The 57671-nt window shown below is 66.7% G+C and carries 45 protein-coding genes and 2 pseudogenes (2 of these 47 cut by a window edge); 8 read left to right on the top strand and 39 right to left on the bottom strand.

Going from position 1 to position 57671, the window contains the following annotated elements:
- The 8 genes from BTO20_RS36945 to BTO20_RS36980 form a co-directional block, all read right to left on the bottom strand.
- A protein-coding gene (locus BTO20_RS36945) for a hypothetical protein (protein ID WP_232491358.1) crosses the window boundary here: on the bottom strand, positions 1 to 470 show its 5' portion. It extends 316 nt beyond the left edge of the window; 470 of the gene's 786 nt are visible here — the first part of the coding sequence; its start codon is at positions 468 to 470; the stop codon falls past the left edge of the window.
- Entirely contained in the window at positions 467 to 1252 is a 786-nt protein-coding gene (locus tag BTO20_RS36950) for an ASCH domain-containing protein (RefSeq protein ID WP_087083346.1), read from the bottom strand. The genes BTO20_RS36945 and BTO20_RS36950 overlap by 4 nt, the downstream gene beginning before the upstream one ends.
- Positions 1249 to 1959: a hypothetical protein gene (locus BTO20_RS36955; protein WP_232491359.1), complete on the bottom strand. Its 711-nt coding sequence runs from the start codon at positions 1957 to 1959 to the stop codon at positions 1249 to 1251. The genes BTO20_RS36950 and BTO20_RS36955 overlap by 4 nt, the downstream gene beginning before the upstream one ends.
- A gap of 186 nt (positions 1960 to 2145) precedes the next feature.
- Entirely contained in the window at positions 2146 to 4179 is a 2034-nt protein-coding gene (locus BTO20_RS36960; protein ID WP_232491360.1) for a hypothetical protein, read from the bottom strand.
- On the bottom strand, positions 4173 to 7007 hold the full coding sequence (locus BTO20_RS36965; protein ID WP_087083348.1) for an ATP-binding protein: 2835 nt from the start codon (positions 7005 to 7007) through the stop codon (positions 4173 to 4175). The genes BTO20_RS36960 and BTO20_RS36965 overlap by 7 nt, the downstream gene beginning before the upstream one ends.
- A gap of 43 nt (positions 7008 to 7050) precedes the next feature.
- Entirely contained in the window at positions 7051 to 7323 is a 273-nt protein-coding gene (locus BTO20_RS36970; RefSeq protein ID WP_087083350.1) for a hypothetical protein, read from the bottom strand.
- A 29-nt stretch (positions 7324 to 7352) separates the two neighbouring features.
- Positions 7353 to 8297 carry a conjugal transfer protein gene (locus tag BTO20_RS36975; protein WP_232491361.1) on the bottom strand — a complete coding sequence of 315 codons (945 nt, stop codon included), beginning with the start codon at positions 8295 to 8297 and terminating at the stop codon, positions 7353 to 7355.
- A gap of 25 nt (positions 8298 to 8322) precedes the next feature.
- Positions 8323 to 9369, bottom strand: coding sequence for a hypothetical protein (locus BTO20_RS36980; protein WP_087083354.1), 1047 nt, complete (start codon positions 9367 to 9369; stop codon positions 8323 to 8325).
- 439 nt (positions 9370 to 9808) lie between these two features.
- Here BTO20_RS36980 and BTO20_RS36985 point away from each other — a divergent pair, with 439 nt between their 5' ends.
- Positions 9809 to 10726 carry a hypothetical protein gene (locus BTO20_RS36985; RefSeq protein WP_232491362.1) on the top strand — a complete coding sequence of 306 codons (918 nt, stop codon included), beginning with the start codon at positions 9809 to 9811 and terminating at the stop codon, positions 10724 to 10726.
- Positions 10727 to 10845: 119 nt separating this feature from the next.
- Here BTO20_RS36985 and BTO20_RS36990 read toward each other — a convergent pair whose 3' ends face one another.
- From BTO20_RS36990 to BTO20_RS37140, 29 genes and pseudogenes are all read right to left on the bottom strand, one after another.
- Positions 10846 to 12288, bottom strand: a complete 1443-nt coding sequence (locus tag BTO20_RS36990; protein WP_087083470.1) for a type IV secretory system conjugative DNA transfer family protein — start codon at positions 12286 to 12288, stop codon at positions 10846 to 10848.
- A gap of 7 nt (positions 12289 to 12295) precedes the next feature.
- On the bottom strand, positions 12296 to 12709 hold the full coding sequence (locus BTO20_RS36995) for a type IV secretion system protein VirD4 (RefSeq protein ID WP_087083356.1): 414 nt from the start codon (positions 12707 to 12709) through the stop codon (positions 12296 to 12298).
- A gap of 61 nt (positions 12710 to 12770) precedes the next feature.
- Positions 12771 to 14657, bottom strand: coding sequence for a type VII secretion AAA-ATPase EccA (gene eccA / locus BTO20_RS37000; protein WP_087083357.1), 1887 nt, complete (start codon positions 14655 to 14657; stop codon positions 12771 to 12773).
- Positions 14654 to 16300 carry a type VII secretion protein EccE gene (gene eccE, locus BTO20_RS37005; protein ID WP_087083359.1) on the bottom strand — a complete coding sequence of 549 codons (1647 nt, stop codon included), beginning with the start codon at positions 16298 to 16300 and terminating at the stop codon, positions 14654 to 14656. The genes eccA and eccE overlap by 4 nt, the downstream gene beginning before the upstream one ends.
- A gap of 10 nt (positions 16301 to 16310) precedes the next feature.
- Entirely contained in the window at positions 16311 to 17732 is a 1422-nt protein-coding gene (gene mycP / locus BTO20_RS37010; RefSeq protein ID WP_087083361.1) for a type VII secretion-associated serine protease mycosin, read from the bottom strand.
- Positions 17732 to 19261, bottom strand: a complete 1530-nt coding sequence (eccD, locus tag BTO20_RS37015; protein WP_087083472.1) for a type VII secretion integral membrane protein EccD — start codon at positions 19259 to 19261, stop codon at positions 17732 to 17734. The genes mycP and eccD overlap by 1 nt, the downstream gene beginning before the upstream one ends.
- Entirely contained in the window at positions 19258 to 20070 is an 813-nt protein-coding gene (locus BTO20_RS37020) for a MinD/ParA family ATP-binding protein (protein ID WP_232491363.1), read from the bottom strand. The genes eccD and BTO20_RS37020 overlap by 4 nt, the downstream gene beginning before the upstream one ends.
- A 106-nt stretch (positions 20071 to 20176) precedes the next feature.
- On the bottom strand, positions 20177 to 20476 hold the full coding sequence (locus tag BTO20_RS37025; protein WP_087072533.1) for a hypothetical protein: 300 nt from the start codon (positions 20474 to 20476) through the stop codon (positions 20177 to 20179).
- A pseudogene (gene istB, locus BTO20_RS37030) lies at positions 20466 to 21252 on the bottom strand (IS21-like element helper ATPase IstB). Before istB ends, BTO20_RS37025 begins: the two are co-directional and overlap by 11 nt.
- Positions 21253 to 21277: 25 nt before the next feature.
- A pseudogene (locus tag BTO20_RS41460) lies at positions 21278 to 22638 on the bottom strand (Mu transposase domain-containing protein).
- A gap of 131 nt (positions 22639 to 22769) precedes the next feature.
- The gene (locus BTO20_RS40890) at positions 22770 to 23378 is read right to left on the bottom strand and encodes a hypothetical protein (RefSeq protein WP_157680450.1); all 609 of its coding nucleotides are present in this window, start codon (positions 23376 to 23378) and stop codon (positions 22770 to 22772) included.
- Between the two features lie 169 nt (positions 23379 to 23547).
- Positions 23548 to 24426 (bottom strand): ESX secretion-associated protein EspG, encoded by an 879-nt coding sequence (locus BTO20_RS37045; RefSeq protein WP_087083365.1) that lies wholly within the window; start codon positions 24424 to 24426, stop codon positions 23548 to 23550.
- Between the two features lie 131 nt (positions 24427 to 24557).
- Positions 24558 to 24845 (bottom strand): hypothetical protein, encoded by a 288-nt coding sequence (locus tag BTO20_RS37050; RefSeq protein WP_087083367.1) that lies wholly within the window; start codon positions 24843 to 24845, stop codon positions 24558 to 24560.
- Positions 24846 to 24908: 63 nt separating this feature from the next.
- Positions 24909 to 25214 (bottom strand): hypothetical protein, encoded by a 306-nt coding sequence (locus BTO20_RS37055; protein WP_087083369.1) that lies wholly within the window; start codon positions 25212 to 25214, stop codon positions 24909 to 24911.
- Positions 25215 to 25306: 92 nt separating this feature from the next.
- A complete protein-coding gene (locus BTO20_RS37060) occupies positions 25307 to 26542 on the bottom strand; it encodes a PPE domain-containing protein (RefSeq protein WP_087083371.1) in 1236 nt (411 codons plus the stop codon).
- 15 nt (positions 26543 to 26557) lie between these two features.
- A complete protein-coding gene (locus BTO20_RS37065) occupies positions 26558 to 26869 on the bottom strand; it encodes a hypothetical protein (RefSeq protein ID WP_087083373.1) in 312 nt (103 codons plus the stop codon).
- 154 nt (positions 26870 to 27023) lie between these two features.
- Complete coding sequence (gene eccCb / locus BTO20_RS37070) at positions 27024 to 30005, bottom strand: type VII secretion protein EccCb (RefSeq protein ID WP_232491336.1); 2982 nt, start codon at positions 30003 to 30005, stop codon at positions 27024 to 27026.
- A gap of 20 nt (positions 30006 to 30025) precedes the next feature.
- On the bottom strand, positions 30026 to 31177 hold the full coding sequence (locus BTO20_RS37075) for a cell division protein FtsK (protein ID WP_087083377.1): 1152 nt from the start codon (positions 31175 to 31177) through the stop codon (positions 30026 to 30028).
- On the bottom strand, positions 31174 to 32718 hold the full coding sequence (eccB, locus tag BTO20_RS37080) for a type VII secretion protein EccB (RefSeq protein ID WP_087083379.1): 1545 nt from the start codon (positions 32716 to 32718) through the stop codon (positions 31174 to 31176). The genes BTO20_RS37075 and eccB overlap by 4 nt, the downstream gene beginning before the upstream one ends.
- Positions 32719 to 32721: 3 nt before the next feature.
- Positions 32722 to 33789 (bottom strand): hypothetical protein, encoded by a 1068-nt coding sequence (locus tag BTO20_RS37085; RefSeq protein WP_157680451.1) that lies wholly within the window; start codon positions 33787 to 33789, stop codon positions 32722 to 32724.
- 17 nt (positions 33790 to 33806) lie between these two features.
- Positions 33807 to 34943 carry a transglycosylase SLT domain-containing protein gene (locus BTO20_RS39685; RefSeq protein WP_157680452.1) on the bottom strand — a complete coding sequence of 379 codons (1137 nt, stop codon included), beginning with the start codon at positions 34941 to 34943 and terminating at the stop codon, positions 33807 to 33809.
- Between the two features lie 111 nt (positions 34944 to 35054).
- Positions 35055 to 36491 carry a DUF4226 domain-containing protein gene (locus tag BTO20_RS37095; RefSeq protein ID WP_087083383.1) on the bottom strand — a complete coding sequence of 479 codons (1437 nt, stop codon included), beginning with the start codon at positions 36489 to 36491 and terminating at the stop codon, positions 35055 to 35057.
- A gap of 16 nt (positions 36492 to 36507) precedes the next feature.
- Complete coding sequence (locus BTO20_RS37100; RefSeq protein ID WP_087083385.1) at positions 36508 to 36795, bottom strand: hypothetical protein; 288 nt, start codon at positions 36793 to 36795, stop codon at positions 36508 to 36510.
- A gap of 115 nt (positions 36796 to 36910) precedes the next feature.
- Complete coding sequence (locus BTO20_RS40055; protein WP_198344621.1) at positions 36911 to 39250, bottom strand: hypothetical protein; 2340 nt, start codon at positions 39248 to 39250, stop codon at positions 36911 to 36913.
- A 102-nt stretch (positions 39251 to 39352) separates the two neighbouring features.
- On the bottom strand, positions 39353 to 39586 hold the full coding sequence (locus BTO20_RS40895; protein WP_232491337.1) for a hypothetical protein: 234 nt from the start codon (positions 39584 to 39586) through the stop codon (positions 39353 to 39355).
- A 554-nt stretch (positions 39587 to 40140) separates the two neighbouring features.
- Positions 40141 to 40521, bottom strand: coding sequence for a hypothetical protein (locus tag BTO20_RS37125; RefSeq protein ID WP_087083394.1), 381 nt, complete (start codon positions 40519 to 40521; stop codon positions 40141 to 40143).
- 2 nt (positions 40522 to 40523) lie between these two features.
- Positions 40524 to 40922 carry a hypothetical protein gene (locus BTO20_RS37130; protein WP_087083396.1) on the bottom strand — a complete coding sequence of 133 codons (399 nt, stop codon included), beginning with the start codon at positions 40920 to 40922 and terminating at the stop codon, positions 40524 to 40526.
- Positions 40903 to 42669: a PPE domain-containing protein gene (locus tag BTO20_RS37135; RefSeq protein ID WP_087083398.1), complete on the bottom strand. Its 1767-nt coding sequence runs from the start codon at positions 42667 to 42669 to the stop codon at positions 40903 to 40905. The genes BTO20_RS37130 and BTO20_RS37135 overlap by 20 nt, the downstream gene beginning before the upstream one ends.
- Positions 42670 to 42718: 49 nt before the next feature.
- Positions 42719 to 43036, bottom strand: a complete 318-nt coding sequence (locus BTO20_RS37140) for a type VII secretion target (RefSeq protein WP_087083400.1) — start codon at positions 43034 to 43036, stop codon at positions 42719 to 42721.
- Positions 43037 to 43195: 159 nt separating this feature from the next.
- Between BTO20_RS37140 and BTO20_RS37145 the strand changes: the two genes are divergently transcribed.
- Positions 43196 to 43681, top strand: coding sequence for a hypothetical protein (locus BTO20_RS37145; protein ID WP_087083402.1), 486 nt, complete (start codon positions 43196 to 43198; stop codon positions 43679 to 43681).
- Positions 43682 to 44020: 339 nt separating this feature from the next.
- Positions 44021 to 46021, top strand: coding sequence for a hypothetical protein (locus tag BTO20_RS37150; RefSeq protein WP_232491338.1), 2001 nt, complete (start codon positions 44021 to 44023; stop codon positions 46019 to 46021).
- 570 nt (positions 46022 to 46591) lie between these two features.
- Here BTO20_RS37150 and BTO20_RS37160 read toward each other — a convergent pair.
- The gene (locus BTO20_RS37160; RefSeq protein WP_087083408.1) at positions 46592 to 47365 is read right to left on the bottom strand and encodes a hypothetical protein; all 774 of its coding nucleotides are present in this window, start codon (positions 47363 to 47365) and stop codon (positions 46592 to 46594) included.
- Complete coding sequence (locus BTO20_RS37165; RefSeq protein WP_232491339.1) at positions 47362 to 48234, bottom strand: ParA family protein; 873 nt, start codon at positions 48232 to 48234, stop codon at positions 47362 to 47364. Before BTO20_RS37165 ends, BTO20_RS37160 begins: the two co-directional genes overlap by 4 nt.
- A gap of 963 nt (positions 48235 to 49197) precedes the next feature.
- On the opposite strand from BTO20_RS37165, the gene BTO20_RS39695 reads away from it, so the two are divergent.
- From BTO20_RS39695 to BTO20_RS37185, 5 genes are all read left to right on the top strand, one after another.
- Complete coding sequence (locus tag BTO20_RS39695) at positions 49198 to 49554, top strand: hypothetical protein (RefSeq protein ID WP_157680453.1); 357 nt, start codon at positions 49198 to 49200, stop codon at positions 49552 to 49554.
- A gap of 79 nt (positions 49555 to 49633) precedes the next feature.
- Positions 49634 to 50929, top strand: a complete 1296-nt coding sequence (locus BTO20_RS37170) for a hypothetical protein (RefSeq protein WP_087083412.1) — start codon at positions 49634 to 49636, stop codon at positions 50927 to 50929.
- Positions 50930 to 51135: 206 nt separating this feature from the next.
- Positions 51136 to 52026 carry a hypothetical protein gene (locus BTO20_RS37175; protein WP_232491340.1) on the top strand — a complete coding sequence of 297 codons (891 nt, stop codon included), beginning with the start codon at positions 51136 to 51138 and terminating at the stop codon, positions 52024 to 52026.
- 24 nt (positions 52027 to 52050) lie between these two features.
- Positions 52051 to 52692, top strand: a complete 642-nt coding sequence (locus BTO20_RS37180; protein ID WP_232491341.1) for a hypothetical protein — start codon at positions 52051 to 52053, stop codon at positions 52690 to 52692.
- Between the two features lie 47 nt (positions 52693 to 52739).
- Positions 52740 to 57671 carry the 5' portion of a helicase-related protein gene (locus tag BTO20_RS37185; RefSeq protein ID WP_087083414.1) on the top strand. It continues 804 nt past the right edge of the window, so 4932 of the gene's 5736 nt are visible here — the first part of the coding sequence; the start codon lies at positions 52740 to 52742; its stop codon lies off the right edge, out of view.

Consider the following 57671-nt stretch of genomic DNA (forward strand, 5'->3'; position numbering starts at 1 on the left):
AGCCGCTGGCACTGGTTGATCCGCGTATCGCTGAGTGAGTACACCAGCGGCAGCTTCCCCTGCCCCAGGAGGTGACGTAGTTGGTCGGCGACTGCGGATCGCTCCAGCAGCAGCCCCGCCCGCACCACCGCCTCGTCCGGCCAGTAGTCACCGCAGCGGCCGTGCGGATCGTTTTCGCGCCAACCGTCGGATTCGAACTCTTCACGGTGGCGGCGCAGCACTGTCACTACCGCACGTGGGTGCACACCGTAGAAGCTGGCGACCTCAGTCAGGTGGTGCGGGCGTGGGCGGTGTTGCGGGGCAACGTCATCGAGTACGTCTACGATCCGGCTCAGCCTGTTGCGCTTGTTTCGGTCGCGTTCCATCTGGTGGTACTTGGCCTGCAGTAGGCGGTCGGCCTCGGTGCGCAGCGGTCCGCCACGGTCGCAGCCGTCGTCGTGGTCGTCGTCCATCACACCTTCTCCTCTCATGCGCCGCGATACACCTTTGGATTGATCAGTGCCGACCAGGAAACCTGTTGCAGGCCAACGAACCCGCGTGCCCCACCACGCCACGGACGGCGGGCCAACCGGACAGGGGATTCGAACACCCAGTGATACAACTGCTGGGTCTTGCGGGTGTTACCCCACGGGGCGCAGCACCCGCGGGCACGGTGAACGTCAACGAGCACCGCAGCGCCCAACCAGCCCTGCTGAGCGGCATGAAAGTCCATGCACTGCAAACCTTGTCGCCTTCCCAGCTCGACCCCGGCCTGATCGAGGCGAGCCCCGGCGTAGATCAGGACCGGACCTCGGTAGGTGGTGGTGTCGGTGCGGTTCTCGACGTTCTTGCCGCCTGCCTCGGTGGGTACCATCAGCATCGACGCCCACGGTCGGCGCAGCGTCAACCCCATCGCATGACCCGGCGCAGCCACCGGGTCCTCGGGAGCCTGCGCATAATCGCAGAGCACACTGCCGATGCCGCCAGGATCAACCATCCCACAGGAGCATCCGGTACCGTGACTACCACAGCGGTCACGAAAGGCCAGCAGTTCCTCGCTGCGCCCGGCCAGACGCACCGCGAAGTGCACGGCGCTCGCCCAGCGCTGCCGGTCCGTGCGCTGATCGCCCTGCACCGTCTCGGCGAACATGTCGCCGGTGTCGAGTGCGTGGGCGATCTGGCGAAAGGTCGTTGCAGTGTGGTCTTCGGTCCAGGTGGTGTCGCCGCAGGCCAGACTGATCCGCCGGTTCGGGGCCAGGTTCATGGTGGTCATCGCGGTCCCCCGACCGGCTGGCGGGTCATGCGTGTCGTCGCTTGATGTGCCGACACCAGAGCAGCCAATTCGGCGACGTGCCCGCTCATCGAGGGCAGCAGATGCACCAGTGTGTCCGCGGTCGTACCCGTGCCCCGCCGCCGCCGGCGAAACGCCGTCGGGCTGGTGGCCCCGGGCGTGACGGCATCGAAACCGTCGGCATGGACGTCGGTGATCTGCCATCCGTAATCGTCGGTCAAGGTCATCGCCGCCCAGTACGCCCGCCGCACCTCGGCGCAGGGCTGCGCACCCACCGCCACCGGCAGATACCACGGCTGGTGCGCATCGTCGGGATTCGCTCTGCCAGCAGGCATGTGCAGCAGCAGATTGGCGGCGACCCGACGCACGACGGCGGCGCGATCGTCGGGCGACAACTCGACCAGCTCGACCAGCAGTCGGCCCACATGCAGTTGCAGGATCGGTTCCCTGCCCCCGTCGCACTGGGCTCGCACCGTGTGCCGCTGGCCCGCGCTATCGCGGACTGACCATCCGTCGGGGCCGAACTGTTCAACCACCCATCCGTGGTTGACCAGCCTCGACATTCCCCAGTACAGGCGATCTGCCAGGACACTCCCCTCAAGAGGCGCTGCGAACTCACCCCGGCGTCGGCGCCGAGTCAGCGTAGTGCCGCGGTTGCCCTCGATGATCTGCGCGGTGTGGGTCGTCACGTTGGTCTCCTCTGTCTAGATGTGGTGTCTCAGGACGTTGGTGACGGCAGATCCGGCATGTGTTCGTCCGTACGCCAGTTCCACAAGCCCTCCTAGCCTTGCGGCGGCTTCCCGCGACGCCCGGCAGACGGGGGCGGCTCATCAGAGCTGCCCCGGCTGTTGTCGGAGGCTCGATTGCGTGAGGTGTCACGCCCCGTTGGGGTCGGGCTGGCGCCCGACCGTCGCGGGCTCGACGGGACAGGGCCCCCGCCCGCCGCCGAGGATGAGGGTGGTGGTGGCGGTGTTGACCGCCGTCCGGACGCGCTGTCGTCGCCCTTGTTTCGTTGACTGGACACCGCTTTGGAAGCCACCACAGCCCCGGCGACAACCGGCGCGGCCGGCCCCGCCGCGGCCGAAGCCCCTGCTGTCCCCGCCGCCGTGGCCACGCCGCCGCCTGTTGCTGCGCCTGCCCCAGCGCCGGCGGCCGGGCTGTGGCCGCCACCCGTGCCCGGCGGCACCCGCGCCGCTGACCGTGCTGGTCGCGGCCGCCGGGGCAGCACTGCTGGGCGGGCTCGATGTTGGTGCGTGAGCGGTTCGTGCCGCGCCGCCGGAACCGGACCCCGACCCGGGCCCGCGTGATCCGCCGCCACCGGATGGTGCCGGCGGGTGCGGGCGCCGACCCGGACCCGCCTGCGGTCCACGGCTTCCCGCATCGCTGTTCTGTTGGGAGCTGGGCCAACGAGAGTCGTCGCGGCTCATCCGGCGCAGATCGCGCGAGGCCGCCCGCATCGCCGAGGCCTGCCCGATCGGCCCCATCCCGAGCTGCATGGAGCGTTTGACGATCGTCATCGGGCCGGGAAGCCCCTGGTCGCCGAAGCCGCTCATCATCGCCCGGAACCCGAACACCGCGGCTGCGGCCATCAGCAGCATCACGATCATCTTCATGATCGGGTGCTCGATATTCATGCCCGGCAACGTGTTTCCGGTGACATGGGACATGATCACCAGCACCACGCCGAACCCTGCGGTGGCAAACATCATCTCCACGCCGTGGACGAGAAGTTTGATCGCGGTGCGTTTGGCGTACTGGCGTTGCGGTCCTGGTGCGACCGCGACCGCCGCAGCAGGGATCAGCACCAGAATGTGCCAGAAGGTCAGGAACCCGATCCGGATGACCTCGGCGCCGATGTAGCACAACAGCATCAGCAGCACGAGCACGATGCAGTTCATGAAGAACATCAGCCCGATCGTTTCGCCGCTGAGCTGGCGGGCGTGGGCGGCCGCCGTCGGGTGGCCGCACTGATCCATCGCATCGACCGGGCCGCTGGCTGCACCCGCGATCGCGCCCGCCTGCCCCGTGGCCTGGGCGAGACCGCTTCCCCGATTCAGCGCCGCGTTCCAGGCCTCGGCGCATCCGGCGTAGTTGTCGATGACCTCACCGAAGTTGGCGATCTGGATGGGATGGCGCACCAACACCGTGGCCATCCACTGCGCCAACACCGTGGTCTGGGAGTCGACGTTGCCGCCGGCCAGCGACCCGTTGTTGGCGACGCCGAGCGAGAAGTCGAATCCCACCGACCGCGCAACCGCAAGCAGGCCGTCGTCGCCCACCAACTCATCAACCGGGTCACGCAGGAATACCCAGATCAGCAGCAGCACGAGATAGGCGCTGACCATCACTGCGGCTCCGGTGGCGAAACCGCGCCAATAGCAAAGGATTCCACCGACGGCCAGGCAGATGACGATGGCCAGCGGAAAGATGTTGTAGGCCTGCACGAAATGTGCCAGGGATACCGCAATCGGTGCGGCAAGAGCGCCGAGCCAGCCCAGCCACACCGACCCCAGCGCGAATTTGATGAACCAGATGCCCAACGCGGCCACCACGACCAGAAAGCCACAGCACAGCCCGAGCAGGGTCGCCAGTTGGCTGTAGGTCAGTGCGATCTGCACTCGGTCGGCCAGCCCCGGAACCCACGACGACGGGTCCAGCAAGCTCATGTCGCTGCCTTGTTCTCTGACCGCTTCGAGCATCGAGACAGTGCCGATGAAGTACGACCCGATGGGCTGGCCGGTGGTGTCGGTGATCCCGGTCCAGCCCACGGCGTTGGTGAAGCCTGCCGCGGTGGCGTGCGGCGCGGTGACCAGCGCGGTCAGTGCCCCAGCCCACAGCAGTTGCGCCATCAGCCACGCCCGCCGCAGACCCGGGCGGGTGTAGCGCCAGGCGCAGTACGCGGTCAGCATGGCTGCCGGTCTCCGGCATTGAGTCCTCGGGTGTCGAACGCCTCCACCCGCTCCCGCTGCACCGGGGGCAGCATGTCCACCAGCCCGGCCCTGCCGAACTCATCGATCATGTACGCATACCCGTGGCCCTCGACCGTGCGCAGATCAAGCACCTCCGGGTACTCATCGGGGTCGATGCCGATGGCTTTGAACTCGGCGCGGGCCTGGTCGCGTTCGATCGGTTTGAACGGGGTGATGATCCGTGTCGGTAGGTCTTTTGTGGGGATGCCCGCGAAGTGCTCCACATGCTGGGAGATCGCGATCAGCCCATAGCGTTCTTTGCGGCCCTGGGTGATCAGTCGGACCGCGTCCTCCTGCCCGACCGGGGATGAGAAGTAGGTGCGGGCTTCCTCTGCGACGAACCAGCCGAACCCTCCCGGCCTGCGGTTAGGGCCGGTGTAGGCCTCGCGGGTGATTGCGGCGATCATTCCGTAGATCGCGAAACCGGCTCTGGCGCGCGCACTCTGGCGACGGTACTGATGCAGGTCCTCGGTCTGGGCGGTGGTAGGCAGCTCCAGCTCGGAGGTCAGCCACACCACGGCGTCCTTTTCCCCGATCGGCGGCACGGGAAGGGACTCGTCGAACATCGCCCGCAGGTAGTCGATGTTGGCCCACATGTCGAGCTTGGCGGTCAGCTCCGCATACTCGCGCGCCTGTTCGCCGCGCAGGCTATTGAGGTAGCGCACCAGCGCGCCCATGCTTTCGGCCACCCGCTGGTCGGGGCGCAGCAGATACCTGAACTGGCGGGCGATCTCGGCGTCCGGTTCAACACCCATCATCGGCAGCAGGTGATCCAGCGTCCGCTCGACGGCGATCTCCCGGCGGAAGATGCGCAGACCGTCCATCGACACATCACCGCGGGTCGGGTTGATGTAGACCACCCGATCCCCCAGGTGCGCCAGGGCCGGCTCCCACTCCCGATTGGTGCCGGGGTCAACGATCGAACACTGGCTGTTGCGGGCGATCAGCTCGGTGACGACCCGCTTGGCGCCCTGTGACTTTCCGCCACCGGGCGGGCCGAAGAACAGCACCCCCGGCGCGCCGCGCCGCTGCGCAGCGCCTTCGGGATCCAGCAGGACCGGACTCGGCCGACGGGTAGCCATGTTGCGGGCGAACAGGATTCCGGTCTCGTTGCCCAGCTCGTTGGACACCAGCGGGGAAAACCGCGCCCATTCTGTGGTGGTGGTGGGCTGGTCGAATTGGCTGCGGGGGCTGCGTTCCTCACTGCCGGGCAGACCCGTCTGCCACAGCCCGATCTGGGCACTGCCGCCCCACCGGCTCAAGGTGGTGTCGAGTTCCTCGGCGAAGTGCGTCTGCATCTGCTGGGCGGCATGATCGAGTGCGGCCCGACTGTTGGCGCCCACGGCGACGACGGTGGAGGCGCAGACCTCGCGTTCGAGCTTGCTGGCCCGCAGTTTGGCGTTGTACTCCTCGCCGGCGGCATACCGCTCGGCCAGATCGGTGTTGCTCGCCCGCACCGACCCTCGCTGGAAGGCCTGGTCATCGAGATTGCGCTGCGCGCGGTCGACCCGGTTCAAAGCCCGTTCTGCCGAGCGGGTGGTGATGTGCTGAAACCAGTCGACCTCGACGTCGCTGTCGACATCGACGTCGTAGATCGACAGCAGATACTCCGCACGCGGATACACCAGACCCGCTCGGGGAAGCTGGGCGACAGCGAGCATGCTCTGATAGCTCACCGGTTGCTGCCGGCGCCGAATGACCACCACCGCGGCCAGGGACGGCACGATGCGTCGCCACCAAGACCGATGCTGACGACGGGCGAGCTGGTCGCCGCAGTCGAACTCCGCGGGCATCAACGGCTCAAAGTCGGTGCGAGTCAACCGATCAGGACCACCCGGTTCGTGCGGGAAGGGCTCAGAAACCGCCCCCAACGACCAGCGGCGTCGATACCACCAGTGAATCTGGCGTGGCGTGGCGGGCCGGGCGTTGAACTGCCGCGGGATTTTCGTCAGCAGCTTGTCGACCATCTCGCGGTAGCCGGCCAGCGACTGCGGATCATCGGGGTCACGCCCGGCGACAACCGTCGCCACCTTGGCCAGACCACCAACCCCGCTGCGGCCCTCCATCCCGGCATCGACCGGAATGCGCAGTCCAAAGACCTGTTCGTAGAACGGTTCGATCTGGACGAACTGCTCCCAGTCGCGGACCTCCTGAATCCAGGCAGGATGGTGACCGTACCCAGAGATCATGCGCCGCAACAGTTGTCGCGGATTGATGCGCACATTGGCGCACCACAGCAGCATGCCCGACGGCAGCTGCCGAACCAGAGGGCGATGACCTCGCGCGACGGCGTCCTTGCGGTCGTAGGACATCATCCCGCCCGGCTGGCCATCCACCAGGAACTCGGCATACACGCCACCGGGGGTGAAGATCAGGTTGTCAATCACCTCATCCGGTGGAGACAACCACGCATCGCGGCGACCATCGACATCGGCGGTGCGCCGGGTGTGCACCAGTCCCTCCAGCATCCACAGGATGCGGTACAGCGGGCTGGGCCGCGACACCGGCATTTGCCGGGCCAGGAAGGTCAACCCGACGGTCAGGGCGGAACCGAACAAGAAGATCGTGATCGCGTGCCCGGAGTCCAGCCAGCGGCGGGTGGCCCACACCGTCGCTGCGGCCCCGAGCAGGAACGTCGCTCCATCCCAGATGCGCCACGGCGCGAACCACAGCCGCGTGTTGTCGTCGATGTGCGACAGGTAGATGGGAAAGTCGCGGACATCGGCGTAGACCCGTGCTCGGCGTGGCCTGTCTGCGTCGTCGGACACCTGGGACTCCTCGGGGATTTGCTGCGGTCAGAGGCTGATCTCGTCAGCCGAACTGGCCGGAAGTGATTCCGCCGCCGTGCTTGTCGACGGTGCCCTTCAAGCTCACCGCCAGGCCGACGCCGCCAAGGATGATGGCCGCGATGGCGATTCCGCCGAGCACCTTGCCGGCCGCCGCGCCGAATCCACGGACCAGGGAGAACGCTCCCGCCACACCGCCGACGAAGATGGCGATGATTGCCAACGGAATCTGCAGGGCCTGCCACAGCGAGGGAATAGCGGTGATGAGGTCACCGGCTGCCAGTGCCGTCTCGGTCATGATGTGTTCCTTCCAGTCGTGTCGATGTCTCAGTTCGGGGTCTCAGCGCTGCGCCAGTCGGTGTCCACCGTGGCCGGAACTAGCGCGTCATCGGTGGACACCGCCGGCGCGAAGTCGATCGCCGCCACCAGCCAGCGGCCACCCACCCCGGTCAGCGTCAGCGGATAGCTCAATTCCGTTGGGGCGTACTGAGAGTTAACGGCCGTGACGGCAGCCAGCACGCGCACGGTCTCTCCGTCGGCCGGTGTCGTCGGGGGCGGTGAGACGGCGGTGATTCCCGACACGGTGATGCTCTGATAGGCCCCGGCAACACCGATCAGCTTCGACTCGGCGGTCACGTACCGCTCCACCTGCCCGTCGCCGGTCAGGTAGGCGGTAAGGAATCCCGACGCCACCGAGTAGGCCGGGTCGGATTCACTCAATGTGGTCGGATAGCTCAGCGGCACGTCCGCCCCGGCCCCGGGCCCACTGATCCGGGCGGGCAGCGACGCTGCTCGTGGGCCGTAGCGGGACCACAGCACCGGCACCCGATACAGCGCCCGCTGCGGGCTGGCCGACTCGTAAGGCCGCTGCGTGACGCCGACGACCACGGAGAACACTTCGGCGTCAGCGTCTTTGCCCGCCATTCCCGCGTAGGTGACTGCCACCACCGTGGGGGTGTTGATCACCACCGCCGGGGTGGAGGGAAGCTGCAGGTTGGCATTGTCGACCGTGATGAACTGGTTCAGGCTCGCCACATCGGACTGGCTTGCCGTCAGCCATACCGACACGTAGTCCTGTGCGAAGGCGCTGACCACCGCCGACTTGTTCACTACTTCGCGTGACGGGGTGACGAGATCCGGTGGAGACCCGAACAGGAACTGCCACACCAGGTTCAGGCCGGCCAGGGCCGCCAACCCCAGCACCAGCGGCTTACCCGCCGCGGTCACCGCGCTCTTGCCGCGCTGCACTCGCCGCTGCCACGTCCTGCTCATCTGCATTCGGGGTTATCCCTTCGCTTCACAGCGGCTCGTGGCCGATGATCTTCAAGCTCTTGATCGCGAACGCGGCATCGACCGGATCGGACGCGGCCTGCCCGCCCAGCGAGGAGCCCGGCAGCGGCGCCAGCGTCAGCGGCGCCGGGAGGTTGAAGCCACCAGGAGTCGGCGTGGGACTCGCCCCGGGCTCGGGCTGTGCCGGTGGCCGTGAGGTCTGGCGGATCAGAATCCTGATCTTGGAGGCCAACACCCGCTTGATGGGCTGCACCGCCTCACCGTGGACGTTCTTGGTCTCCTGCGTCACCATCGTTTTGTCGGTGTCGTTGAACAGATACTGCACAGTGGTCACCACCCGGTACTGCCCCCACTGCGACACCCCGCTGGCGTCCTTGCCGACCCAGCCAGGGGTGAGGGAGATCGCGGTGATCATGTAGGTCTTCGACAGATCGATCTCGATCACCTGACCGTCGGCCCCGCCCCGCACGCACACGAACGCGCTGTGCGGATCAGCCCCGGCCATCGTCTGCGCCGACGTCGAGCCCGCCGCGCACGATCCCGCCGCATCGGCGCTGTAGGGCAACGGACGATCAGCCGACTCCGCGGCCGCCGGCTTAGGCGCCGCCGAGCGCGTCGGCGGTACCGCACCCGGTTCGGTGACCGAGGCGGCCGTGGGCCGGGCCGGTTCATCGGAGCCATAAACGACCACCGCGCCGATGATCGCCACCAGAACCGCGACCAGACCGGCCGCGGCGAAGCCCATCGCGATCTTGCCGTCGAACCGGCGTGGACGCTGCGGCTCGTCGTGCTCCCCGCTGTCGAGCGGAACCTCTACCAGACCCTGCGGCGCGCCCGGATCGCCATCTTCCTCGGGGTCGGCGTAGTCACCGAAAGCCTCACCGCCGTCGTCGTATTCGTCGCCCTCGTCGCCGTCGTAATGATCGTCGTCGGCGACCTCGTAGTCGGTATGCGCGCCCTCGGGCATGTCGTACTCGGGCGCATCCGGGTACAGGCTGTCGGGATCCTCGGATGCCTGCAACTGCTCAGTCCACTGCTCATTGGTCAACGCCATGACCGGCCTCCGTGAGGGTCGACGCGATGATGCAGTGCCGCCGCACCACGGGAGCTGATCCGGCGACGCTGCCCGTGCCCCGACAGCCAGCCCCGGCCGCGAAGCGATGTGCCGCCACCAGGAGTCGTCGGCGGCCCCACCAGCGTCGCCGGCCACAGCGCCGACCCCCCGGCACAGGTGAACCCGGCCGGTGTCGAAGTGTTCACGAGTGACGCACCTGTGCGGGCACCTCGGCAACCCGACATCGAGACCGACGCGCGGCCGCCGCGGCGCCCACCCCTGCCCACCAGTTTGCGAATCGCGCTGCTTACAAACAAAACACTGGCGACAGCGAGCGCGGCACCCGCCAAAAGGGAGACATTCGCCAGTCCCAGAGCTACGCTGTCCAACATGCTTCTCATGCTGACAGACAAGACATAGAAAGACAACACGTAAACAAATGTTGTTCAAGCCGAGTGTGGACAGATACGACGAGTTGCGCCGCGAGTGGATCGCCGAGCACTCCGCAATCTTCACGATGCAGATACGCCGCGCCGAGCTGCTGAACCGGCGCATCCGCCGCCGTCACCGCGAGACCGCCGGCGCCCGCCCCAACCCCTACGACGACCACGCTACCCATCCGTTGCTGAGCCGCGGCGCCAAGACCGTCGAGGCCAAACTTGAGCTCGCCATCGTCATCCTCGCCGCACTCGCGGCGCCACTGGGCTGGCCTGCGGGGCGGTTCATCTACCAGCGCATCGAGGCGTTGATCCCCGACCGGCTGCGTTCCTACCCCATTCCAGCGTTGCTGTTTGCTGCGGCCGTGCTCGGCGCGGTGACGACGCTGCTGTACGACCCCGGCCAAGGGTTCACAAGCGCGCTCCTGGCGCCCTGGCTGATGGCGCAGCTCCCAGCCGCAGCCCTGACCGCCGCTGTCTACGGCATCCTCAACGGCTGGCTGGCCATCGACGGCTCCACCGAGTGGTGGCCACTGACCCCACCAGCGCCGTCGGTGGAGCTGCCCGCCACACTGCTACCTGACGACCTGACCGCACCCTCACTGTTCGACACCGCGCCCGTGGCCGACCCCATCGACCGCACCCCACCAGGCGCCGGATCAGTCCGCTCGCTGCCACGATCCTCCCGGCTGCTCACCCTCGCGCTGGTGGTCAATGTCCTGGGCATCATCTGGACCCTGGCATCCGTCGGCGTCGGTGTGAAAACCGTTGTCGTGAAGTCGCTAACGCCATCGACCACCATCGGTGCCACCTACGCCGTTGCTGCGAGCAGTAGCGACGAGCACCTCGCCGAACACAGTGGATCACGCCGCGCCGACTGCCAGACTGACCGGTTCTTGGCCGCAAGCCTCGGACTTTAGTCCGGGGTGAGCCCATCCCGTGTGTTGCCGGCGGTCAGAGTGGTCGGGCTTGTCCGTCGATGTACTGCTTGATGATCGACAGTGGTGCCGGTTCGTTGTCGTTGCCGTTGAGATGGTGATCATAGATCGGCGTCTTTGCGGGTGTCCGACCATAGTCGGCGCACCAGTCCCGCGGCGCGTGAATACTGTTTGGTGTCAGTGTCTTCCTGGCCGCCGGTGCGTGACAGGATCGCCTTGATGGCCGTGTCGTACCGGTGCAGGAACTCTGACCAGTCCGGAATTTCCACGCAGGTTCCTACACCTCCGCGCACCAGCAGGCGTGCGTGCTCGCGGTCGGGGGGCAGCAGCTCCTGCCAGCGCAGTGTCGCCCCTAGGTCGCTGTTGAGGCTTTTGTGGGCGTCGGCCTGCCCGAACCCTTGACTGCGCCGGTTGGTCAGACCTGACCAGTTCTCGGCGGCCGTGAGCAGCTCTTCCTCGCGGGCGCCGAACATGATCACTGCGGCGCCGAAGATGTCGCGCAACTCGTTGGCATAGGTCTGCCCGTACACGGTGTCCAGCGACGAGGACGCCTGCACCGCGGCCATGAAGTTGATTCCCAAACCGCGGCCCTCTCCGACGATCCTGCGTAGCGAGGGAATCGGTGCGGTGTTGGGTAGTTCGTCGACGATCATCAACAATCGGTGCATCGGCTCGCGGGCCGAGGTCTTCTCGCGCCACCGCCGTACCAGCGAATCCAGCAACGTGACCGCCGAACCGGCCACCGTGCCGTCGGCCGGGGCCAACACGTACAGCGTTGCTTGCGGATCATCGAGGAAATCTGCGGTGAACGGTTTCGCGCCCGGGCGCTGCACCAGCGAGGTTCGCAGCCACGGCGTGATCGCCTTGCGCATGGTGATGGCCACCGAATCACGTTGGCGGGGATCCATTTCCATGATCCGCATCATGCCCATCGACAGTGTGGGGTACTGATGGCAGATCGCGGCGGCCTGCGCCCAGCCCGGTTCACTGGTGTTCTTCGGGTCAATGTTGTCCACCCCGGTCAGCACCCAGTCCATGCCCTTGCCGTTGCCCTGCGGACTGGCCGCGAACAGAAACGCCGCCAGTGGACCGGCCGCCTGGGACTCCCACACCCCGCCGTCGGAGACCTGATCGGCTCCAGATCCCAGACCGACGGTGGCCATCTGCATGATCGTCTCGGCCACCGTCAACGCCTCGTATGGGCTGTCGATGGTCACCGTCGGGTCGTAGACGTTGGCGACGATGCCTTCGGGGTACACCGGGGAAGTCAAGGGGCGCAGATCAAGCAGCGCCCGCGGCCCCCACCGGCGCTGCATCACGTTCTGCATCAGATCGTCTTTGGATGACACCACCACGGCCGGGCCGCCCCACAGCACCGCCGCCGGCGCCAGGATGCGCCGCGACTTACCGGTGTCCGATGGTGCGGACACCAAAACCATTGGGGCACTGCGAGGCACGTACAACTGCTCACGCTTGCCGACGATCCGGCGGCCGAAGCCGCAGTAGGTGGTGGGGGTGGGGGTGAAGCTCGGAGCCTCACTCACCGCCGGACTAGCCACAGCGCCGCTGACGGTGCAGTCCGTCGGTGTCGACGATCGCCGCGCGAACCGCCGCCACGATCGAATCACGCTGGCGGGGGTCGCAGGTCAGCGTGCGCACGACCGACTGGCCCAGCATCGGTGCTGACACCGAACACCGCATCGCCGCATGTGCCCAGCCCGGACTCTGCACGTCCTCGGGGTCGACGTTGGCCAGTGCTGCCCGCACCCAGTCCATGCCTTGCCCGTTGCCGAGTGGAGATGCCGCGAACAGTAGCGCGGCCAGCGGTTGGACCGCCTGCACATCCCAGAAGTCGGCGGGCCGACTGCGGCCCATGCCGGGTCGGCCCACCCTGAGCAGGGTTTCAGCTTGGACGATCGCCGTGTGTGCGCTCTCCACATCAACGGTCGGGTCATCTGAAGGCATGTCCAAATCCTGGCAGATAGATACAGAGTCGGTCAATACGTGAACAATGAACGAACAGCGGTTAGGTGGGTGGTTGAGCCTGCCGCCGGTCCTGGGACTCGCGCAGCCAGTCGGCCGCCCGCGCGCGGTTGGTCCGCATCTCTGGAGGTAGCGCCTGCTGATGCCCGTAGTGCACGTCCTCTGCTGTGAGCAGAGTCAGCGTGTCCTCGTCGAGGTCGGTGCCCAGATCGGGGTCGGACAGGTCGGCACCACTCAATCCCAGCGAGCTCACGATCCGGCTGTTGCGGTTCACCTGCGCCTTCTCCACCATGGTGCGCACGAAACGCCCGTTGCCTAGGCCGTCGATGACACGGATGACATCGCCTTCGCTGCTGGTGATGTGGGAGTTGTAATACTGCGCGAAACTCTCCCGCAGCGACAGCAGCGCGCCCGGTGCGAAGGTGTCACCGTCCTTGGCGGCCAGACCTTCCATGATCGCTATCAACTGATCCGGGTTGTATGAGGCGTATTCGATGAGGGTGGCGAAACGCGATCGCAGTCCGTCGTTGGCGGCCAACACGCGCTGACTGGCCATCGGATAACCGGCGGCGATGACGACCATCTCGTCTCGGTGGTTCTCCATGAACGGGACCAGGGTGCTGATGATGGCCTGCCCGTAGGGGTCACCCGACCCGTACCCGGTGTGGATGAGGTCGCCGAACTCGTCGATGAACACCGTGGCGCCCAAACCTTCCTTGAGCTGATCGCGGGTGTTGTTCTCGGTGTCACCGACATGACGGCCGACCAGTTTGTCTCGGCGGGTTTCGTAGACGTCGGGCCGGCGCAGCAGCCCCAGACCGCAGAAGATACGGGCAACCGCCCGGGCTGAGGCCGTCTTGCCGACTCCAGGGGGACCCATCATCAGCAGATGCCGTGATACCGGCGACGTCGGCAACCCTTTGCGCTGCCGCAGGACTCGCGCGATCGAGTCGTTTCGCAGTTCGGTGATCCGCGCTTTGACCTCATCGAGGCCGACCATCGCCGCCAACTCCGCTTCGGCCTCAGCCAGCAGCGTCTGCGCTGAGCGGGCCGACTCCGCAGCGGCCCGCTGCTCGGCGCTGGTCTCGGTGGAAGGGTCCCAGCGATCCGTGCGCGTCTCGATCGTTTGTGGATCCGTGATCTGCAGTCCGAAGGTCGGATCCGACAGCGCGGTCTGGGCACGCTCGAAACCGGGCCACTGCACGCGGATGTTGGTGAGGACCGTCCGGGCCTCCTCAGGCTCGCCCTGGTGGCGCAGCACCAGCGCCCGACAAAACAGCGCGTCGCGGGTCAGCTCGTCGCTGGCCTGCTGGGCGCTGGGCTTCCACCCTGACGTGGTGTCGTCGGCGGGAGGGTTGATCACCAGTTCGACGGCTGCCAACGCTCGATCGCTGAGCCCCAAAGACGCTGCCGCCCAAGCCTCCTGCAGGCTCGCGGCCCTGCGCAGATGCGGTTCGCCATGCCACTGGCGGCAGTTGCTCACCGCGACCAGCACATCAGGCCAGCGTTTGGTGGCCGTGGCCAGAACCGACCGCACATAGCCCACCGAAGGAGTCGCCGGCAGCTCGGCCATGGCGTCGTCGGCGCCCTGCCAGTTCTGCTCGCGAATCAAGGCCGCAGCGTAGGCCAGCCGTGCAGTGGTGGTGTCGACAATCGGCATGCGCACATAATCGATGTCGAAGTGGGCTCCCAGATCGGCGGGCCGGTGCTGAATCCGCAGCAGACCCTCGCCGAGCCGGTCAGCGTGGCTGGCCAGCCGCTCTAGCACCTGCATGGAGCGCTCCCCTGTCGCATACCGGCCCAACCAGGCGTCGGCCAGTTCCGGGTTGTCCCCGGTGGCCAGGACGAACACCTGCGCCGCTTTATCCGGAGAACTGTGCAGCACCTTCATCGCGGCACGAAGCGCCTGCAGTGAACGGTCATCGATCACGGTTGCAGCGCTCCCGTCCGCAGATGGGTCAGGAACTGCGCTTCATTGCGGGGCCGCATCACCGACAACCGCACCCCACGCACCGCCGGGGTGCCGATCACCAGTTCATCCGGGGATTCCTGCACGATCGTCACATCGGCGTCGGAGTCCACCGATCCCACGGTCACTAGACTGCGCCCCCGCTCACCGACACCACCGGCTAGCCCCTCGCCGTCGGCCACGATGACCGTCGGTTGCCGCACCGGGTCACGATCACCGGCCAGGCTGATCCGATAATCGCTGTCGCACAACGGTCGCCACACATCGGGACGATCACTGTGAATCAGGATCACCGCCCCGGCGGCACTGGTCCGCAGCAGCAGCGGGATCACGACCGGCAGGTCAGCGCTGATTGAAACCCGTGTGGCCCGAAGCGGATCGGTCAGCGGCATCAGGAACGGGACCCCGGTGACGGTCATGCCGAACATCGGCCCCGACGGACCTACCGGAATCTTCAGGTCGGAGCCGTCGCCCAGCAGACGTGGCGACATCTCCAGGTGCAAAGCCCTGTCCCCCAACGGTAACGATGCCAGCAGGGAGTCGAAGGCCTGACCGGAGACCGGCTGCAGCGCCAGCAGTGGAGGGTGGGTCAACGGGGCGTCGGTGTGGAACCGCACCAGGCCGGCGACGCGGGAGCCGCCCGCGCAATCACCGAACAGCCTCACTGTGGTGACGGTGCGGTGTGCCCGCACCGTCCACAGGTCGTTGAGCATCTTGGTGCTCAGGTCGCGACCGGCGATGCGGTAGGTGGTCACGTAGTCGGCGTCGGCGTCCAGGTTCGACCAATTCTCCTGCACCCGATCCAGATCGGTGTCGTTGAGCAGAGCGGCGATGGCTGCGCCCATCTGGGGCGCGGTGCAGGTCACTGCCCGGCAGCCCGCCCGCAGCACCGCTTGGCGCACCCGTTCGGTGGCCGCCGCGGCGGCCGCGGCGGCATCACCGCGATACAGCATCGCCGCCAGACATGCCTGCGGACACAGCCGCAACACCAGCCAGGAGCGGCGGTCGCCGACAGCGGCGCGGTCGCCGACGATCTCGGCGTACTTCGGGGTGTAGCTGCCGTCGGCGGCCACCCGGCTGCCCACCTGCACCACGTCCACCGAGTGCAGCTCCAGACCAGCGAACTGGCTCAGCCGCGACTCAATCGCCTCCAACGGGATCGTGTTGATGGTCTCTGCTCCCGTCGGCACCAGCACCGTGGGCGAGAACGCGCGACCGTGCAGCGCGATCATCGTGACTGCGTACTGGCCGTCCCAGATCATCCCCACCGGCCCCGCACCGGGCATGTCCACGGTGAACGGTTCGGGGATACGGGTGCGGGCCCGGCGGGCACTTCCGCGGTGCCGGAAGTACACAAACCGCGCCCACCGCGCCAGCCAGCCGGCCGCCGTCGCACCGTTGTAGCTGACGGTCACCACCATCAGCACCACACCCAGGACCAGCGGAATGAGCCACCACGGCACCGGTGAGGCCGCCACCAGAATCGCCGCGGCGATCAGTTCGGCGATCACCACCAGCTTCAACCGCAAATCCAGCCGCCAGCGTCGAATCTGCTCACCGAATCCTGCGTGTGGGCCAGGGATTTGCTCATCGAGCACGGTCACGGTCGCCCCCCTACTGTCCTCGTCGCGATTTCGACATCGACGTCACCAGCAGCACCACGCCAAGCACCAGCAGCAGCGTGGTGCTTCCCGCCACCGCGAGGATCATCGGCCGATGATCCGCCGGTGGGGGTGGCGCCGGAGGCCCCAGCGGTCGTGTCAGGTTCTCCCGAGGTGCCGGGATTTCGGGTACATCGAAGTTCAGCGCAGCCAGCGGGTCGATCACCCCGTAGCCGACTCTGTTGTCCACCACCGCGGCCGGGGAGTGTGCGGTCTGCTTGATCCGGTTGATCACCTGTGCGGCAGGCAGATCGGGATACTTGGCGCGGATCAGCGCCGCCAGTCCCGACACATACGCGGTAGCGAAGCTTGTGCCGCTCATCGGCTTCAGCTCCGAGGTCTGCGGATCGACGGTGGCGTTGATGATGCCCCCGGCGGGGTTGACCCCCTCCACGAACAGACCCGGAGCACCCACCCCGACCCACGGCCCAGCCAAGCTGATGTCGGCTCCCTCGCTGGTCTGCGCGGGCTGACCCCGGTCATCGGTCGCACTCACCGACAGCACATAATTGGAGAACCACGACGGCGTGCTGATCGTCACGACCCCACCCCAGTTGCGGGGATCATCCACATTGGTGGCGTCGATGTTCGGGTTCTGGGAACACCCTGTGCCCATGGGCATTCCGGCGCTGGCGGCATTGGCGTTTCCGGCCGCGGCCACCAGCACGACATCCTTTTCCATCGCCGCATACCGCACCGCGGCCCCCAGCGTGGTCTGGTCGACCGGCTTGGTCACCGGCACACACGACACGATGGACATGTTGATCACCCGGGCACCGAGGTTGGCGAGGTGCACGATCGCGCGTGCCAGCGTGCTCACCGTGCCCGCTCGTGCGTCATCGTCGTTGCCGCCGCGTTCGCGCACGAACATGCCCGAGGACTGGCGGACCGAGATGATCTCGGCATCCGGCGCGACCCCGACTAGGCCGTCGCCCTCGGCCGGGCTGGCGCCGATGATGCTGGCGACCACGCTGCCGTGGGTGTCGCAGTCCGACAGCCCGTCACCGCCCATCACGTAGTCGCCGCCGCCGCGCAGGTGGGGTAGACGCGGAGAGGGCCACACGCCTGTGTCGATCACCCCGACCGTCACGCCGGCCCCACGCCCGGCCGACTTCCACAGCTCCGGCAGATTCATGAACGTCTGCGCTGCCGGCGGCACGGCCACATCGGTGCCCGGCATCAGCGCGTTGGCGGGGCATTCGTAGCGTTGCTTCATCGGCTCGTCCGGGCCGGGTTCGCCATCGGCAGGAACAGCGGTCGGATCGATCGCCGGAGGTGTGATCGCCGTGGCGGTGGCCGACGGCCACATCAGCGCAAGCATCGCGGCCGTTCCCGCGACCGCCAGACGACGCCCGATCCCCACGAAGCTAGCCATCACATGTTCCTTGCCAGGGCCAGCAGGTTCAGCAGCCATACCGCGACCGGGGGGACCGCCACGATCAGCAGGTATTCACACCATTCCACGATTTTGCGGAACACCGGGGAGAACACCTTCGCCGGCACAACCGCAGCGGCCCCCATTCCGGCGATGCCCAGCGCAATGATCACCGCTGCCGCCGCGTAGGCCGCCACCGGGCTGGGCCAGGTCAGCGCGTACTTCACGGTCGTGACCATGACCATCAGCACCGAAGCCGCCACCACGGTGATCGCCTGACCCCGGGCGGCGAACGCCCTGCCGCGCAACAGCAGCACTGCTGCCAGCAGCCCGATGAACACCGTCGCCAGCCACCAGCGGCCCTGCCCCGGTTCCACGACGAACACCGAGGCGCCCACGAAGAAGATCGCCACCGCGATCAGCAACGCACTCAAGTAGACGTTGGCCGCCTCGGCTCCCCGGCGCAGGTCCTCCACACTGGGTGTGCCCTGGTGCTCGGCGGCCACCAGCGCCTCTTTGGCGATGGCGTCGGCGTTATCAAAAGTGTCCTTGCCAGTGACTGTGGGAAACGGCGGCACCGGGATACCGGCCATGCGGGCAGCGATCTTCGGCGCACCGGTCAGCACGAACAAGGCCAGCACCATCACCACTACCGACAGGTTCTGCAACGTCGCCCCGGTCAGCGCATGGACGACGGCCAGCGCCGCCAGGCCGATGCCGACGATGACGATGGTTGCCATCAGAGCGCGCGGGGCTGGACTGAGCCTCCACAACAGCGCAGCCAAGACCACCGCCACCATCACCGCGAAGGTGAGGTGCCAGGGTCCGACGCTTCCCGGAGCAGCCATGAACGCCGCCGCCGGGCAGGCGATCAACGCCCCCGGAAGCCATAACGCGTTGGCGGTCACCGAGTCTCGCTGCTGCCTCCACACCAGTGCCCCACCGATGATCAGCAGCAGTCCCAGTCCCGCAGCGCCGGCGGTCGGGATCAGGTTCCACTCCTGGCCTGCGCCACGGTTACGCGACCACGCCAGCATCAGCAGCCCCGTGGTCACCGCCACTGCAACAGCCACGATGATCCCGGCCACCAGCCGGGCCGTGGCAGCAGTCACCACAGGGGTGCGGGCCTTGTTCAGCACCGCCACCGCCGACGACGGGGACTCGATCACCGGTGTGAATTCGACGTCGGCGTCGATCACCTCCAGCACCAGCAGGTCGCCGTCGACCACCCCCTGCTGACCCAGTGTCTGTGTCCGGTCCAGCGGCCTTCCGTCGATGTGGGTCAGGTTGACCAGGCCCGGGCTGACCATGCCGTTCTCGTCGGGGCTGCGTAGCCCCTCTTCACCGCTGTCATCGGTCTGCAGTCGGCGCACCAGGGAGTCGACCACCGCCGCCACCGGGGAGCTGGCCGGAAGCGTCACGTCGTGTTGGCGGCCTTCGAACAGCACCGCCACATTGACCTGCTCGGCCAGACGGACCTGACGCGCCGGGACCGCCCCCTGCGTGCTTCGCTCCGTCGCTGCCGTCATCGCCACCCCTCACCTTGCTCGGGCCACTGCGGTCGATACCCCGGGTCTTTGTCAGCGGCCTTGACGAACCCGTCGGCCACCGACGCCGCAGCCTCGATGAACGCACGCCGCGTCGCAGGTGCCAGACGGTTGAAATCAACGGCGGTGGCATCGCTGAGGTGTGGGTCGTAGGGGATGTCGTGCACCGCACGCACCACCCGCTCAAACCCCTCATGCAGATTGCGGACCGCCTTCGTCGGCGTGATCTTGTTGACGTTGCTGATCACCATCACCGCCTCCCGCACCAGGCCCGGATAGCCGTGCGAGATCAGCCAATTCAAGGTCTGCTGGGCTGCCTCGGCGCCGTCGTAGCGGGTCGTCGAGGCCACCACCACCGCATCGGCCATCGACAACACCGCCGCGGTGATGTCGTCGCGCATCTGATTGCCGCAGTCCAGCAGTGCCACCGGATACACGCGTGCCAACCGCTGCCAGGCCATCACCAACTCACGGCCGGTCAGCACCGCATCGCCGGGATCACCGGCGAGCACCTCCAGCCCTGACGAGGAGTCGATGCCCAGGTGGTGCCGAAAATCGCTGTAGGAATGAAGATTCGGATCGGCCAACAGCGTGCGCCACGTGCCCGTGCTCGGTTCGTTGATCCGCTTGGCCAGGTTGCCCGACGCCGGGTTGGCGTCAATGGCCACCACCTTGTCACTACGGTAATGGGCCAGCGCCGCACCGATTCCCAAAGTGGTTGTGGTCTTGGAGACCCCACCTTTTTGCTGCAGCACCGCAATGACGTAGGTGCCGCGAAGGTTGACCTTCAACCGGCGACGCAGATCATTCCACTCACGCTCATCGGCGCTGATGGCGCTAAAGAAGACTGCCCAGAGATGCTAAGCGAAATTGCCCAGTTGGCTTGAGTGGCTAAGGTTAGCAGGTTCGTCGTTGCAGGGGAACGATTGTGCCGTCGCCGGGGGTGCTGGGGCGGGCAGCTTCTGGAGTGGTCAGCAAAGCGACGATGGTGATGGGTTCGCCGCAATGCGGGCAGGAACGGGTGGCGGCCGGCTGTGGGGCGGGTGGCCGGGCCTCGGTGACGGTGGCGGCGGTGTCGCTGTGTTTGCGTTGCTCCCAGGCGTGTTTGCGGCAGCGGTCTGAGCAGTAGATCTTGGTCGGTGTGGTGGCGGTGAATTCGGTCCAGCAGGCTTGGCAGGAACGGGTCTCAGCTGACATGGGCGGCGACCGCCTTACGCATCGTTTCGGCGGTGGCTTGGTGGTTGCGCAGCCGGTAGCTGGGTCCGTCGATACCGACCACGGTGGCGCGGTGCAGTAGCCTGTCCAACATGGCGGCTGCGACGGTGGCGTCTCCGAAAGCGGTTGCCCAGTCAGCGATCCCAACATTGGTTGTCAGAATCGTACTCGACTTCAGATACCGTTGGTTGATCACCTGGAACAACGCGGATGCCCATCGCCGGGCAGCGGAAGGTAGCCAAGTTCGTCAATCACCAACAGTTTCGGTCCGGCGAAGAACCGCATGCAGGTGTGCCAGCGGCCTTCCAGGGCGGCTTTGTGGCAGCGGGCCGCCAGGTCGGCGGCGGTGGTGAAATACACCCGGTGGCCGGCCTCGACCGCGCCGCGGGCCAACGCGACGGCCAGCATGGTCTTGCCGACCCGGGTGGGCCGACGAACAGCACGTTGGCCGCGTCGTCGAGGAAGCGCAGACTGGCCAGGTCGTTGATCAGTTTGGCGTCGACCCCGGGCTGGGCGGCGAAATCGAAATCGGCCATGGTCCAGGGTTCGGGCAGACAGGCGAACCGCAACCGTGAGGTCAGCCGGCGGGCTTCGGTGGCGTTGACCTCGATCTCCAACAGCCGCTCCAAAGCGGCGGTCAGGGACAGGTTTTCGGCGCGGGCGGCATCGAGGATGCGGGGTAGCGCTTCGGCTGCGTCGCCGAGTTTCAGATAGGACAGATGTGCCCGGAGTTGTTGGTATCGGCGGGCTTCGCTCATCTGTGGGACGGTTTTGCTCAAGGGGTTACTCCTGGTTCTGTTCGGTTGGATGGTGTTGGGGAACAACGGATAGCCGTGCTGCGGTCGCCGCATAGACGGCCAGATCGATCACTACCTTCTGGGCGGGATCGTTCGCCGGGGCACCACGCAGCCGCGCGGCCTCGGCAACGGCGGCCACCGAGGGCGGTCGCCGGGTCTTATGAGTGCAAGGCCTGGCCGTCGAGAACCCCGATAGCACTGCCTGTTCGAGCGCGACGACGTGACCGGCATCGCGCACCACCGCGCCGCTGCCGTCGACCGCGCGGCGGTGCGCGGCAACAACGGCTCCCGATGCCGTGGTCAATTGCACGGTGTCAGAGCCCAGGCGGTGGGTGACGGTCACCGTGGCCCGGCCAGCCCGGCGGCACCGAGTACTGATTGCCCGCCAGGACACCAACGCTTGTGGAGTGACGATGCGGTGTTCGGTCAACTCGGCCGGATACGAACCCGTCGGCAGTGACCGTAGTGGTTCGGCATCGGCCAGGGCGCCGACGGTGGTGGCCTGCCCGTCGCGGCGCCGGCGGCGCCCGTCGAGCTTCACGCACAGCCGGTCCAGCGACGCCTGGGCTTGCTCGATCGTGGTGTCGTCGGTGACGGTGCGCCACCAGCGTTGGGCGGCAGCGTGATTGGACTTCTCCACCACACCCTTGCGGTTGCCCCGTCGTGGCGGGCACACATCGACGGCGACAGCGTAGTGTTTGGCCACCCCGGCGAACGCCGCGGTGATCCGGCCCGATTCGGGATGACATACCGTGGCCATCCGGTCGAACCGCCACCGCTGGGTGACCCCACCCAACCGGATGCTGACCGCCTCGATCGCTTCCACGACGTGCGCGAAGTCCTCGGCCGGGCCAGCGCCCCGCGCCAGCGGCTCGAATGGGCCAACGCCCCGACCAGCAGGTGGGCATGCCGGTCAGCCGCCCACGATGCTGGTGGATCGGGCAGCTCGACCCAGTCCCACTGAGTCTCGACCCCGGGCGGATGATCGATGACCGCGACGTCGCGGCCCTTGACCGACTGACACGGCTCGCAATGCGGTCGCAGCCCCAGGTTTCGGATTGCCAGGGTCAGCGACGGATACGAGCCGGTAAAACCTAGCTCGACGAGTTCGTCGAACAGGGTTGAGGCCCACAGGTGCGGATCGTCAGCCAGGCGGATCCGGCAGTACTCGACGAACGGATCGATCACCAGCGGTTCAGAGCGTTGGCGTTGCCCGGGTACTCGTTCCCCAGCCAGATAGGCCCGAACGGTTCGGCGATTGATCCCGAGATGGCGAGCGATCGCCGATATCGACCAACCCTGCTCCCGAAGCGCATGCGCTTCCACATCACCCTCCAGCGACAGCAAACGACGGCCCTCCCATTCATCAGCGGAAACACAACTCCGCTGACGATGAGCAGAACCCCGACAAGCAGTCCGACGACACGCCGAACCACCGCTGCCAACTGGGCACTTTCAATTAGCGAGACTGAGCACTTTCACTTAGCGCCATCAGCGCCCGGCCCCAGATTGATGCGCGTGGTCTTGTATAGCCGCTTGCGCCACCCCGATTCAGGCGACGGCTTGTACGGGCGAACCAGGTCGGCTTGACGCACCTGGGCCTGCATCGGCCCCACCGATTCCCCGCCCCGGGCAGGCCATGTCGCAGGCTGGGGCGGTCGCGGCGCCCACCCGGGCGGCGGAGGCGGCGGGCCACCCGGCGGCGGCGGAGGCGGCGGCTGATGTGTGCCCGAAGGCCGATACCCGCCAGAGCGGCCAGGCGGCGGTGCAGGAACCGCGCCCGGATCGCGCGGCGCACCGAGGGCGTGACGACCCGCACCCGCAGGTGGAGCGGCAGGATTCGGTGGCCCAGCAGGGGGATAGTCCACCGGTGGCCGCGCCGACGGTGCCTGTGGGGGTGGTGCCAGCGGGTACGGATCGACCGCCGGCATCCGGGGATCGGTGTGGGCATCGCTGGGCTCAACACCGTTGTGGGGATGCTCGACCGTGCCGGTCGGCTCCGGCGCCGCCGCGGCGGTGTCTGGCGCGGCCGGCGCCTCGGGCTCCTCCGGCTTGAGGTACTGGCTGTAGAAGTCTTGTTCGCTCACAATGACTCGATCCTGTTGCGCCGCACGGGCCTGCCTCCTAGCACTGCCTCAGTATCGCACATTCCAGACATATTCAGACAGTACGTGAACACAATTTTTGTTTGATGTTGGCGGGTGGGTTGATGGGTGGTCTGCCCCATACTCTGCGATGGGTCGTGTTGTGTGGCCCCTATCGGCGAGAGGTCCGGTCGTTCCACTCGCGGATGCCGACCATCCCCAGCACCGCCGTCACTGACGACTTGATCGCCGCCGTGGTGCCCGGTGTGATCAGCGTCCACCACGAGCCGTTTTCACTGCGGATCGGCCCCGTCAGGACCCGCCCCAGCGCCGTGTCGGTCACGGTGGCCGCGGTCCTGCTCACCTGGATTTGACCCGCGGTGTCGGGAGTCATCGCGGTCATCGACAACTCCATGATGGGGTTGTCGGCGGCCATGGTGACCACCCGGTACTGGTCGCTGTCCATCCCCAGACTGGCGAACACCGTCGCCGCGCTGTGCTCGCCCCGCGCCACCTGTCCTAGCGCTTCGAGCAGATTCGCCGTCGGAACCGACACCGCGTCGAACTGTGCAGGCTCCACCTGCGGCCCACACACCGGCAGCAGGCGGTCGACCAGACTCGACACCGTCGCCGAATGACCCAGGTACTCCACCGTCAGGTCATCCTCATGTTGGATCGCCGACACCGAGACCTCACCCCGGCGGGCGATGGCCAGCCGAAGATGCTGCCCGCCGCGACGAATCATGGCCGCCAACACCACATCTGGTGCGCCCAGGGTCTCCAACCACAGGCGCACCTGCGGGTGCACCTCATCGCCGAACACCAGCCCCTTCTCGCGCAGCACCTCCACACCGGGATGCCCCCACGGACGCTCGGCGGGATCGCCGGTATCGGTGAAGGGTCGAGTCACCAGCACCGCCGGCATCCGCTCCACCCCGCACAGCGCCTGCAGCAGCCACAGCGCCTCTCGGGTCACCTCCATCGAGGTGGCCGGCTGAGGTCCGGTCGCCGTCGGCGCCGGCCGATTCACGAATGTCGGTCGCCCCGCCACCGTTGGACTCCTTCGTTGCTCAATTGGTCACCACCTGTTCGCCCATGACAACGGCCCGGCCTGCCTTGGTGCAGGGCCGGGCCGTGTCGTGCTCGGAGCTTTTCTGGCGCACGCGCCACGCGAGCCCTGAGCTAAGCGAGGTACTGTGCCTTGATCGCGGCGTCCTTCTGGATCACCCCGTCCAGGCCCATCCCCAGCGCCGCCTTGGCCGCGTGGAGCTTCTCGCGCAGCCCGTCGACGTAGGTCAGGACCCGGGTGTAGTCCTCTTGGAATCCCTCGCCGCCGCCGCCCTTGAAGTGCTCCATGGTGCGGGCCTTCATCGACATGGCGTCGCTGTGCACCTCTGCCGTCAGGAGTTCGCAGGCGCCGATCATCTCCTTGCATTCCTCGATGATCGGCACGTTGTACTGAATCGTCATCTTGTGCTCGCTTTCTCAGTTCTCAGTTGGTCTTTGGTGACTCGTTGAAATCGCTCAGGCCGATCACACCGACATGGTGTCGATGGCGCTGAGGTAGGTGGCCGCGTCATCGTCGCCGGCGGTCAGATGTGCCGCGGAGGTGTTCATCTTGTCGGCGTGGTCGGCCTGCATGGTGGCCTGCTGGGTGCCGTAGGACTGCAGGTCCTCGCCGGCACGCTGCAGCGCCACCTGCCCCTTGCCCTGCATGCCTGTGGCGGCGTGCTGCAGCATTGAACCGAGCTGCTGGACCATCGCCCGCAGCCGGTCCTCTTTCTCCGACATCGCCGAAGAGTCGCCATGCATGGCCTCGATGTCGCCATAGATGTCCATCGTGAGTCCTTCCCCGAATGTTGTTTGCCCCGAACCGGATCGCCGGTGTTGGGATTACTGCCTACGCGTTGGCGGTTGCCCCCGCTCACCTGTCAGACCGGCGCCCCCTTGTCTCCAGGTTCACTGGCCCGTGTCAGGCCCCCTTCCCCGGTGATCACCGGCATCGCGTCAGCTGATCGGAACAAATCGGCCGCCGAGACCAGCACCTGGCCCGGTTCGATCTGTTCCTTCTTTTCGTCGTTGTTGGTTTGTGCTCCCGCCGCAGCAGCACCGTGGGCCAAAGGCGCCATCGCCCCGCCCATGCCGCCACCGGCTGAGGCCGGAACTGTGGTGGCTTGAGGCCGCACCTCGCTGAACCGTGACGTGCTCTCACCGGTGGCCGGGGCCGCACTGACCGCCGACGCCCACGAGCCGGGACTGCGCAGCGCCGCCGAGGCCGCCGAGACCGTGCCCGCCCCACCGAAACCGCCTCCGCCGCCACCGGCCAACGACGCGTTCACCGCGCCCCCGGCCAGCGGTGTCGCCGTCACCCAGTCCGACGCGGCGGCGCCATCAAGGCCTGCTTCAGGACTCAGGTTCGCCGCCGAGGCCAGCGATCCCATCTGACCGAGGAACTGCTGCGGCAGTTCGGTCAGGCCCTTGAGCGGGCCACCGCTACCCACCGACTGGAACAGCGACATCGGCATCTGCCCGATCGTGGGCAGCATGCCGGTCATCTGCTGGAAGAAGCTGTCCATCGGGGCGCTCGCCTCAGCAGAGGCCTGATCCAGCCCTGGAGTTCCCGCGCCAGCACCACCAGTGGTCGACGGCGGCGCCGGTGGCAGCGGCGGCACCGTCTGCAGCGGCACCGACCCCGCTTCATAGGCGTACTTGTTGCTCACGCCCTGCATCCACATCCGGCCGTAGTCGACGCGGTTGGCGATGATCAGCGGTGTCAAGAATCCGAGGAAGTTGGCGTTGTTCAACGCCACATGCTCGGACTGATTTGCCGCCACCTCGCCGGGGTGAGGGGTGGCGAACTTCGATGTCTCAAAGGACGCGGCAGTGGCGTCGATCGCCATCCCGGCCTCAGCGACCATCGCGCCCGCGCTGGCCAGCCACCCCAGATGGGGAGTGTGCGCCAGACGGGCGATCTCCCCACTGAGCGACGGCCAACTGGCCGCCATGGCAGCCTCGGTCGAGATGTGCCCACCGAGCATGCCGATGATCGCCGCTGCCAGCGCCTTGAGGTTGGCGGCCGAGGCGAAGAAAGACCCCGCCCCAGGGCCCAGCCAGAACTGCGCCGAGGTCGCCTCGGGCGGCTCGGCCTGGTAGACCCCGGGTGGCATGACTTCTGCTGCTCTCTAGATCACCGCGTTGATGACCGCGCCGGCCGCTTCGTCAGCCACCGTGGTGACCACGCCCGCAGTGCCGTTGGCCAGGCTATAGAGGGCCTGCTGGCCCGCTGCTGCCGCCAGAACAGCGGCGATATCAGCCGAGATAGCGCCGATCTTGGCGACATTGGCCGCCGAGATCTCATCGAGCCCAGGCGGCACGACCGCGGCCGCGGCCGCAGCCTGAGCGGTGTGGCCAGCAGCCTCGGCCGACAGTGCAGCGGTCGCGGCCGCCGCGGCCGCCACCCCACCCGGTTCCATGAAAACTGACAGTGCCGACATAAGCGTGCTCCTTACTGCTCCCCGTAGACGCAACCTAACACATCGTTAGGCACTTCGTACACACTTCATACACATGAGCCGGTCCTTTCTGGGACACACCGTCATGTGTTTGCTCCGTTACTCCACCACGACCTGCTGACGTTGTCACTACAGTTCACCACGAATCAGCGGACTGCTCATGCAGAGATTTCCCGGGCGGCGGTAGCGCCACCTGCATGAGCTGGCGGCCCAGCTTTCGATACACCAGTTCACCCCGCCCAGGTGCCCGTGGAGCAGGACGCACCCCGTCGACAATGACGCCGTCGGCGCGGGTGCCGTCAAGGATGAGCACCCCCGCCCCGGCGCGATCCATCGCGGTCACCACCTTGTTGTGGGCGCTCGTTGCCGCCCATCCCGTGCCGTTGAGGCTCGCCAACACATGCACCCCCATTTGCCGTCCACGTTCGATCACCGGCTCCAACGCCGGCATCAGCCGCGACGTCATCGAGGACCCCGGTGCGTTGAACAGGTGCAGATCATCGATCACGATGAAGTACCGAGGACCGCTGAACCGCCACTGCGCCCGCTCATGAGGCGTGGCGTTCTCCGGCGGCCGACGTTCGCTGGTGAACCTCTTGGCAAGATGAGCCGCGATCGCACCGACATCCACCGCCGGGTTGTCGACGTGTAGGGCCAGATACTCCGGTTCGATGTAGGCCGCCAGCTTCAGATCCGGGTCCAACGCCACGATCTGTGCTTCTGCGGGCGAGAACGTGTCCTGGATTGCGCTGACCAGCGTGCGCATCACCGTCGTGCGGCCCGACCCGCTGCTGCCCACCACGTAGAAGTTCGTTGCCGCGGTCAGATCCACACCGACGGTCTCGAGGGCGACCTCGCCCACACCCAGCTTGAGGGTGCCCGCAGGAACCGGCCCCAGCTCGTGCCAGTGCAGCTCGGTGGGCAGTTCAGGCAGCGGGGGCGCCACGTCAACTCCCCGCCGCTGCCAGGACTGCGCGATCAGCTGACACGTCGCCTCCACCGAGGACTGGTCATACGTCACCGCGCCGTGGGCGTCGGCCGTCACCGCCGCCGTCGCCACCGGAGCGCTCATCAGGAAGTGCAGCCCGCCGCGCTTGAGTCCGCGGCCCGGCTGGTCTGGCACGGTCTTGGCGCGTTCCCGATCCCCCATCTCCGATTCGCGGTAATCGGCCATCCGCAGTTCGATGCGGGTGCCGAACTTACTGTTGAGGTTGTAGGGCAGGGTGACCCACTGGTCGTTGGTGACCATCAGGTGGATGCCGTAGTTCAGCGCCGACGCCGACCCCAGTTCGGTGATCCGAGTGAACAGCTCCTGATCCTTGATCTTCAACGCCGCCAAGTTGTCGACGAACAAGAACACATCACCGTATCCGTCCTCGGGCACCTCACCGGGCTTGCCGGCGAACTTACGGGCCCGAAACTCCGTGAGGTCGATTCCGGCCAACTCCCAGTTGCGCACCCGGCCGGCCAGCAGACGCTCGACCTCGCTGAGGATTCGGGTGATCCGCTCCTCATTGCCCTGCCCGGCGACACCGCTCATATGCGGCAGACCCGACATGTTCTGCAGCTTGCCGCCGCCGAGGTCGATGCAATAGAACTGTACTCGCTGCGGGCTGTGCGACACCGCGAGGTTCGCCATAATCGACTGCAGCGCAGTGGATTTCCCGCTCTGCGCCGCGCCGATGATGGCCGCGTTGCCCTTGCTTCCCGACAGATCCACGCTCAGCAGCTTCTGGCTGTGGTCGAACGGATCATCTTCGCGGGCATAGGGAATCGTCAGACCCGCGTCGGCGCTCACATCGAGCCAGTCGCGTCCCCAGAACTCCTGTGCCACCTCATCGACGGCCACCACCGGGGTCTCGTCCAGCGGAGGCAGGTACAGCTTGTGCATCGCACGGCGGGTGCGACCCGCCTCGACCAGACGCTGCACCAACACCGACACCACGGTGTCGGCGTCCACACTCATCTGCTCGATCGAAATCTCGTCGGCGAGGTCGTCGTCCTGTTCTTCGTCGCCGACCTCGATGTCCAGCGGCAGCGGCGCCACGGCGGCGCCGAAACGGAGCGGATCGATGTACTGGCCTTCCCGGCGGCGCCGCTGCTGGCGACCCACCACAGGAGGGGTAAACGGTGCCGAGACGTAATACGACCGAAACAAGGTGTGTTCGTCCTCGTAGACCAGGAACCCTGTGCCCTCCGGAGCGCCCTTGAGGTCTTCGTATGCACGTGTCGAGCCAATCGCCTGCCGCGATTGGCCGGCGTCCTTGACCTTCAACCCGATCGAATACGTCTGCTGCGCGATCATTCCGGCCATCCGCCCCTGCTCCACGCGCTGTGAGGCATTGAGGATGTGCATCCACAGACCGCGTCCCTTTCGGGCCACCACGTCAAAGGTCTCAGCCAGCCGAGGCCGAATCCGCAACAGCTCACTGAACTCGTCCAGCACGATGAACAACGTCCCCAACGGTTCCAGATCGGGGCGCGTCGTGGCCCGCGCCCGTTCATAGTCGCGGACGTCCTTGTACCCCGCGGCTTTCAGGATCGCCTCGCGCCGGCCGGTCTCACCGTTGATCATGTCCTCGAAGCGATCCAGCCGTGCCGCAGCCTCGGCCAGGTTCGACACCACACCCTGGCAGTGCGGAATATCGGCCAGCTTCATCATCGCCGTCTCGCCCTTGAAATCGCCCAGGATCATCTGCAGCACTTCCGGCGGGTGCAGCATCGCCATCGCCAGACAGAACGACACCAGGGTTTCGGACTTACCCGAACCGATCTGACCGGTCAGCATGCCGTGCGGCCCCATCCCGCCCTCGGCGCCTTCCTTGAGGTCCAGCCACACCGTCTTACCGGTGTTCGGATTCTTGCCCAGCGGGGCACGCAGACGCGTGGTCGTGGTCAGTTGCGACCACAACGTGGTCGGATCCCACACGCGGGCATCCTCGATCTGGAACAGGTCGAGGAAATCCTGTCCCGCTCGCGCGGAGGCGGCCCGCTCGGCCACATACCGGGTGGCCGCGTCCTGCGGCTCCCAGGCGGCCACCGCGCGCGCCAACACCTCGGCCTCCACCAGCGGCATCACGTCCGGTGTGGCCGCGAAGGCAAGTCCCTCCTCAGCCAAAGGCGAAACCCGAACCATCTTTAGACAACCTCCCTGGCCCGCAACAGATTTCCCACCGCATCGAACTTCATCGCCGTCGCCGACGTCGCCAGCGGCGAGGAGTAGTCGTTGGTGGCCTCAACCACCGCCACCCCGGCGTAGCCGGAATCGCGCAGCAACGGGGCACAGTTCGCGCCCGGCATATCCACCACGATCACCCAATGGTCCTCAGCGCGGGGCTGTCCCTCCATCGGTGGCGACCACGCTGGCCGGCTCGCCCACTGCTCACCGAAGCGCTCCATGAACTCCCCCACATCGCTGTAGATCATCCGCACCGGCCCACACGCGTCGACCAGCTCAGGGTCAGCGACATGGGGCCACCACTTAGCCCACTCCCACGACTGCAGGTCGTCGCTGATGATCGCCAGCCGCACCACGTCAGGACCGTGAAACACACACAACTGGCACACCAGCGCCCGCAATGTCCCCTGCAGCAGCGGGCGCTGGGTCTCCTCGGCGAAGAACGCCCAGCCCATCTGGTCGAACAGATGCAGCGGTCGTGCCACGTCGTGAACCACATTCTGCGCCAACAGGAAATCGCGCGCCGCGATAGCTGTCGAAGTCTCCCGGTACTCCGGGGGCGGCACCTTCTGCGGCGGGTTGATGATCGTGCGCAATCGGGTCACCCCCAGCCCCAGCCGCACATGCCCGAAATTGCGGTCAGTGGGTCGACGCTCCCACATTCGGCCAGTGCCGACGATGGTCAGCAGCGAACCGTTGCAAGGATTGGGATGGTGATAGGCGATCTCAGCCGCCTGCTCCTGAGCGCCGACGGTCACATCATCGCGCAGTTCATCCAGACTGCGCATATAGTCAACCCTGGTCTGGTTGAGCGCCGCAGGCTTGGTCTTCTCGTTGCCGCCCCCACCACGGTTGCGCAGCATCATCAACATCGACACCAACATGATCGGCATGATGAACATGCCACCCAGGCCGATCGAGCGAGCGCCGGTTCGGATCATGATCACCAGCAACACGATCACCGCGACCACGAAGATCAACACCCACACCCACACCGGGGGCCGCTGCTGCGGCGGCCGCGTGATCTCGCCGATCTCGGGCATCGTGGCAGTGCGCTCCGGAAGGATCGGCGCCGCCGGCTTCTCCTTGTCGAAACCCTTCTTCGTCGTCATCGCGTGCCCTTCTCGCTCATCGGCGCGGCGGCCGGGTTGGCGCCCAAGGTGTCGTGCTCGACCATCGCGGACTGCCGCGACAACGCCGGGCCGGCCGGAAGCCAACGCACCACCGCCCACGGCGCCGGAGTCGGTGCCACACCCGACAACCCCAGCGCCCGCAGCGGATCATGTTGTCTATCAGAGGTTTCGATGCCGAAGCGCACACCGCTGTGGCCGATCCACCACACCGACTCGCTGCGCCCGGAATCAGGTTCCACGCCGGTCACCTGGACAAAGTTCGCGCTGCCCGGCCCCAGATACACCTCATCGGCTGACTGCTGGCCCGACTGCGCCGACACCATCCTGATCACCCTCGACTCCTCACCCTGCGCGATCGGCAGACGCCGACCCGACACCGTGGTCACCGTGGCCTGCGGTGAACCAGAATCCTTGCGCCACATCACGCACGTGACCGGTTCTGCGGCCTTGTCCAGCAGCTTCACCGGCCCGTTGGGATACATCGACACATCGAAGCCCACGGCCTGCGGAGCCGCCGCAACCACCGGAGCCTCCACGTCGAGCACCCGCCCCTGCCCAGACACATTGGCGTTGTGCAGCATCAGCGCCACCGTCTCCGGAATCATCTGCAGCCCTGCCGGCAGCGCCACAAAGAACTGGTCGTCGCCAGTAGCACTGCGCGACTTGACCACCGACCCCGACACCACCGCCAGCCCCGGCCCGGCATACCCGACCGGGCCGCCCGGGGAGGGCACGTCGGGAACCCGCAACGGCGCTGTCGGAATCAACGCCTCATACAGTGCCCGCGACATCGGAGTGGGCCGAAGATTGCCCGCCTGCAGCCCCAGCGCCAACATCACCGGCTTGTCGGCCAGATCGAGCTGCGACCGGTGCCCATCAGTGACCAAAAAGACGCTGCCGCCATAGGTCATCAGCACCGCCTCCGGAGAGGCCATCTCGTGGGCCCAATCCCCCAACTCGGCCTGTCCGGTTAGTGCGGTCACCTGAGGACTCGCCAAAGTGCCCGCGGTACCGGCCTTGTCACACAACCCCCACCCGGTGTTGGTGGGAGTACGCGGCGTCAGATCATTTGGGGCCCCGACGATGCCGACCGTCGGCCCGATCGGCCGCTCCTCGATCTGAGCCATCGGCACCAGCGTCGGGGAAGCGTCCTGGCCGAGAATCAGCCGCGCCGACGCCAGATTCAACACCGGGTGCATCGTGCTGTTGACATCAACGAACAATGCTCCACTGCCCCGGTCAGCCACCAGCTTGGAATTGCCGATCTGCCCCACCGGCCGCAGCCAAGACAACACGAAGCACACCCCAAGTGCCAGTGCGGCGATCACCACCCCGACGGTGGCCGCCGCCCCGTAGTTCTTCGACGGGTCATGCACCAGACGCACCGAATGGCGAGCGACCGCCACCGCCATCCGGTGCCACAGAAACCGCCACGCCGCAACCTGTTCCAAAGAGGCGTACGTCAATCCGGTCCCGCCGCGGCGCCGCTCGGCCCGATGGGTGCGCCTCGGTTCGGTCACGGCTCAGTACCCCCCGCCCAATGAAGCCACGTGAACGTGGTCGAAGTGATTCTGTGTGGCGCTGCCTCGATCTTCCATCCTCGAGGAACTGCCGTCCGGTCGGATCATCTGCTGTCGCCAGATGATGTGGTCCAGACCCAGCGGCTTCTGGTGGCGGATCAAGAAATTGACCACCCGATCACCCAGGGCACGCCCCTCGGGGGTGTCCCAGTTCGGGATCATCACGTCGAGCGCCAACCCATTCGGGTGCCATTTCAGCGCATCGGGACGCCAGCCGCCGATCTCCTTGATCTCAGGGAACGCGTTCGAAATCGCCCGGTTCATCAACTTTGTGTACTTCTGCAAACCCCGCTCACTGGCCTTTCCAGGGCCGCTGGTGTCCAGACCGGGAATCGCCGCCGAAGCGAACTTGGCGGTGCTGCCGTTGGTGCTGCCGGTCAGTTTGGCGGCTTGGGTGAACGGGGCGGTCAGCCCGCTCAACCCCGACAGCGGTGCACCGAAACCAGGCATCCCACCGCCACCCATCGGCATCCCGCCACCCATCGGCATTCCACCGCCCATCGGCATGGCGCCCAACGAACTTGCGCCCATCCCCGCAGGGCGCGTCAGACCCGCCACGTCACCGTACCCGGCGGCGTTGGCATTGGCCGCCGCCGCGTGCGTGCCCGCCTCAGCAGCACCGGTCTGCACCGTGCCGCGAGTCTCCTCCAACCGTGTCCTGATCGCAGTGATCAACGCCCGCTTGCCCTCCGGGGTGTTGGTGCTCAAACCCAGCGCCTGCACATCAGCGACCGCCTGGGCGATGATCGCCTCCATGTTCACCCGGCCCCCCGACGCCGAGGCCGCCGCCGCATCCAGCTCGGCGCGACCGGTGTCATCCAGGGAGCTGAGCGCGGCCGTGGAGTTGTGGTGCTCGACAGCCGAATCCTGCTGACCATCAGCGGCCTGACCCTGCCCGGGAGTGATCGACGGCGGCGGCGCCGGAGCCAACGGCGGCAGCGGCAACAACACCCCCACCCCGGTACCAAAACCATCCCGCGCCTGACCCATCACCCCACCAGCAGCACGCACAAACCCCTCCACCGACATCAGTAACCACCGCCTGCAGAGTTGGGGTTGAACTGCGGCACCTTCGTTACGTTGCTGCCATCACGAGACACGCCATAACAGTCCATCACGTAGTTCATGGCGGCGGCGATGTTGGCCACCGGGTCGTAAAGATTAGTCGACGTGCCGGGCTGGTGATAAGCAGCGAACGTCTCCGGAATCGTCTGCAACCCGCCCCGTGACGAACCCGCCGGGAACCCGTCCGGCCCGGATCCGGCCAACCGCGTGGCGTTCATGTCGGAGGTGTTGACCGCCAACGGATTGAAGCTGGACTCCCGCGCTGCAGCGGTCATCAACCCGGTCATCCAACGTGCCCGCGCCCTCGGGTCGTCAACACCCATCACATCGAGCGCCTCGCTGATGTATCCCCGATAGGCCTCCCTGCCCGCCGGGAACTTCAGCCGGTCGTATTGCACAGCACTGAGCGGGATCTTCGCGGCCTGCGACACCGCCGCCTTCGACCCGCCGGTCCCCGACGCCGGGGTGCTGCCGTTGGTGCTGCCGGTCAGTTTGGCGGCTTGGGTGAACGGGGCGGTCAGCCCGCTCAACCCCGACAGCGGTGCACCGAAACCAGGCATCCCACCGCCACCCATCGGCATCCCGCCACCCATCGGCATTCCACCGCCCATCGGCATGGCGCCCAACGAACTTGCGCCCATCCCCGCAGGGCGCGTCAGACCCGCCACGTCACCGTACCCGGCGGCGTTGGCATTGGCCGCCGCCGCGTGCGTGCCCGCCTCAGCAGCACCGGTCTGCACCGTGCCGCGAGTCTCCTCCAACCGTGTCCTGATCGCAGTGATCAACGCCCGCTTGCCCTCCGGGGTGTTGGTGCTCAAACCCAGCGCCTGCACATCAGCGACCGCCTGGGCGATGATCGCCTCCATGTTCACCCGGCCCCCCGACGCCGAGGCCGCCGCCGCATCCAGCTCGGCGCGACCGGTGTCATCCAGGGAGCTGAGCGCGGCCGTGGAGTTGTGGTGCTCGACAGCCGAATCCTGCTGACCATCAGCGGCCTGACCCTGCCCGGGAGTGATCGACGGCGGCGGCGCCGGAGCCAACGGCGGCAGCGGCAACAACACCCCCACCCCGGTACCAAAACCATCCCGCGCCTGACCCATCACCCCACCAGCAGCACGCACAAACCCGTCTACCGACTCTCCAATAGCACACCCGCCGCCGCACATCTCAGTGCGCCTTCGGTGGGGTCGTCATCGTGGCCATCGTCGTCGTCAGTCAGCAGCCGGTGCCGCCGCCGGTGAGCCTGACTTCGCGGCCGTGGGATCGAACCAGCCCAAAAAGTCCGGGCCCGAACTCACGCTCTCCAGCGGCTGCACCTGCCCTGAGACCAGCACCTTGCCGCTGCCCAGCGCCATCACCTGGTGGTCCTTCCACATGCCCACATCCCCCGCCTTGAGCTGAGGCGGCGGCACCGGATCGGTCACCGGGGTGCCCGGCGGCGGCAGCGTCACACCCGCAGCCTGCTGCCACGCCTCGGCCACCGGAGCGCCGTTGAGCGCCGCCCGCACCGCTTCCGCGCCCTGCGGGGTCCGCGCCTCCGTCACCGAGTTGTCGGGCAACTGCACATCAGTCGACTTCGTCGCGGGCTCCACCGTCTGCGCCTGCTGGCCAGCCTGATCCGCGGCAGCGGCCTGAGTCTGCGCCGACTCCTCCTCGCCCTCCTCGGAGTCACTCTCGCCCTCGGAGGCCGACTCGGTCGTGGCGTCGCCCTCGGTGAAGTCCGGGGCAGCCTCCTCGTCCTGGCCGGCCTTGTCGTCGGTGAACTCCGGGCCAGCCTCCTCGGGCGGCTTCTGATCGCTGAACCCCGCCAGCGTCGAGGCCAGCGGGTCCATGAACCCAGTGGGCAGCCCACCACCGCCGCCGAACCCGGGCAATCCGCCACCGCCGCCGAACCCGGGCAATCCGCCACCGCCGCCGCCGAACCCGGGAAGACCACCCATCGGCATGCCCATCCCCAGCCCCGGCTGACCCAGCATCCCAGCCGGGTTGGTCTGAGCCTCCCCCTGGGCCGAATCCGCTTCCGCAGGAGCCTCGTTGCCGCCGCCGCTGCCTCCACCGTCCGCACTGTCGGGTGCAGTGCCCACGCCGCTGTACTTGGTGGCATTCTCCTGCGACACCGCCGCCTTGTCCTCGGAGTCGGCCGCCGCCTTCTCGATAATCGTCCGAGCCTCCTCCAGACGGGTCTTGACGAAATCCATCAACGTCTTCTGACCCTCGACGGTGTACAGCGACCCGTCAGCCTTCATCTGCTCGATCTTGGCCGTCACATCGGCGCGGATGTCCTCCAACTCCTGGCGGCCGACCTCACCGGCAGCCGCCACCTCCTCAGCGCTGATCCCCGCACTATCGAGTTCCACGAGCTGCTCCAGCATCTCCCCCACCCGCCGAGCCTCCTCCTTGGCGGCCTCAGCGGCAGGCCCCTCAACCCCCTCCGGCGGCACCGGAGGCGCCGGCGGAGGCACCAGAGGCCCCTGCGGCGGCGAAGGTTGACCGGCCGGCCCTTCGGGTGCGGGCGATGCGGGCTCTCGGCCATCAACCTCAGTGTCCGGGGCAGGCGACAAAGGCAGCATCGGCGCCAGCCGTCCGATCCCGAGGATGGCGTTGGTCAGGACCGTCTCGACGGCTTTGCTGACAATGTCCCACGACATGCAACTCTCCCTATGACTAGAAGTTCAATGCACGCTCGTCGGCAGCCACCGCGTCAAGCGTCAGATACGTCCCATCAATGCCAAGATTGGCCAAGTACCGGTCATGAGCGACGGCGGCGACCTTGCGGACACGATTGTTCAACGTCACCGAATCCCAGTTCCGAGCATCGGGCTTCAACACCACACCACACACAAAACCGAGGCCATTGACCTGCACAAACACCGTGCGCTTCACAGAGATCGCCGTCGCGACAACCTGCTCGCCAAGATCACCGGCCGACTCAGCAGCCTCCTGCTCCGTCACGGTTCCCCTTCCGGCCACACACCCACTTCACCTGACCCGCATGTTGCTGGACATATTACACATATTCATGCAATAGGTGAACATGTCAGGCACACTTTTGATGAGAGGGTGTCGGTCAGCTGGGCGTCCCCGCAGTCTGCGGCCGCGGCGCCAGCACCGCATCCACAACATGGCCGAACCCAGCAATCTTGGCGCAGTAGACGAGATCCGGCAGAGACGGCGGCTGAACACGCCAACACCTCAGCAGCTCGATCATCAAGCCCGCCCGGTAGAAGTGCACATACACCTGCTGGGAAGCCCGCGACACTTCGGAATCGTCAGCGTCGAGCACCCCTCCGGCCATGCTCGGATGCAGAACCGCAGAATTATGCCGCTCAATCACGTTGCGGTAGTGAGCATCCCAGTCCACCGCGGTACGGCTGCGCAACGGCTCCAACACATGGTCCACGTCGTACTGCTCGACCAGCCGCGACTCCTGGCCATCCATCCCGGCCAGCGCGCTCGGCGTCTGCGCAGCAGCGGCCAACACCGCCTCGGTGATCGCCCCAGCGGCCTGCAGCCCCAGCCCCTGCTGCAGGACGGCCTGCACCTTCGCCCAAGCCGGACGATCCACCGTCATCAACCGATGGACGTATCCACCACCCATACTCGGAGCCTCACCAGGAGTGTGCAGGATCTCGACCGCGCGGACAGACTCGAAATCAGGCCACCCCACCGGTCGAGCAATACCCAACTCCGTGGTCACCAACGCAGACCGGCGAGCCCCCGCCACATGCTCAGACAACTCCTCGGCATGAGCGGCGAGCAACGCTGTCGGCTGCTCAACCCCCATGAACCGGGTGGCCCAGTTCAAAGGAAGCAGCTCATCGAACACCGCCAGGTGCGCTGAGTTCGGAATGAAGACTCCAGGTGGCACATAGGCGCCCCCGCCCACGCTCGACGCAATCGACACCGACGGACCAGAAGGCAACTGCACCACCGACACTGCCCACTGCACGAACCCGCCATTGAGCAGGTCCTCACGAACCTCTGTACCGCGCACCAAGCCATCCAGAACCCGCCGCGCCAACAGCAGGTCCGCGCTCGGCTCCGAATCCGTCAGTGCCGCACCAGCACCGGCACCCCCGCTGCCGGCCACCAGCGGAGCGCCCGCACCGCCGCCCTGCTGCGTCGTCGGGCCGACCGGAGTCGCAGGCTGAGCCGATGCCGGCACCGTCCCCGCGCCAGGTGGTGGCACAGGACCACCACCCCCGCCAGGCGGTACATACGGCGCCAAACCACCACCACCACCACCAGCGGCGACCGGCGGCACCATACCCCCGCCACCACCAACAGGAGCCGGTCCACTCGGTGCGGACGGTGCAGCCGCACCCGCTCCCTGAGCGGGAACCACCGGAGCCTGCTGCCCGGGAGAGGCAACCGGAGTCACCGAAGGATGCTGCGCCGCAAACTTCTCCAACGCCGGCGACGGCGTCGCAGACACCGCACCCGAAGCCCCCATTCCCGACGCCAAACCCGACTGGAAACTACTCGCCGCACTCGACAACGGATTACTCGACACCGGGTTACTGCTCAACGCCTCCGACATCGACGACGCCGGAGCCGTCGCCGCATCCTTCAACGGATTCCCGCTCAACGCACTCAAACCCGACGGCACCTGCGGCGGCCGCATCGAGCCCATACCGCTACCCACGCCAGTGCCCGTACTGCTTGCTGCTGAACCTGTTGTAGGCATCCCCGTGGTTGGCAGTCCCACCCCACTGAGGGGTGTGGACACCGGCGGCTGATCTGCCAGCGGATTGTCAGCGGGCAGTGCACCCTCGGTTTTCGGCTGGTCGGTTTGACTCAGTTCTGTGACGGTGGGCGCGTCTGACAGGTCCCCCTCCACCTTCTTCCCGTCGTTGGCGAGTGGCTCGTTAGCCTTCGCCCCTGGGTCGTCGGTCCCCTCCGCCTTCTTCTCATCCTTCGGCGTTTCGTGATTAGCAGCGGTGGCGTCTTCACCCTTACGGGAATCTTCGCCTGGTATGGGGAGTGGTGGCGGGGCCGCGGCGATGTCTCCGAGCGCGGTGCTGAAGGCGGTGGCGGCTTCTTCTTTGAAGGTGGCTGCAGAGAAGGGTGTCTTGGTTTTTTGTGCTGTCTCCCAGGCTTGTTGAGCGGCATCCCCGATCTGTGTGAGGCTCAGTTTCAGGCCGAGGACGGTGCTCTTGTAGGACTCCGCGGTAACGGCTTTCGAACCAAGATGATCGGCTACGTCGTAGGCGTGGTTGCGCATTTCGGTGAGCCGTTCCACCCGCGCGGTGCCGGCCTGGCCCTGGAGAAGATCGGGGCTCGTGGACATTTTGCGTTTGAGGGTGTCGCCGTAGGCGGAGAACCGGGTTTCGGCGTCGCGATGTTCATCGGCGACACTCTGAATGTCGTTCTCGCTGATGCTCGGCCAGAATTCGCCGATTGCCATCTGAGCACCGATGCCTGATGGCCGCTGAATGTCGCCCGCACCGCCTAGCGATCCAGTAGCCGGCATAGCTGCGCTCTCCCCTCATTCACGCGATGCAGAACTTCAGCCTTGGTCGAGTCCGCAGACTTCCCAGGCTTGGTCGTACGCGGCCTGCGCTGCCCGCTTGTCATCGGCAGGCGGTTCAGCCAAGCCTCGTTCTCGGACTTCACCGAAGACCGCCATGCGGGCGTAATACGCCGACACGACATCTGAGATTGCTTGCCGCACTGGTGCACTCGCTCCCGGGTAGTCCTGCAACGACGCCTGTAACGCAGCCGCAGCAGGGAGGATGTCCATGGCGTTTGTGTAATTGTTCGGTATGGCGCTGTTGATGGTTGCGTAGCGCGTGCACAGCCCGACGTCCTGTGCGTGGGTGTCCCCAGTGGCCGGTGCGCCTGCAACATTGGTGGGTTCACTTGTTTGAGACGCACGGTCATTCGATGACGCGGAATTAGTGGCAATGGTCCCGACTGCGGCTCCCACTCCTGCAGCGACGAGGGCGGTGGCCGCGACGAGAGCGATGAGGCCACCGCGCCCAGAGCGCTTCGGCGTCGACATGGGTGGTCCGAAGTGTCCCGGGGCGGGTGCTGGCTGGTAGCCGGTTCCCGCGTGGGCTGGGTGGTAACCCGTGGTCTCGGCAGGTGCCTGGTGGGCCGCCCCTTCCGGGGCGGGGTGATAACCCCACCCTTCGGGTGCTGGTTGGTAGCCGGCACCGTGTGCGCGTCCTGTGCCAGGCCCGGTTGTGGTGGGGTGGCTCATCCTCGTCTCCCTGCGGTATCGGGTGGATGGTTAGAGCCTACCGCTCACCACCAGGCCCCAACCACGCGATTTAGGTCCTGAACTCCCTCTTGTCAGATTGGTGCGACGCCGCCGGAGACGTTCGGTCCAGGCACCGCAGCACTGATGGTCGCGGCGGCCTGACCATCCTCGGCTTCCAACGTCGCAGAGCAGGTGCTGTCCGTCGAAGCTGTCTCGCTTGCCAGAGCAGTGGCGCGAGCTTCGCATGCGGCCAGTTCGGCAGCCCACGGGCTCATGGCGGCGGTGATCGCAGCGCTCACGGCATCTGGTCCCGCCCCGGCCGCCGTCGCCGCGGCGGCCCCGACCGCCCCGCCCGCCCCTGCGGCGGCAACAGTGGCTGCCTCGGCCGCGGTGTTAGCGCCATCGGCGATCAGCGGAAGCGCCTCGACCTGGATGTTGTCGGCTGACTGTCCAGATGTTGTGACTGCGGGCATTTCTATTGCCTCCGTTGGGTGTTCGGGCTGTGCAGTGCTTGAGCCAACTGGTTAGCCACGGGATGCTGGAGCAGCGCGGGGGAGGCGATCTTGGCGCACTCGTCGAACAGCTTTTGTGAGATGGCATCGAGGCCCTCGGCGGCCCTGCGGGCGTTCTGTGCCAAGGCGTCGCTGATGCGGTCGTTGAGTTCGCTGATCGTCAGCTCCTGCTGGAGCCCCTCGCGGACGTCGAGGTCAAGAAGCCGTCCCCTCGAGTCGTGGACGACGATGATGTCCTCGTCGTCGCTGGTGCTCGACAGGAATGCGTCGGTTTCCTCATCCCAGGCGTAGATCGCATCCAGCATCGTGTTCAGGGGTGCCAGCGCCGCCTCGGCGGCTGGGTTAATCGGTGGTGTCGCCATCGGTCTCCTCCTGAGTCTTGGACGACTTACGCCGGCCAGGACGCTTCCTCACTTGTTCCAACTCCCCGAACACCGGCTCGGTGTTGGCGTGATCGCGATGTACGACCCGCTTATCGGGATGTAGGTCTTTGTCTCTCTCCGGGGTGTTGTTGCCCCCCATACCGCCCATCATCGGCGGATACATGCCACCCATCATCGGCCCACCGACCCGGCCAGCGGTCGGTGCTGGAGCCGACGCCGCCGGCGCGGCCGGTGGAGCGATCGCAGCACCGGGTGCGGCCGCCGACACCGAACTCGACGGGCCGCCAGCGGGCAACCCGCCACCGCCGCCACCACCACCGCCACTGCTGGCCGGAGTGGTGCCCAGGTCACTCGGGCCGAGGTCGTCAAAGCCCATGTCCTCCGGGGACGGCAAGCCCTCACCGCCGGTGCCGGGCATGCCACCCAGGCTGGGCAAACTCGGCATCCCCGACAGCGCAGACAGCGGAGAAGCTCCCCCACCGGGCATCATCCCGGAGGCGCCGCCCGCAGATTGGCTCACCGCACCCAGAATCGAGCCCAGGACGTTGCCCGCGGTGTTGGCGGTGGCGTCGGTGGCCGGAGTCAGCGCCGTCTGGGCCGCAGTCGGCTCATTGGGAATGTCGGACTGCTCTGCTGCGGCGATGTCGCCGCTCGGTTGCCCTGCCGGATCGGGCTGGCTGGTGGTTCCCGGATCGTCCTCGGTGTCCGGATCGCCAGCCCCGGGTTCGTCCTTGACCTCCTTGAACGTGGCCTCCAGCTCGTCCTTCTCCTCAGCCTCGGTGCTCGACTCGGGTTTGTTCTCAGGCGTGGCGGTGCCCGGTGTGCCCCCCACGATCGGCGGGGGCACCGACGGCGGCGGCGGCACGGTCACCGTGTCGACGTTGGCGGCCGCCGCATAGCTGGCCTGTGCCGTCACAGCCTCAGCCTGCGCGGTGGAGAGGTTGGCCTTGGCCACCACCAACGGCTCACTGACCACACCGGCGCTGGCGTTGAACTTCTGCAGCGCGGTGCGGTACTCCTCACGCAATGCCTGGAACGTCTCCGGTGTCGGAGTGGCGGTGCGGGCGTTGTCGACGGTGCTGGCCGCCGATTCTGCCGAGGCGGCCAGCGTTCTGGCGTAGTTCGCGACATCGGCCAGCCACGAGGCGTGGTCGGAAATGTTGCGGCCTGCGGGTTGGTTGCCTGCGTTCCAGTTCGCGTCGACCCCTTGAGCCGCCCGCTTGGTGTCACCGGACTGCTTGTCCAGCTCCGTTGCCAGCGTGCGGAACTGGCTCGCCAGCGTGCGCAGCGGCTCCGATCCCGGCCCGCCGTGGATGACCGCCGCCCAGTTCTCGGCCGGCATCGGTGCGGGCGCGGCCGGAACCGGCGGAGCGGCCGGTAACGACGGCATCTGGCCAGGCCCGGTGGGCAGGACAGGCGCCGCCGAGGAGGGCTGGGCCTGTCCATAGCTCGAGATCACCGCGGCGGCATCGGCGTCGCTCTGGTCCAGTGCCACCCCGGTGGTGGCCACGGCCATTCCTCCGGCGGCGCGCTGGGCCATCGAATGCGCGATGAGCAGTTCCAGGCCCGTAGCCCATGCGGTGAACGAGGCGGCCACAGCGGTCGACACCTGGTCGGGGGCCGCCGGCTGGCACTGCGAGCAGGAGGGTGCATGTCCGGCCGCGTCGTCCTGCAACTCGCGGCCATGGGCGACCAGGGCGGGCGGTTCGAACGAAATGTTAACCACCCCAGCCCCCTTTCCGGTTCAGACCCATCCCCACGTCACACGCGTGAGGTCAGATCTGCACCGCGGCGTCGATGGCGCGGGCGGTGTCGCCGTCAGCGACCTCGAATCCCGTCCGATGATTACGCAGTTTCTGCGCGTGCGCACGAGCCCAGGCGATGACGCGCTCATAACTCAGACCGCGTTCGGTCGTCTCCAGCGCCTTGGCCTGAATGAACGCCGAGTAGATCGGCCCCAGCTGACTGCTCAACTGCTCGATGTCGGGCTGTGTCGACGCCACGTATTGAGCCAGCTCGTCGGCGTAGGTGTCCCAACGGTCGGCCAGGGCCGCCGCGGCCTCAGGGTCCAGACTGATCTGATCAGTGCTCATAACGGTTCAGCCTCTCTCGTGCCCGTCCGACGTGCCTAACATGTTCACGAACTGCTCTATTGTGTACTGTACGTCTCATCACGCGCAAGGGAGTGTGTGCAAGACACGCGGGAATGGCTTACAGGGTAGGTCGGTTCCGAGATGAAAGAGTGACCTGTTATGGAGATGCCTCGTCGCCATCGCAGCACCTACAAGGGAGACCGCGCGCAGATCATGGCCCTACCGGACCCGGTCGTGTGCGCCCTGGTTCGCGAACGCGCCGCACTGCTTCACGTCGGGGTGGCGCAGTATGCCGGAGACGTGCTGTCTGAGCACGTCGGCCTGGATCATCTTGTCCGCGAACTCCACGGACTGGACCTTGGCAACCTGCCCCCCGCGGTGCCGGATTCGGGACGGCCCTCCTACGTCGAAGCGCTGGAGGCGCCCAGTTTCGTCAAGGCCATCGCCCCGCGCGAGGTCTACAACGTGATCAGGACCCGTGCCACGATGCTCGGCATCTCCATGGGCCGCTACGTCGGTGATGTGCTGTGCGTGCACGTCGGCATGCCCGAGCTGATGACCGACCTGTACCGGTTCGACCTCAACGAGTTGGACCTAACCGTCGATGCGCCCGGGCGCAGTGAGGGGCTGCCGTTGGCGATATGACCCACCGGCCCCCACCTTCGTCTTGGATGACTGCGCTTGGGGGCAGATGTGACAAATCCATAGCTGGCGTGCGGATTCCACCCGGAAATGAACAAAGGCCCCGCTAGGGGGCCTAGTTCCGGTTTCGATTCGAAGTTGGTGGCTTCGAATCCGGGTCCGCACCCGTTTTCCCCGAAGGGACGTTGTCTTGCACGACTCGTCTCACGGTAGCGCATACCCGCGATTCTTTCCAGAACTGGCGCAGGGTCTGTGCAGAAACCGTGACATTTCACGCACCCCCGACCCTGGGGTGACCTACGCACCGACCCCCAGGCGGCCGGTGTAACCGTGGCACACCATGTGTCACCTTCACCCACTCCCGACCAGGTGTGGGCTGCACTGGCGCCGCTGCTCAGCGCCCCGGGGCGCACCACCATGCGCCTGTACAACCCGAAGACGGGCAAGTTCAGCACCAGCCGCCAGCTCACGCGCAAACTGCCGGGCCGACCCGCAGCGGTCTACCTCTACACCGAGCACGCCGCAACCACCCGCATCCTGGCGTTGGACTTCGACTCCACACGCGGCGGGCCCGCTGCGGTGGAGCGTGACGTCGAGATCGCACGCCACTGGCTCACAGCCGCCGGCGGCCGCCTCATCGTCGACCGCTCCACCAACGGCGGCATGCACATCATCTGCCCGCTGGCGCCAGCCACCAGCGCCACCCACGCCGAGATCACGCACCTGACCGCGGTCCTGGCCGCACACCTGCCGACCCTGGACACCTCACCCAACGGCAACATCGCGACCGGATGCCTGAGCCTGCCCGGCACCCTCGACAAGCAGGGTGGCCACCGCCAGCTACTCGGCAGTCTGCGCGATGCCCTCGACACTATCGCCGACGGCTCCACCCCAGACTTCCTGCCGACCCTCTACGCCCACCTCGGCATCCTCAAACGGCAGCCCACTCCCGCAGAGACCACAGCCCCCGACAACTGCCCCGCCCTGGCACAGTTCACCACGGGCAATGGCGACGACCTGCGCCTCGCGCCTGCCCACACCAACCCCACGCCCATCCCGGCCCAAGTGCTGCACTACGCCATCCACGGCGACCCCACCGGATCGGCTGGACGCGCCTGGCCCACCCACTCCGAAGCCCGGATGTCGGTGATCTACCACGCCGTCATGCGCGGCTACACCCTCAACGATCTACGCGCACTCATCGCCCCGAACGGCCCCTGGCACCGCGGCTTGGGAGCAGCGTTCAACCGCTACGCCAGCCGCGCCGACAAAGCCCTGAGCAGGGACTTCAGCAAAGCAATCAACCACTACTACGAAATGGTGCTCATTCACCGGCACCGTCAACACAAGGTACAGAAAGAATCACCGGGGGGGACGACATCAAAGGCAGCCGGCCCAGCAACGCGCGGAGCCAGCGGACCCGTGGAACTGCGTCGCTGGCTGGCCTACGCATTCCGCTGGGCTGATGCCGAATACCAAGGCCGACGACAACGGTGGACGGTCAAGGTAGTCCTGCAGGCGCTGGCCTACCTGGCGATGAAATCAGGCGAGCAAGTCAACGGTGTCTGGGTGGTCGCAGTTGGAGGACGCAGCCTGTCGCTGGCGGCCGGCCTGATGACCGCCGACGCGGTGTGGAAGGTCCTGCGCGACGTGCGAGACCGTGTCGGCGCTCCGCTGATCCTGACCCGCCGCGCCGTCGGCCGCGAAGCCGACGCCTACGCCCTGACCAGGCAAGGCGCCCAAACAGTCGACATAGTCGCGGCCGAGCGGATCCGCATCGAACCCGTACACGACGCCTGGCAGATTCTGGGTTGGCGACTGCAACGCATCCACGACCTGGTCGTGCACCACGGCCTCACCGACCGCGCCGACATCTACGCCGCGGCCGCAGTCACTCGAAGCACCGGCGACGCCATCATCCTCGACCTACAGATCGCCGGCTTAATCGCCGTCACCGGCCGCGGCCGCGTCGGGCCCGGCCCCACCACCCTTGACGCCATCGCCGCCCGCCACAGACTCCACGACACCCGCCAAGACCGCATCGAGCGCTACCGCGCCGAACGCAACGCCTGGCACCAGTGGCTCGACAACAAACATGACGAGCAAGCACACCTGCTTCTCGCACAGACCGCCGACGAGGCCTACCTGCGCGGCCCCAGACGTGATCGCGCCCTCGCGATGCACGCGGCCTACCTGCAATCAGTACTGGCCACCGGCCCTCCCCCAATGCCCGGATACGACACACCGACCGACACCGGAGAAGACGACGAAACTCTCGTCATTGAGCGCCGGGCACTGACCCTGCTGTGGGAAATGCTGGGCGCCGTCGTGGTGCGGTGCTGACCAGTTCTCCAGGGGTTAACGTTGGTAAGTGAGTAGTGGGAAGGGGGATGCCTCGGCATGCGACCTGTGACCGTCGCGGCTGGCGTCGCAGTGTGCTGCACCCTGGTGGGGTGTGGGGTCGGCGGCGGAGTGACGGCTCGTTCCACATCGGCCGCGTCCTCGCAGAACGCCGCAGGTGACCTCGGTCTGCCGGGAAAGACGTTTTCACCATTCGACATCCGCGTGTACGCCCAGGTGCCTCAAAGCAGCGACCGTGTTCCTCCAAACTCGATCTGGCATTTGCCGACCCAGACACCGATCAGGGTCATATGTATCCGGGAATCACCCGAACCCAGGCAGAACTGGCCACATGACCACGCGAAATGGGTGTGGATCCACTACAAGGGAAAAACGCCGAATGACGCGGGGTTCATCAGCCTGACGGATGTCACCGTCGAGACCGGACGGGACCCGAGTACGAACGCTCAGCTGACGATCGAAGAGGCTGTGCCAGCCTGCCCCAAATAGCCGGTCGCCAGGCACGATCGGTCGAAGCTGCTCCTTGTGCGCGCGCTCGACCGGCTCCGCGCTTCAGCGCTTCGGCACGTACTCGGCGGCCAGCGCCGCCGAGACAATCTCGGAACGCGACGCTTCCCGACGTCCAGGATGTCCGTCAGTGATGATCGCATTCACCCAGGCGACAATGCGGTTGAGTGCCTGGTCCTCCCCACCGTTTGGGCGGATATAGAGCGGCACCTGCGGGTCGGTCCTGTTCCTGCTCGCAACCGTCGGCCGCCGATAAAACGACGTGAAGTCGGTGTGCTCATCTGGGCGCCGCGCCAACACCAACTCGGGTAATCGTGCCAGGTGAGTACTTACCGCCGCCATGATCAGCGACGTCTGCGGAGGCTGCCCTGGCTGCTCGGCGGCCGCCTTGAACGCATCGAACACCGAACTGGCCACGCTGAGGCGGGTCGAGCGCACCACATGCATCACCGGATCGGACCAGTCGATGGTCAGATCCGGCAGCGGTCGCCGCCCCACGGTATGCGCCACACCCGCGCGCTCATCACGAGCTTCTACGGAGGTCTGCGCCGCACCCGCACCAGCCGATACCTCCGTGTCCGCGGCACGCGCAGGTGGGATTGCGGTGTCACGGTCGGCGCCACGTCCAGCACGCGTAGCTCCGCTGCTGGTCACAGCGTTGCCCGCAGCAGGCACGGTCGTCTCGGCGCTCACCGGGTCCTGGGGGGTGGCGGCAGGCGCCGCCGCGGGATGCCGCGGCGGCGGGACCTGCCCGGCCCGGCGCTGCCGGCCCGCCCGAAGCTTGCTCAATCCACCGCCGTTGACAGCAGTCTCGCTCACAACAACGCCTCCTCATCCTGCTGGTCTTGTGCCATGGCGTTGCGCACCGCATGGGTCAACACAGTGCGAGCAACGTCCTTGACCTCCGCGACAAACCTCGCACTGGAGGCCGGAATCTGACCGGACCGGCCCGGTGCACACACCGCCCCTGAAAGCTTGCGGCGCTTCAGAAATGCATGGCTGTGCACCGGCGGGCCCACCTCGATGCCATAGGTTGTGCTGATCTTCTCCAGGCGACTGACCTCAGGCTCGGGAGCGGCCTCAACCCGATTGGGCACCAACAGCAGCGGATACCCACCCTGCAACTCGTTGGTCATCTGCTCTGTCGCCGCCAGAGCACGCGTTTCCAGGTTCACCGGCACCACCACCACATGAGCGGCGCTGGCGGCGCCCACCGTGGACGGGACACCACCAGGATGGGTGTCGATGATCAGCGGACGTTTCAGCTCGGCTGACCATTTCTCCAGCGCGGCAGCCATATCGGGGCCCGAGGGCTGATTAACCGCGAAGTCAGGGTGCGACGGGATCAGGTCGGCCCGCATCCCCCGCCCGGACAGCGGACGTGGACACCGTCCGCGCTCCAGCGCGTCCAGCAGCGGCGCGTTCGTCCGCGTCTCGTAGCGATATCCCCACGCCCGGGTGGCGCCGCCGGCATCCCAGTCCAGGTCCACCAGCACGCCGTCCAGTAGCCATGCCAGCTCTTTGGCCAGCTCGGTCTTGCCGACCCCGCCCTTCCACGCCGCGATGGTGATGATGAGCCGGTTGAACAGGTCGAGGACGTAATCCGGGCTAGCGCCCACGTCCACACAGAACGTGTCCAGAGCAGAGCCCGTCAGCCCGATGCGCTCCAGCCCTGTCCCTTGCTGCACCGCCGTCCCTTGCATTGGGAAGCCCCTTCCATCCCCGCGTGCGGCGGATCAGACCACCACACCTACTAGCCGCACCGCGTCGCCATGCAACATCGCTCAGCGTTGTGAGCCACCACGTGGTGACAGATACTGCTGCACCACAACACAACTCACTGCGGCTCACCATAGCACAAACCCCCGTGTCGTACAGCACATGCGCACATACGCGCCGCACGTCATCGCTCCATCACAGCGGCGCATCACAGCGCCGCCCATACGCGCCGCACAGGTGCGGCGCACCCAAGCGCGTAACCTCCGTGCTCTACCACCGCGCCATATATGCACGCCGCACGTCGACGGCACACGAAGTGGGCGATGCGCGTCACAAGCCGTAGCGGCGCACAACAGCGACATCCGGCATGGGCGAACGTGTGCGCCTCGCCATGTTGCATATCCTGTTGCGCCGCATGTTGCGTACCATGTTGCATACCGCCGTGGTGTCTGATGTTGCGGACCATATCCCCAGTCCGGGAGGATGTGTACCCAAAGCCGGGGGCTCTGCGTGCCGTCGCACATGTCAGAACCCGGCACGGCACCAGGCATATAGGGGAGTCCGCGTTCGTGGCGCCACGGCCGTTCAGCGCCGTTTTCGCAGGTCGCAATGCTCGCGCCCATGGGGTATCGCGGCGGGGGATTGGCGGGCATGTTGCGCCCGATGTTGCATCCAATGTTGCCGGCGATGTTGCAGAACACTGACGTGGTCGCGCCGGGCCGGGTGGGTTGATGGGTGGCGTACCTAACCGGGACGCGACGCTCGCAGTGATGTTGTGCGCCGCACATGACCCGGGGGGCCCACCGCAGAATCACCTGCGCGGCGCACAACATGCCGGGGGACGTTGCGCGCAGGGGGCAGCCGAACCTCGCCATGCGCCGGGGGAGAGGGTCGGTGAGCAGTGATGCGCGGCGCACATGGTCGGCGCTGGCGTGAGCCCGGAGTATGGCCGGGCCCGGCCCGACGGCGCGGCGCGCAACGCGCAGAACGCACAATGCACATCGCCGCGCTCTGCGCGTGTGGTGGCGCTCGCGGAAACCGGCGCTAAACCAGGTAAAATGTCCGGTGTTATGGATGCCCAGAAAGCTGCAGCATTGCGGCGTGTTCGCGCCCAAGCTGGCGAGCTAGATCGGATCGACGCGGATCGCAGACGCCACATTGCGCTGCGGGACAAAGCGATTCGTCAGGCCAAGGAGGCAGGCGCTACCTGGAGCGAACTGCAGCGCGAGGCCGGCCTCACCGCAGCCGGGCTTCGGAAAGCCTTATCTCGTACTGACAACGATCACTAAACCCGGTATAGTGCCATTGTGGCGCGGCCGGCTCGTTGTCCGCGTGGTAAGTCCCCTGCCCTCGATTACGGAGAGCGCGATGACCGTTTCCGCTGAGCCGACGCGCCAGCCTCATCAGGCGGCCCAGCCCAGCCCGCCGCAAGTCGACACCGCCCGCTCCCAGCACACACATTTGGAAGCGCCCCCGCACCCGCCGCAACGTGCATCGGGCGTCACCATCGCGTGCTACGTTGCCGCCCTGGCCACCCTGCCTGTCAGCCTCAACACCTCGTGGCGTTTTTTCGACGAGGTACTCAATATTCCCACCGCCGACGGCGAGCGCTACATCATGTTCGCCGTCGCCGAGTTGGCGCTGATCGTCTCCGGTGCGGGCATGGCTGTGAACGTGCGCCGCACCGGCCACCCCGGACCGTTCCGAATGGTCGTGTGGGCAATGTGCGCCGTCTCCGGCTACATGGCCTGGGCGATGAGCGACCTCGAGGAAGGCCTTGCCCGTGTGATCCTCGGGCCAGTCCTCGGCGCGATCATGCTGCACCTCGCGCTCGGCCTCGAGCTTCGCGCCCGCCACCATCGAACAGGCACCCCGGCCCGCATCGGCCGAGAGTTACGGGAACGGATGCTCTCACGGCTCGGCCTAGCCGACGACGAGCGCGACGCACTGCAGCGCACGCGCGACCGCGCCGCCTTCCGAGCCGCTCAACTCAGCATGCCCCGACGCTGGCGCTGGTCACGCGAAGCACGCCTACAGCGGGCACTTTTGGCCGCCAACGTTGCCGACGACCCGGACATGCGCGATAAGATGCTCGCCCGCCTATCTGTTCTGCATCACGCCCACGAACTCTGCACCTTCCGCCAGCCCTCACCATGGCCCGACGAGCACCCCGCGCCGAGCGGGGGACCCGATCATGACCCAGGCCCGACGCCGCCGAAACCACCGACCTCCCAATCAACGCCGGCGGTGAACACAGCGCAGATGGCGCGACCGCACCCGCCCGCAGGAGCCGCGCACATGCACACGCGCAGCGCATCCGATCCCGGGCAGCCAAGTCCCGCGCACACCGACCCGCGCACATTGGCCGCCGTGCCAAACCGCACATCCGCGCATCAGGTGCGCGTACCTGCGCATTACAGCGTGGACACCACGGAAATCCAGAAATGGCTGCCGTTGGCCAGGAATCTTGTCCACAGCGGCGTAACCCAGGGCCGGATGAAACGACACCCCACCACCAAGCACCCCGAAATCGTTGCCGCGATGCTGGCCCAGCACGACTCCGGCACACCGCCAAGCACGATCGGGCGCTACCACAAGGTCCACCACACCATCGTCGACGAAATCCTCGACGCGGCACGAACCGCAACCCGCAGCGCAGGCTAATGGGCTTCTTAGGCGTCCTGAGGTTCGCGGGGCACCACCGCCTGACCCGCCTGAGGCCGGGCTACCTCTAGCTGTCGAGGTGCGCGGCGTCCGAGACGACCGGGGTGTTGATCAATCCGTTGCACAAAGGCGATTGACGATTGCGCAACGTTGACCTATCTGTATGCGTGTTAGGCATGTAATATCTGGGGACAATTAGGGCCTTTGTGGTCCTGTTGAGCAGCGGACCCAGGGAGGCGATCATCGAGGCCGTTGAGCCCGACGCGGAATCCGGCGGGCAACCCGACGTCAAACGGTTGTCCCAGCAGATGCAGATTCGTCTACGCGAGCTGGGGTTCAGCCTCCTTGGCGCCTCCAAGCTTGGAATCCTATCGCGCTCAACCCTGACCAGCCTGCGTGACGCAGATCGTGTCCCGAACCTGCAGACCCTCACCAAACTCGATGACCTGCTGGTGTGGGAGCCCGGGTCAGCCAAGGCCGTTCTGCACGGCGGCGACCCGGTGCCGCGCGAGCGCGGTGTGTACAGCCAGCTGCCGAAGTCGACCCTGCCCGAGGAGCAGGCACAGTCCGGGGTCACCCTCGACACCCTGTTCGACCCCAACGAGGACCCCGCCCAGTGGGACTACAGCGGGTTGGTCACCGCGATCGAGCGTCGGCTGCGCGAACTGAACATGACCAAGTCGAAGTTCGCCGCGATCGGTGGCCCCGGACGCTCGACGTTGGCGACGCTGGGCCAGCGCGGATACGTGCCGACCGCCGAGACGCTCGACCGTATCGACCGGTTTCTAATGTGGGAACGCGGGTCGGCGCTGACCGTGCTGCGTGGGGGAGCCCCGGTGCGCATCGGCGCCGCGATCGCCCATCCCGCGCTGGTGCCGCTCAACGCGCTCCGCGACACCATGAAGGCATTCAAGATCAGACTCAACCGCCAGGCCCAGAGCGTGGCGCAACTTCTGTCCGACGTCGATGAGGCTTTGACCCGTGTCAACGTCGCCATAGCAGAAGTGGGGGATCCGGCACGGCGATCCGTGCCAGGTCCAGATTCGGGCAGCCCCGATGAGGGTGATGCCGCAGGTAAGGGAGAAATCCATGACTAGCGGTATGGCCGTAGGGAGGCTGCTATGGGCGACCAGCAGCAACCGGATCTGTTCAGCATCAACGCATCGATAATGAAGCCCGTGAGCAGCCAATGGATGCGCGAGGCGGTGCAGGCCGCCTACCGGCAGCTCGGCCTGCCGACGGGCTGGTCCAGCGAGCAGACCGAGACGTTTCTCAACCTGGTGACCGAGCGGCTGGACAACAAAGCCGCAGCGTTGTCGATCGACCTGGCGCAGGACGCGATCAGTCGGTGGCGGACGGCCCACCCCGGCCAGGAACCCGACCATCAGACCACGGTCGGCCTGCACGAGACAGCGCTGGAGAACGCCCGGGAAGCGGTCGTGCGGCAGGAACTGTACGCACTGATTCCGACCCCGGCCGACGATCAGCCGGAGCCGGCCAGCCGGCCCAGGCCCGAGGTGAGCTGGCAGGACAGGTGGCGCGACGTCCGCTACCGGACCGAACCCAGCGAGGCCGTGGAGGATCTGGTCGACACGGTGTGGCCACAACGCTCGGTGATGTTTCGGGTCAAGGCCGCCTACCTGCTCGCGACCCGCGCGGAGGAAGGCCGTCCAATACCCACCAGCCCCCGCCACCACCTGGTGCCCCGACTCACCCCGCAGGTGGAGGAGGAGCTGAGGGCCGACGGGTACCCGATCGAGTAACCCGCAAGAAGAAGGCGCGTCAGCGCAGCGAGTACGACGACCCGCAGTTGGCGCTGTTCGCCGAGGACAGCTTCGACCTGCCCACCGATCCCCGGGTCATCGACCCCGGTGGCGCCCCACTGCCCCCGGTGCACCACCCTGACCGCGACGCCACCAACGAACAGGCCCAGGAGACCTCTCCGCCGGCGGTCGACTCGCTGACCCTCAACCCCCCGCAGCGACCGGCACTGGCCCTAGTGCCGCCGGTGCTGGCCGACACCCCCGCCGCGGCCGAGCCAGCCCAAAACCGGCCGCACCTGAGCGCAGTACCCGATACCACCGCCCCCGCCGTCGACCATGACACCGCCGCCACTGCTGTCGACACCGACGTCGTTGCCGAGCACCCAGCCCCGGCCGAGGCCACCGCGCCCCCGCAGCCGGAGGAGGTGGTGCACCCACCAGCGGTGGACTTCCAGCCCGGCACCGACATCCGCGTCCCGTCGGGCACCAAGGCCCGGCTGCTGGCCAACATCGCCGTCATCGACACCCTGACGCGGCTGCAGCGCGACGGACGCCCCGCCACCGCCGCCGAGCAGCAGACCCTGGCGTGCTGGTCGGGCTGGGGCGCGATCGCCGACGTCTTCGACACCCGCAAGGACACCTACGAGTCTCAGCGTGAATACCTCAAGGAGGTGCTGGGACAGCGGCAGTACCGGGCGGCCTCCGCCAGCACCCTCAACGCCCACTACACCGACCCGGCCATCGCCGAACACATGTGGAAAGCCGTGCAGCACGCCGGATTCAGCGGCGGCCGCGTCCTGGAGCCCGGCTGCGGATCGGGCACCTTCATCGGGCTGGCACCCGGCAACGCCCAGATGGTCGGGGTGGAGAAAGACCCGATCAGCGCCGCGGTGGCCGCCCACCTGTATCCGTCGGCCCAAATCCGTTCCGAGGGCTTCGAAACCACCAACGTGCCCAACGGCAGCTTCGCCGCCGTCATCGGCAATGTGCCGTTCGGGGACTTCGCGCTGCGCGACCCCTCCTACAACCCGAAACGGCTGTCCATCCACAACCACTTCATCGTCAAGTCGCTGGATCTGACCGCCCCCGGCGGCTACGTCGTGGTGCTCACCAGCCGCTACACGATGGACAACGTCGACGATAAGGCCCGGCGTGAAATCCTGGCCCGCGCTGACCTTCTCGGCGCCGTGCGGTTGCCCACTGCCGCGTTCCGCCGGGTAGCCGGCACCGAGGTCGTCACCGACATCCTCGTGCTTCGCCGCCGCGAGGCCGACCGCGAGATCGCAGTGGGGGAGGACGGCTGGCTGGCCGTAGCCGACATGGACCTCGTGACAGACGATGGGCGCGAGTCGTCGCTGCCGGTCAACACCTACTTCCATGAGCATCCCGAATACATGCTCGGCACCCCGATGATCGGGCACGGCATCCACGGCAGCACCACCCTGCAGGTCCGCACGATGGACCCGTCGGCGGTCCCCGACCAGGTCGCCCGCTGCCTGCGCAGCATCGTCGATGCCGCGGTTGACAGCGATCGCGCGCTGACCGCCAGCCCGGCCAGCCTCACCGACGTCAGCGAGGTCAGCTTCGATCCCGGCCTGCTGACCAAAGCCACCGCCGGCCAACTGCCCGCCTACGGCACGCTGCGCTTCAACGCCGAAGCCGACCGGTTCGAATCCTGGGACCGCGACTCGTGGGTGGAAACGAAGGTCTACCAGAGCCGCAAGGACGAGACGATCAAGCTGCTGGCGCTACGTGATGCCGCCAACGCCGTGGTGGCCTCGCAGCGCAACGGGCTGCCACCGCAGGAACGCGAGCAGCTCCGCGGCCAGCTCAACCGCCTCTACGACGCCTACGTCAAACGCCACGGCCCGATCCAACGGTTCAAGTGGAGCACTCCCGCCGAGATCACCCAGGACAAACACGACAAGAAGCTCGGCAAGAAGATCGATTCGTGGCGCAAGAAGAACCCCGACGCCGACCGTGTCCCCGAGGAACTCCTCGAGCAGTGGGACCAGGAAGCCTGGGAGACCCCCAACCCCTACAAGCTGCGCCCGCACATCGTCACAGCCCTACGCAACGACCCGTCCTGGACCACGGTGCTGGCCCTGGAGACCTACGACGAGCAGACCAAAGAGGTCCGCAAGGCACCGATCTTCAGCGTCGACCTGCTGGGGCCGCCCACAGTCCGCGACCGCGCCGAAACCGCCGACGAAGCACTGGCCATCAGCCTCGACCAGCACGGCGGCGTCGACCTCGACCACATCGCCACGCTGCTGGACACAGACAAGGCCGCCGCGCGCGAACACCTGCGCGGCCTGGTATTTCCCTCGCTGCGTGACCCCGACGTGCTGATCCCTGCCACCGCCGCCCTGTCAGGCAACGTGCGCCGCCAGTTGCGGGAAGCCGAAAAGGCCGCCGAAAACGATCCCCGCTACCACGAATACGTCGATGCGCTGCGCAAAGTGCAGCCCGTCGACCGGCAGGCCAGCCAGATCAGCGCCCGCCCCGGATCGCCCTGGATCGACGCACGCTACGTCGCCCAGTTCGCCCGCGAAACCTTCGCACCCTCCGAGCACAAGATTCCCCGCGTCACCGTCGACCACATCCAGGGCGTGTGGACCATCGAATGCCCCAACCATGACCGGGCGCATGCCAGCTTCTTCGAAACCTGGGGAACCCGCTACGACAACCGCGACGCCATCGACCTGCTCGAAATGGTGTGCAACAACAAAGAAATCGTCGTCAAGTACACCGCCGAGGAGACCGAGCGCACCGGCCGAACCGGCGTCAACCGCGACGCCACCGTAGCCGCGCAGGCTAAAGCCACCAAGATCAGCGAGGCGTTCCAGAAGTGGATCTTCGCCGACGAGACCCGCCGCGACGAACTGGTAAAGGTCTACAACGAACGGTTCAACTGCCTGCGGGCACCCAAATACTCCGGTGCCGCGCTGACCCTGCCCGGACTGTCGAAGCGCTTCGAACCGCACCCCTACCAACGAGATGCGGTGGCACGCATCATCGCCGAACCCAACGTGCTGCTCGACCACGTCGTTGGCGCAGGAAAATCCGGCACCATGTTCATGGCCGCCATGGAGTTGCGCCGACTCGGGCTGGCACGCCAACCCTGGATCATCGTGCCCAACCACATCATCGAGCAGGTCGGCAAGGAGGCCAAATGGTGGTACCCCAGCGCTGAAATCCTGCTCGGCGCACCGGGAACCGACCCCGAAGGCCGCCGCCGCTTCGTCGCCCAGTCGGCCACCTCGGACTGGGACATGGTGATCGTGCCGCAGTCACTGTTCGAGGCGATCCCGGTCGGGCCCGAGGTGCAACGCGACTATATCGAACGCGAACTGGAAATCCTGCGCGAGGCACTCAGCGCCACCACCGAAGACACCACCCCGACCAGCGTCAAGCGTCTGGAAAAAGCGCTGCAGCGCTACGAAACCAAACTCAAAGACCTCACCGATCAGGCCAGCAAGGACACCGGCCTGCGTTTCGAGCAGACCGGCGCGGACTACCTTTTCGTCGACGAAGCCCACATGTTCAAAAACAGAACACGGCTGTCAGCAGTCAAGGAATTGGCCTGCCCCAACGGATCTGAACGTGCCGACGACCTGGCGATGAAAATGGACATGCTGCGCCATCGCCGCCGCGAAGAGGCGCTTGCCGCCGGCCGCCAACCCACCCCGGCCGATGAGCGGGTCGCCACCTTCGCCACCGGCACCCCGGTCGCCAACAGTCTCGGCGAAATGTATGTCATGCAGCGCTATCTGCGCCCCGACCTGCTCGACGACGCCGGCGTATTCCACCTCAACGACTGGGGAGCAGCCTTCACCTCCACCATCAACACCGTCGAAGTCAACGCCACCGGCACCCAGCTCAGACCCGTCACCCGCGTCGGCAAGTTCACCAACCTGCAAGAGCTGCTAAAGCTGTCATCGGTGTTCACCGACGTCATCACCCGCGACCAGGTCCTCGACCAAGCCAAAGTCGAGCTACCCGAGCTGGTCGGCGGCAAACGCACCATCATCAACATCCCGGCCGATCAGGAACTCAAAGACTTCATCACCGACCTGGGCTACCGGGCCACCGACATCGACCCGAAGAACATGGCCCGCGACAACATCCTCAAGATCAGCAACGACGGCCGAGAGGCCAGCCTCGACCCGAGGATGGTCCACCTGCCCGCCCCGGCCCACTCACGCACCGCGGCCGTGGCCGACCAAATCATGGCGGTGCACAAAGCCACCGCCGACCGCATCTACAAAGACCCCCAGCACGGCCACGACATGCCTAATCCCGGTGCCCTGCAAATCGTGTTCTGCGACCGAGGGACACCGACCAAGAAGGCCGGGAAACCCAAAGACAGCTTCGGCATGTACACCGCCATCCGCGACGAGCTCATCGCCCGCGGCATGCCGGCCGAGAAAATCCGGTTCATTCACGACGCGGAAAAACCCGAAGACAAACTGCGACTGTTCGATGAATGCAACCGCGGGATGGTGTCGGTGTTACTCGGCTCGACAGAAAAGATGGGCACCGGGACAAACGTGCAGACCCGCGCGGTCGCCCTACATCACGTCGATGTGCCCTGGCGCCCAGCCGATCTGGAGCAGCGCGAGGGCCGCATCATCCGCCAAGGCAACCAGAATCGCCAGGTCCACATCTTCAACTACGTCGTCGAAGGCAGCTACGACACGGTGATGTGGCAGAAAATCGAGGCCAAATCGCTGTTCATCGAGCAAGTCAAACGCGCCGACATCGCCGTCGATGAAGTCGAGGACGTCGGCGGGGGAGACCTCAGCGCCAGCGCCGCCGAGACCAAGGCCATCGCCACCGGCGACCCGCGCTACGTGCGGCAAGTGCAGCTCCAAGACGAGATCGACCACCTCGCCGCACTGGAACGCTCCCACCACGAGACGCTGGCCAGCCGCGACCGCGAAATCGCCGCCAACCAACGCCAGCTCGCCATCGTC

Source organism: Mycobacterium dioxanotrophicus (genome assembly GCF_002157835.1).
GTDB lineage: Bacteria > Actinomycetota > Actinomycetes > Mycobacteriales > Mycobacteriaceae > Mycobacterium > Mycobacterium dioxanotrophicus.

Coding starts and splice junctions, on each gene's coding strand:
- BTO20_RS37060 (WP_087083371.1), bottom strand. CDS start 26,542: ATGCCACCCGGGGTCTACCAGGCCGAGCCGCCCGAGGCGACCTCGGCG.
- eccD (WP_087083472.1), bottom strand. CDS start 19,261: ATGACGGCAGCGACGGAGCGAAGCACGCAGGGGGCGGTCCCGGCGCGT.
- BTO20_RS37180 (WP_232491341.1), top strand. CDS start 52,051: ATGGGCGACCAGCAGCAACCGGATCTGTTCAGCATCAACGCATCGATA.
- BTO20_RS40895 (WP_232491337.1), bottom strand. CDS start 39,586: ATGGACATCCTCCCTGCTGCGGCTGCGTTACAGGCGTCGTTGCAGGAC.
- BTO20_RS36960 (WP_232491360.1), bottom strand. CDS start 4,179: ATGCTGACCGCGTACTGCGCCTGGCGCTACACCCGCCCGGGTCTGCGG.
- BTO20_RS37125 (WP_087083394.1), bottom strand. CDS start 40,521: ATGCCCGCAGTCACAACATCTGGACAGTCAGCCGACAACATCCAGGTC.
- BTO20_RS37055 (WP_087083369.1), bottom strand. CDS start 25,214: ATGGACATCTATGGCGACATCGAGGCCATGCATGGCGACTCTTCGGCG.
- BTO20_RS36980 (WP_087083354.1), bottom strand. CDS start 9,369: ATGGCGTTGACCAATGAGCAGTGGACTGAGCAGTTGCAGGCATCCGAG.
- BTO20_RS39685 (WP_157680452.1), bottom strand. CDS start 34,943: ATGGGTCAGGCGCGGGATGGTTTTGGTACCGGGGTGGGGGTGTTGTTG.
- BTO20_RS37095 (WP_087083383.1), bottom strand. CDS start 36,491: ATGTCGTGGGACATTGTCAGCAAAGCCGTCGAGACGGTCCTGACCAAC.
- BTO20_RS36985 (WP_232491362.1), top strand. CDS start 9,809: ATGTTGTTCAAGCCGAGTGTGGACAGATACGACGAGTTGCGCCGCGAG.
- BTO20_RS37050 (WP_087083367.1), bottom strand. CDS start 24,845: ATGACGATTCAGTACAACGTGCCGATCATCGAGGAATGCAAGGAGATG.
- BTO20_RS37145 (WP_087083402.1), top strand. CDS start 43,196: ATGGAGATGCCTCGTCGCCATCGCAGCACCTACAAGGGAGACCGCGCG.
- BTO20_RS37140 (WP_087083400.1), bottom strand. CDS start 43,036: ATGAGCACTGATCAGATCAGTCTGGACCCTGAGGCCGCGGCGGCCCTG.
- BTO20_RS36950 (WP_087083346.1), bottom strand. CDS start 1,252: ATGACCACCATGAACCTGGCCCCGAACCGGCGGATCAGTCTGGCCTGC.
- mycP (WP_087083361.1), bottom strand. CDS start 17,732: ATGGCTAGCTTCGTGGGGATCGGGCGTCGTCTGGCGGTCGCGGGAACG.
- BTO20_RS36970 (WP_087083350.1), bottom strand. CDS start 7,323: ATGACCGAGACGGCACTGGCAGCCGGTGACCTCATCACCGCTATTCCC.
- BTO20_RS36975 (WP_232491361.1), bottom strand. CDS start 8,297: ATGAGCAGGACGTGGCAGCGGCGAGTGCAGCGCGGCAAGAGCGCGGTG.
- BTO20_RS37025 (WP_087072533.1), bottom strand. CDS start 20,476: ATGTCAGCTGAGACCCGTTCCTGCCAAGCCTGCTGGACCGAATTCACC.
- BTO20_RS40055 (WP_198344621.1), bottom strand. CDS start 39,250: ATGGCAATCGGCGAATTCTGGCCGAGCATCAGCGAGAACGACATTCAG.
- BTO20_RS37065 (WP_087083373.1), bottom strand. CDS start 26,869: ATGTCGGCACTGTCAGTTTTCATGGAACCGGGTGGGGTGGCGGCCGCG.
- BTO20_RS36995 (WP_087083356.1), bottom strand. CDS start 12,709: ATGCCTTCAGATGACCCGACCGTTGATGTGGAGAGCGCACACACGGCG.
- BTO20_RS37130 (WP_087083396.1), bottom strand. CDS start 40,922: ATGGCGACACCACCGATTAACCCAGCCGCCGAGGCGGCGCTGGCACCC.
- BTO20_RS37075 (WP_087083377.1), bottom strand. CDS start 31,177: ATGACGACGAAGAAGGGTTTCGACAAGGAGAAGCCGGCGGCGCCGATC.
- BTO20_RS37170 (WP_087083412.1), top strand. CDS start 49,634: ATGACCGTTTCCGCTGAGCCGACGCGCCAGCCTCATCAGGCGGCCCAG.